44 protein-coding genes and 1 pseudogene (1 of these 45 only partly in view) are annotated in these 47063 nt (G+C 69.1%); 24 read left to right on the top strand and 21 right to left on the bottom strand.

The annotated features are described in order from the left end of the window. Window positions 1–237: 237 nt before the first annotated feature. On the bottom strand, window positions 238–1980 hold the full coding sequence (locus tag ACIO3S_RS28880) for a PHB depolymerase family esterase (RefSeq protein ID WP_400470165.1): 1743 nt from the start codon (window positions 1978–1980) through the stop codon (window positions 238–240). Window positions 1981–2441: 461 nt separating this feature from the next. Between ACIO3S_RS28880 and ACIO3S_RS28875 the strand changes: the two genes are divergently transcribed. The 5 genes from ACIO3S_RS28875 (at window position 2442) to ACIO3S_RS28855 (ending at window position 6063) form a co-directional block, all read left to right on the top strand. Continuing rightward, window positions 2442–3467 carry a mannonate dehydratase gene (locus tag ACIO3S_RS28875; protein ID WP_400470162.1) on the top strand — a complete coding sequence of 342 codons (1026 nt, stop codon included), beginning with the start codon at window positions 2442–2444 and terminating at the stop codon, window positions 3465–3467. An 11-nt stretch (window positions 3468–3478) separates the two neighbouring features. Further along, complete coding sequence (locus tag ACIO3S_RS28870) at window positions 3479–3655, top strand: hypothetical protein (RefSeq protein WP_400470159.1); 177 nt, start codon at window positions 3479–3481, stop codon at window positions 3653–3655. Between the two features lie 722 nt (window positions 3656–4377). Continuing rightward, window positions 4378–5124, top strand: a complete 747-nt coding sequence (locus ACIO3S_RS28865; protein ID WP_400470157.1) for a peptidoglycan-binding protein — start codon at window positions 4378–4380, stop codon at window positions 5122–5124. Window positions 5125–5239: 115 nt separating this feature from the next. Beyond that, window positions 5240–5836, top strand: coding sequence for a hypothetical protein (locus tag ACIO3S_RS28860; RefSeq protein WP_400470154.1), 597 nt, complete (start codon window positions 5240–5242; stop codon window positions 5834–5836). A 62-nt stretch (window positions 5837–5898) separates the two neighbouring features. Then, window positions 5899–6063 (top strand): hypothetical protein, encoded by a 165-nt coding sequence (locus ACIO3S_RS28855; protein WP_400470177.1) that lies wholly within the window; start codon window positions 5899–5901, stop codon window positions 6061–6063. A gap of 92 nt (window positions 6064–6155) precedes the next feature. On the opposite strand, the gene ACIO3S_RS28850 is transcribed toward ACIO3S_RS28855, so the two are convergent. Beyond that, window positions 6156–7124 carry a LysR family transcriptional regulator gene (locus ACIO3S_RS28850; protein ID WP_400470151.1) on the bottom strand — a complete coding sequence of 323 codons (969 nt, stop codon included), beginning with the start codon at window positions 7122–7124 and terminating at the stop codon, window positions 6156–6158. A gap of 121 nt (window positions 7125–7245) precedes the next feature. Here ACIO3S_RS28850 and ACIO3S_RS28845 point away from each other — a divergent pair, with 121 nt between their 5' ends. Together ACIO3S_RS28845 and ACIO3S_RS28840 are read left to right on the top strand one after the other, a co-directional pair. Next, complete coding sequence (locus ACIO3S_RS28845) at window positions 7246–8118, top strand: aldo/keto reductase (protein WP_400470148.1); 873 nt, start codon at window positions 7246–7248, stop codon at window positions 8116–8118. 16 nt (window positions 8119–8134) lie between these two features. After that, entirely contained in the window at window positions 8135–9067 is a 933-nt protein-coding gene (locus ACIO3S_RS28840; protein ID WP_400470145.1) for an aldo/keto reductase family oxidoreductase, read from the top strand. A gap of 156 nt (window positions 9068–9223) precedes the next feature. Here the strand turns inward: ACIO3S_RS28840 and ACIO3S_RS28835 are convergent, their stop codons facing one another. Together ACIO3S_RS28835 and ACIO3S_RS28830 are read right to left on the bottom strand one after the other, a co-directional pair. Further along, window positions 9224–9706 (bottom strand): hypothetical protein, encoded by a 483-nt coding sequence (locus ACIO3S_RS28835; RefSeq protein ID WP_400470142.1) that lies wholly within the window; start codon window positions 9704–9706, stop codon window positions 9224–9226. Between the two features lie 20 nt (window positions 9707–9726). After that, window positions 9727–10773 (bottom strand): NAD-dependent epimerase/dehydratase family protein, encoded by a 1047-nt coding sequence (locus ACIO3S_RS28830; RefSeq protein ID WP_400470139.1) that lies wholly within the window; start codon window positions 10771–10773, stop codon window positions 9727–9729. Between the two features lie 99 nt (window positions 10774–10872). Between ACIO3S_RS28830 and ACIO3S_RS28825 the strand changes: the two genes are divergently transcribed. Then, on the top strand, window positions 10873–12051 hold the full coding sequence (locus ACIO3S_RS28825) for an alcohol dehydrogenase catalytic domain-containing protein (RefSeq protein ID WP_400470136.1): 1179 nt from the start codon (window positions 10873–10875) through the stop codon (window positions 12049–12051). A 23-nt stretch (window positions 12052–12074) separates the two neighbouring features. Here ACIO3S_RS28825 and ACIO3S_RS28820 read toward each other — a convergent pair whose 3' ends face one another. The 3 genes from ACIO3S_RS28820 to ACIO3S_RS28810 all read right to left on the bottom strand — a co-directional run bounded on the left by ACIO3S_RS28820 (window position 12075) and on the right by ACIO3S_RS28810 (window position 14447). Continuing rightward, window positions 12075–13067: a TIGR03557 family F420-dependent LLM class oxidoreductase gene (locus tag ACIO3S_RS28820; RefSeq protein WP_400470134.1), complete on the bottom strand. Its 993-nt coding sequence runs from the start codon at window positions 13065–13067 to the stop codon at window positions 12075–12077. A 79-nt stretch (window positions 13068–13146) separates the two neighbouring features. Beyond that, window positions 13147–13983, bottom strand: coding sequence for an SDR family oxidoreductase (locus tag ACIO3S_RS28815; protein WP_400470131.1), 837 nt, complete (start codon window positions 13981–13983; stop codon window positions 13147–13149). Beyond that, window positions 13980–14447, bottom strand: coding sequence for a peroxiredoxin (locus ACIO3S_RS28810; RefSeq protein ID WP_400470128.1), 468 nt, complete (start codon window positions 14445–14447; stop codon window positions 13980–13982). Before ACIO3S_RS28810 ends, ACIO3S_RS28815 begins: the two co-directional genes overlap by 4 nt. A gap of 173 nt (window positions 14448–14620) precedes the next feature. Between ACIO3S_RS28810 and ACIO3S_RS28805 the strand changes: the two genes are divergently transcribed. Continuing rightward, window positions 14621–15616: a PGN_0703 family putative restriction endonuclease gene (locus tag ACIO3S_RS28805; RefSeq protein WP_400470174.1), complete on the top strand. Its 996-nt coding sequence runs from the start codon at window positions 14621–14623 to the stop codon at window positions 15614–15616. A gap of 60 nt (window positions 15617–15676) precedes the next feature. Here the strand turns inward: ACIO3S_RS28805 and ACIO3S_RS28800 are convergent, their stop codons facing one another. Continuing rightward, a complete protein-coding gene (locus ACIO3S_RS28800) occupies window positions 15677–18877 on the bottom strand; it encodes an ATP-binding protein (RefSeq protein ID WP_400470125.1) in 3201 nt (1066 codons plus the stop codon). Window positions 18878–19072: 195 nt separating this feature from the next. Here ACIO3S_RS28800 and ACIO3S_RS28795 point away from each other — a divergent pair, with 195 nt between their 5' ends. From ACIO3S_RS28795 to ACIO3S_RS28765, 7 genes and pseudogenes are all read left to right on the top strand, one after another. Then, window positions 19073–20326 carry an MFS transporter gene (locus ACIO3S_RS28795; RefSeq protein ID WP_400470122.1) on the top strand — a complete coding sequence of 418 codons (1254 nt, stop codon included), beginning with the start codon at window positions 19073–19075 and terminating at the stop codon, window positions 20324–20326. 12 nt (window positions 20327–20338) lie between these two features. Continuing rightward, the gene (locus ACIO3S_RS28790; RefSeq protein ID WP_400470119.1) at window positions 20339–20680 is read left to right on the top strand and encodes a hypothetical protein; all 342 of its coding nucleotides are present in this window, start codon (window positions 20339–20341) and stop codon (window positions 20678–20680) included. Further along, window positions 20677–21831, top strand: a pseudogene (locus ACIO3S_RS28785) (ABC transporter permease); the annotation flags it as partial. The gene ACIO3S_RS28790 and the pseudogene ACIO3S_RS28785, both read left to right, overlap by 4 nt. Before the next feature lie 52 nt (window positions 21832–21883). Next, a complete protein-coding gene (locus ACIO3S_RS28780) occupies window positions 21884–22666 on the top strand; it encodes an alpha/beta fold hydrolase (protein WP_400470116.1) in 783 nt (260 codons plus the stop codon). Between the two features lie 39 nt (window positions 22667–22705). Then, window positions 22706–23569, top strand: a complete 864-nt coding sequence (locus tag ACIO3S_RS28775; protein WP_400470113.1) for an alpha/beta fold hydrolase — start codon at window positions 22706–22708, stop codon at window positions 23567–23569. A gap of 147 nt (window positions 23570–23716) precedes the next feature. Continuing rightward, window positions 23717–25060 (top strand): MFS transporter, encoded by a 1344-nt coding sequence (locus ACIO3S_RS28770; protein ID WP_400470110.1) that lies wholly within the window; start codon window positions 23717–23719, stop codon window positions 25058–25060. Beyond that, window positions 25057–26526, top strand: coding sequence for a pyridoxal phosphate-dependent decarboxylase family protein (locus tag ACIO3S_RS28765; RefSeq protein WP_400470108.1), 1470 nt, complete (start codon window positions 25057–25059; stop codon window positions 26524–26526). Before ACIO3S_RS28770 ends, ACIO3S_RS28765 begins: the two co-directional genes overlap by 4 nt. Here the strand turns inward: ACIO3S_RS28765 and ACIO3S_RS28760 are convergent. The 5 genes from ACIO3S_RS28760 to ACIO3S_RS28740 all read right to left on the bottom strand — a co-directional run bounded on the left by ACIO3S_RS28760 (window position 26507) and on the right by ACIO3S_RS28740 (window position 29105). Beyond that, window positions 26507–26806, bottom strand: a complete 300-nt coding sequence (locus tag ACIO3S_RS28760; RefSeq protein WP_400470105.1) for a DUF3618 domain-containing protein — start codon at window positions 26804–26806, stop codon at window positions 26507–26509. The genes ACIO3S_RS28765 and ACIO3S_RS28760 overlap by 20 nt on opposite strands. Next, complete coding sequence (locus tag ACIO3S_RS28755) at window positions 26803–27228, bottom strand: phage holin family protein (RefSeq protein ID WP_400470102.1); 426 nt, start codon at window positions 27226–27228, stop codon at window positions 26803–26805. Before ACIO3S_RS28755 ends, ACIO3S_RS28760 begins: the two co-directional genes overlap by 4 nt. Continuing rightward, window positions 27225–27551 (bottom strand): hypothetical protein, encoded by a 327-nt coding sequence (locus tag ACIO3S_RS28750; protein WP_400470099.1) that lies wholly within the window; start codon window positions 27549–27551, stop codon window positions 27225–27227. The genes ACIO3S_RS28755 and ACIO3S_RS28750 overlap by 4 nt, the downstream gene beginning before the upstream one ends. Before the next feature lie 64 nt (window positions 27552–27615). After that, a complete protein-coding gene (locus ACIO3S_RS28745) occupies window positions 27616–28251 on the bottom strand; it encodes a TetR/AcrR family transcriptional regulator (RefSeq protein ID WP_400470096.1) in 636 nt (211 codons plus the stop codon). Next, window positions 28251–29105 carry an esterase/lipase family protein gene (locus ACIO3S_RS28740; protein WP_400470093.1) on the bottom strand — a complete coding sequence of 285 codons (855 nt, stop codon included), beginning with the start codon at window positions 29103–29105 and terminating at the stop codon, window positions 28251–28253. The genes ACIO3S_RS28745 and ACIO3S_RS28740 overlap by 1 nt, the downstream gene beginning before the upstream one ends. A 79-nt stretch (window positions 29106–29184) precedes the next feature. Here ACIO3S_RS28740 and ACIO3S_RS28735 point away from each other — a divergent pair, with 79 nt between their 5' ends. Together ACIO3S_RS28735 and ACIO3S_RS28730 are read left to right on the top strand one after the other, a co-directional pair. Beyond that, window positions 29185–29925 (top strand): succinate dehydrogenase cytochrome b subunit, encoded by a 741-nt coding sequence (locus ACIO3S_RS28735; RefSeq protein WP_400470091.1) that lies wholly within the window; start codon window positions 29185–29187, stop codon window positions 29923–29925. Window positions 29926–29951: 26 nt separating this feature from the next. Next, window positions 29952–30719, top strand: a complete 768-nt coding sequence (locus ACIO3S_RS28730; protein WP_400470088.1) for an NAD(P)H-binding protein — start codon at window positions 29952–29954, stop codon at window positions 30717–30719. Between the two features lie 48 nt (window positions 30720–30767). Here the strand turns inward: ACIO3S_RS28730 and ACIO3S_RS28725 are convergent, their stop codons facing one another. The 5 genes from ACIO3S_RS28725 to ACIO3S_RS28705 all read right to left on the bottom strand — a co-directional run bounded on the left by ACIO3S_RS28725 (window position 30768) and on the right by ACIO3S_RS28705 (window position 34441). After that, complete coding sequence (locus tag ACIO3S_RS28725; RefSeq protein WP_400470085.1) at window positions 30768–31334, bottom strand: redoxin domain-containing protein; 567 nt, start codon at window positions 31332–31334, stop codon at window positions 30768–30770. Window positions 31335–31590: 256 nt separating this feature from the next. Next, on the bottom strand, window positions 31591–31746 hold the full coding sequence (locus ACIO3S_RS28720) for a hypothetical protein (protein WP_400470082.1): 156 nt from the start codon (window positions 31744–31746) through the stop codon (window positions 31591–31593). A gap of 89 nt (window positions 31747–31835) precedes the next feature. Continuing rightward, window positions 31836–32573 carry an alpha/beta fold hydrolase gene (locus ACIO3S_RS28715; RefSeq protein ID WP_400470080.1) on the bottom strand — a complete coding sequence of 246 codons (738 nt, stop codon included), beginning with the start codon at window positions 32571–32573 and terminating at the stop codon, window positions 31836–31838. A gap of 29 nt (window positions 32574–32602) precedes the next feature. Continuing rightward, a complete protein-coding gene (locus ACIO3S_RS28710) occupies window positions 32603–33550 on the bottom strand; it encodes an alpha/beta hydrolase (protein WP_400470077.1) in 948 nt (315 codons plus the stop codon). 36 nt (window positions 33551–33586) lie between these two features. Next, window positions 33587–34441, bottom strand: a complete 855-nt coding sequence (locus ACIO3S_RS28705) for an alpha/beta fold hydrolase (RefSeq protein WP_400470074.1) — start codon at window positions 34439–34441, stop codon at window positions 33587–33589. Between the two features lie 176 nt (window positions 34442–34617). Between ACIO3S_RS28705 and ACIO3S_RS28700 the strand changes: the two genes are divergently transcribed. The 4 genes from ACIO3S_RS28700 to ACIO3S_RS28685 all read left to right on the top strand — a co-directional run bounded on the left by ACIO3S_RS28700 (window position 34618) and on the right by ACIO3S_RS28685 (window position 40017). Further along, window positions 34618–35160, top strand: coding sequence for a GNAT family N-acetyltransferase (locus tag ACIO3S_RS28700; RefSeq protein ID WP_400470071.1), 543 nt, complete (start codon window positions 34618–34620; stop codon window positions 35158–35160). Between the two features lie 159 nt (window positions 35161–35319). Next, window positions 35320–38118: an AAA family ATPase gene (locus ACIO3S_RS28695; protein WP_400470068.1), complete on the top strand. Its 2799-nt coding sequence runs from the start codon at window positions 35320–35322 to the stop codon at window positions 38116–38118. A 68-nt stretch (window positions 38119–38186) separates the two neighbouring features. Further along, window positions 38187–38936: an SDR family oxidoreductase gene (locus ACIO3S_RS28690; protein ID WP_400470065.1), complete on the top strand. Its 750-nt coding sequence runs from the start codon at window positions 38187–38189 to the stop codon at window positions 38934–38936. 367 nt (window positions 38937–39303) lie between these two features. Next, window positions 39304–40017: a sigma-70 family RNA polymerase sigma factor gene (locus ACIO3S_RS28685; protein WP_400470062.1), complete on the top strand. Its 714-nt coding sequence runs from the start codon at window positions 39304–39306 to the stop codon at window positions 40015–40017. Window positions 40018–40080: 63 nt separating this feature from the next. Here ACIO3S_RS28685 and ACIO3S_RS28680 read toward each other — a convergent pair whose 3' ends face one another. After that, window positions 40081–41010, bottom strand: coding sequence for an alpha/beta fold hydrolase (locus tag ACIO3S_RS28680; RefSeq protein WP_400470059.1), 930 nt, complete (start codon window positions 41008–41010; stop codon window positions 40081–40083). Between the two features lie 88 nt (window positions 41011–41098). Between ACIO3S_RS28680 and ACIO3S_RS28675 the strand changes: the two genes are divergently transcribed. Together ACIO3S_RS28675 and ACIO3S_RS28670 are read left to right on the top strand one after the other, a co-directional pair. After that, the gene (locus tag ACIO3S_RS28675; RefSeq protein WP_400470056.1) at window positions 41099–41272 is read left to right on the top strand and encodes a hypothetical protein; all 174 of its coding nucleotides are present in this window, start codon (window positions 41099–41101) and stop codon (window positions 41270–41272) included. A gap of 201 nt (window positions 41273–41473) precedes the next feature. Next, a complete protein-coding gene (locus ACIO3S_RS28670; protein ID WP_400470053.1) occupies window positions 41474–44254 on the top strand; it encodes an ATP-binding protein in 2781 nt (926 codons plus the stop codon). Window positions 44255–44306: 52 nt separating this feature from the next. Here the strand turns inward: ACIO3S_RS28670 and ACIO3S_RS28665 are convergent, their stop codons facing one another. Together ACIO3S_RS28665 and ACIO3S_RS28660 are read right to left on the bottom strand one after the other, a co-directional pair. Continuing rightward, a complete protein-coding gene (locus ACIO3S_RS28665) occupies window positions 44307–45794 on the bottom strand; it encodes a sodium:solute symporter (protein ID WP_400470050.1) in 1488 nt (495 codons plus the stop codon). 27 nt (window positions 45795–45821) lie between these two features. Next, a protein-coding gene (locus tag ACIO3S_RS28660; protein WP_400470047.1) for a thiamine pyrophosphate-binding protein crosses the window boundary here: on the bottom strand, window positions 45822–47063 show its 3' portion. The gene runs 384 nt beyond the window's last position; only the last 1242 of its 1626 coding nucleotides appear in the window; its start codon lies beyond the right edge, outside the window — the gene reads right to left on this strand; the stop codon is at window positions 45822–45824.

Raw genomic sequence — 47063 nt, 5'->3', positions numbered from 1 at the left:
CCTACCCTTGACCTACAGACGCCAGCCCAACGGCTGGCCCAGCTGCTCAATCCAGCAGCTTGACCAACCGTTGCTTCGACCGGTTGAGATCGCCCTCATCAGCGTCTGACCAAAGGTGGCCAAACAGTCTCCCACGGCCGCTCGGAGAGGCAATGGCGGTCGGCGCGACCTGTCATTCGTCGCGGGCCCCGATCAGGGAGCGCCGACGACGGCGGTCCGCAGCGGTTGACCCTTGCACTAGCCCCGCTTCACCAGCACTCCATCGGCGTTGCGTGCGTACCTCGACATCAACTCGTCCCACAGCTTGAACGAGAGGTTGCGGGGCATGAAGTGGCCGATGTCGTCGTTGACGGTCCAGCGGTACTCGGCGAGCCCGTCGGCGAAGATCTCCGTCGTGTACCTCCCGTCGACCTGCGTCGTTGCCGGTCCCACGTTCTTGTTCACGGTTTCGCGCCAGAACGTGCGCGCAGCGGTCTCGCCCACAGTTCCGCCGGGGAACTGAGCGGGCAGCTCGTCGGCGCCGCGGCACTGCCAAGTGGGGAGCGGCACGTCTCGACGGACGACCGCCAGGTCCTGGTAGGAAGAGGCGCTCAGGTGACCCGAGTAGCAGGGCGCGATGGACGCGAAACGCTCGGGATACTGCACCGCGAGGCGGTTGGTGAAGGCTGCACCCTGCGACACGCCGGTGATGCTGATCCTGGTGGTGTCGATGCTGTAGCGACGGACTGCGTCGTCGATGATGCCGAGCGCTGCCGGGACGTCGGGGTTGTCCGCGCTGATGCTCGTTGCCCACCCGACGTTCGCGGTCGGCTCGGTGCCTGCCGGCGCGCCGTAGTGCGGGAAGACCACGACGAGCCCGCGAGCCTCGGCGACATCGGCCCATTGCGTCTGCTGCGCGAGGTAACGCGCGGACCCGTTGCGGCCGTGGAAGGCGGCGACGAGCGGCAGCTTCGTGGCGTGCTGCCCGGAGCGGTGTCGCCGGGGAACGTAAGCGAGCCAGCGGTGCTCCTGGCCGGCGACGACCGTCACGTGCTCGGTGAGTCCGAGCTCACGAATCGACCGGTATGCCGTGAGCGTGCCGTTCGTGGAGGTGCGGTCGGCGAAGCGCATGACCGGGTGGAAGAACGACTCGTAGATCGCCGTGATGATCCGGATGCCGCGGAGGTCGCTGCTTCTCTTCACCGAAGACACACGCACCTGACTGAGCCGGTCCTTGCTGCTGTAGTAGGTCACGCTCGGGCCGGTCAAGCGAGGGTCTCGGTCGCGAGTAGATCGGTCGGTGGCGTTCTGCGTCTTCCAATAGTCGACCTGCGCCTGCTCTGCTCGGTCGAGCTGCGACCCGACGCTGATCTGCCATGACGGTGTCCGGCTACCCACGGGCGCGACATTGGCACCTTCGAGGTCTTGCGTGCTCCCAGCACCGTCGAGGCTGGCGGTCGCGACGTACTGCTGCGGTGCACGCACGGCGGCGACGTTCGCCACCGCTGCTCCCGAGCCTTCTCCGACGAGGTAGGTATTGAGGTCGCCGCCCTTCCACTCGCTGCGCACCGCCACCGTGGCCGCATTCACGAGGTCGGCATCCTCGAGGACGCCTGAGCCGCGTGTTCGCCAACCGTCGTCGCCGGCGTCGGGAAACATGGCGATGAAGCCCTGGCGTTCCGCCACCTGGGTCCACGCGGATTCGCGGGCGAACGCGTCGCCGGAGACGCCATCGGGTGGTACGACGGTGACGATCGGGTCGTCCTTCGGATCGTCGAGCCGGTACTCGGCGTAGTCGGTGGGCACGTAGACCCAGAAGGTCCGGAGGTGCCCGTTCACCTCGACGGTGCGCTCGATCAGGGGCAGGACGGAGTCCCCGTTCCGCGTGGCGTGAGCCGGTGCGGGAGCCAGGCTCGTGATGAGGATGACGAAGCAAGCGACGACGAATGTGACGGTGGCACGACGCTTCGCGACGCCGAACTCTGATCCTGAGGTTGGCATACGACGTTCCTTCTCTCGAACCGCCTTGCCACGATCTATCGACCGGGAGGCGGGCTCACATTCCGGCCCGAGCGCTGCTCGGCACATTAGGTGTGACCCACATCACTCGTCCAAGCCCAGTTCCGGATCACGCGATACCCCAGCTGCATCACGGGCGGCGATCGGAAAGTGTGATGTGCGTCATACGAATGCGGCATGGCGCCATGCTCAGCCGGTCTTGGACGTGCTCGCGTCCCGCTTCCTAATGTCGTTGAGGCCAGGCATTTCGCCGGGTGTGCCGGGCGAGGCACTCGCCATCTCTCGTTGGGAGCAAGGCTATGGGCAACGGAGTCGACCGCCGATCGCTATTACGCATGGGAGCAGTCGCAGCAGGAACAGGTGCCGCTTCAGCCGTCGGAAGCGGCGCGCTGGTCGGTGCGCAACCAGGGGCTGCGGCATCGCCCCCCAACCACCCGCCACGGATGGTGCTCGGCACGCAGCGGCGCGCATCCAGTGCCGCGACGTTGCAGGAGTTCAGGCGCCACGGGGTAGAGAAGGTCTGGGGCTATCCGCCCGACCCGCCCATCGAGTCCGGCCGCGGCTACTGGCTGGCGTCGGAGGTCGCGCAGACCAAGGAGTTCATCGAGAGCGAGCCGGGTCTCGAGATGCACGCGGCGACGTTGCCGTTCCTGGGATCCACCTTGATCGACCGCGAAGACCGTCCCGCGATCATGCTGGGGAAGAGTCCCGAGCGCGATCGAGACATCGATGACATCCACAAGTGTCTCGAGGCGTGCGCGGCGGCGGGAGTCGGTCTGGTCAAGTACAACATGAGCCTCACCGGGGTGATCAGCACCGGAGAGGTCGAGCTGCGGGGTGGGTCGACGACGCGTCAGTTCCGTGCGGCAGATCTGGACCCTTCGGAGCCCGACACCATTGCGGGGAAGGTCTCCGCCGACGACTTCTGGGAACGGATCGACTACTTCCTCGAGCGGGTCGTGCCGGTCGCGGAGGAACTGAAGGTGCGCATCGCGTGCCACCCGCAGGACCCCGGGACGCCGCCTGGTGGCTATCGCGGAGTTGAGGAGAACGTCCTCAGCGCGCCCGGCGGGAAGGGGTTGTTCAAGTTCTTGAGCATGCATTCCAGCCCGTACCACGGCCTCAACCTCTGCGTCGGCACGCTGGCCGAGATGCTGTGGAACCCGCGAGCCGAGATCTACGACATCGTGCGCCGGCTTGCCCGCACCGATCGAGTGTTCAACATTCACCTCCGCAACATCATCGGGAACCGCAACGACTTCATCGAGGTCTGGCCGGACGAGGGCGACGTCGATCATGCCCGGATCATCAACGTTTTGGCCGATGAGGGGTACTCGGAGGTGATCGATCCCGATCACGTGCCCGACCACGTCGATGATCCCGGCGGCAAACAGGCGTACGCGCACGGCTACGGATTCATTCTCGGGGCGATCGCGGGTGCCTCACACCGTTCTCGCAGTCGGCGCTGAACGAGAGGGGCTTGGTCGAGACGCAGCCGGTCAGCGAGCTGCGGGCCGATCAGGCGCGGTATCTCGGCCTCATTCTGTACCGAGAAGCAGGAGTCGTCTGTGTTATGAGCGGCGTCCGGGGCAACGACATGGCTGCTGCTGACGGCGTTGCCTGCGGCCTTCAGGCGAGTGACCACGGCGTCGCGTGACCACGGGCGTCGGGTGCGACCGTCAATGGCGCAAGAACGCGCAACGTGGCTTCTCGGGCCAGGTGTTCGTCGCGACGACCTGATGGCGTTGTCGCTCCGCAGACGTCGACCCACCGTGATCAGCTGACCCAGCAGCCGAAGGAGCCGAGGAACCAGCAGCTCTGACCAAGAACGCCGACCACGAGAGTGCGGTCAGGCTGCGAGGCGAGCTTCAGGACCTCGGTGCTCCGCCCGATTTCGAGCCCTTATCGATCACGGTGAACATCCGCATGCCTCTCTACCGACGGCTCACTCACACAGGGACCGTGCGGGTTCGGTGGGGACGAGATGCTGGATACCGCCCGGCATCGACTACAAGACCAACGACGAGATCCTCCCGACCCAGCTCCGCCCGCACCCGCACGAGTTCGAGCTCGACTACGACATCTGAGCCGGCGCTTCCAGCGTCTGTCAGCGTCTGCTGAAAGCGGTGGCTGACCTGAGAGAACGTCTTTCGGCGTCCTTTCAGCGTCAGCCACCGCTTTTCGTTGTCCTTTGGCCCCAGGGTGGCCCCGAATCGTGGGCGCTCGCATACCTGCCACGGGCTGCGTACGGCTGAGCGGGGCGATGCCCCCCACCCGTTAGGCCTGGACCGCCGGCAGCACCACCCGCGTACGCGTCATCTGGTCAACAACCGGGCAACAGCGTCTGCCTGGAGCGCGAATGTCGCGTAGCCTCGCCCGGTGTCAATCTTCGCGACCATAGCCGGCGCATCTCGGACACGCCGCTCCACCCTCGTCCTCGTTCTCCCCCTCGTCGCCGCTGTAGCGCTGGCGGCGGCCGCCGTGGTGGTCAGCCCCGGCAACGCCGCCACCGCCACGACGATCAAGCGGTGGGAGACCCGGCTGGCCGGCCTCGGCTGCAACGTCGGCCGCGTCGACGGCCGCGTGGACGACCACACCCGCACGGCCGTCGTACGCTTCCAGACCCGCCACCGCCTGAGCCCGAGCGGTCAGTTCACGACCACCACGCGGACACGGCTGATGGCGGCGACGGCGAAGCGGTGTGACGTACGGCCGGTGCCGGCGAGCACCGGGACCGGGCGCCGCATCGTGATCAGCCAGCGACAGGACTGGGTCTGGCTGGTGCGCGCAGACGGGTCCATCCGCGCGCAGGGCGGGATGATCGACGCGGAATGGCTGGACAAGCAGTGGTACACCACCGGCTCGTACTGCGGCCGACCGGCGCGCGGCAACCCGCGTACGAACTACAGCGGCACGCAGTGGCTCTACCACTTCGTCCGGTTCGCGCCCTGCGGCGTTGCCTTCCACCGGGTGCCGGTGAGCATGCGGACGGGTCGTCAGATCCACCCGAACTGGTATCTCGGCACCGACGAGAAGACCTCCGACGGCTGCATCCGGCTCAGCGCCACGATGGCGGCTGAGGTCTGGGACTTCACCAAGGTCAAGACCCGCGTACGCGTGGTGTGAACTCGTCTGACGCTCCGATCCGGAACCTGTCCCGCGCCGCACCGGCTCAGGGTGCAACACATGTTCCTGTTGGCGCGTCATGAAGACACATATCGCCCGGACTCGGAGGGTTCCCATGAAGCAGCTCCTCGTCTTCCTTCTCATCGGCGCGCTCGCACCCGTGTTGGGGCCGGTCCTCAGCGCCCAGGCGCTGCCACCCGACCTCGTCTGCGACGGCAGCTACCACCACCGGACGTTCCGCAACGTAGTCATCCCGGACGACGCCCGCTGCGTGATCACCATGTCCCGGATCACCGGCAATGTCCGCACCACCGGTGCACCGAGGGTGGTCAGCATCACCGACACGAGCCTCGGCCGGAACGTCCACGTCCGCAACGTCGTCGAACGCGTCACCATCGGGGCCGCCGGGTGCCGCGTGGACCCGGTCGCCGGACGAAACCTCATGGTCCGCAACTCCCGCAACGTGGCGATCTGCGAGATGTCGATCGCCAACAATCTCGTGGTACGCGACAATCGGGGGACCTTGATGGTTCGGGACAACAAGGCGTGCAACAACCTCCGCGTCGTCGGCAATCACGTGCGTTCCCTGCGTGTGCTCAGAAACTCCTACGCCGGCAACTTCTCGGTGGCTCGCAACAGCTGGGTGGACCGCAAGATCGTGAGGGACAACGTGGAGCTGCACCAGAACCCTGCCGCGTGCCGTCGGAAGTGATTCCCCGCCACCGTCACGACCTCCACGAACGCGATTCCGGGGTCCGAGTATCCGGCGTCGCGGTGCTGCTCGCAGGTGGCGTCGGAACAGCACGACGGTCACCGCTCTCCGAGCGCGGGACAAAGGACGACATCGAGGCCTGGATCGACTACAAGACCAACGACGAGATCCTCCCGATCCAGCTCCGGCCGCACCCGCACGAGTTCGAGCTCTACTACGACATCTGATGTCGAGCGGCCTGACAACCACTCGTCAGGCGCGATGAAGCGGCCCCTGACCTGCGAAGACGTCTTCCAACGTCTTCCAACGTCTTCCAGGGTCAGGGGTCGTCTCGTTGAGGCGGATCTGCGCCCGCCGCTGCCCGCATGCGATCACGCAACGGGGCGACGCCCCTCCCCTCGCCATCGGCGGAGGACCCGCGGAGCAGGCGAACGAAGTGGGGCGCTGGCGAGTCGGCCCGGCTCGATCCGGCGGCGACCAGCGAGACGACCCAGTCCGGCCCGGCGTCCGCCCGTAGTGGCAACGCGGTCAGCCCTTGGGCCTGGGGTTTTGCGGCCACATGTCGGGGCACGATCGCCACTCCCATTCCCCGGTTCACCAAGTCGAGCAGGGTGTGCACGTCGTTGACGGTGAGGCGCACTCGGCGCGCCACACCTGCCGTGGAGAACGAACTGTCGTTGAGGTGTCGTACCGCCCATGATGGATGGAAGTCGACGAAGCTCTCGTCCGCGAGGTCTGCCCGCTCGACGAACGAGCGGGTGCCCAGCGGGTGCCCAGCGGGCAGGAGGGCAACGAGCGAGTCGCGTCCGAGCTCGATGCGGGTGAGCGCGCCCACGTGGTCAGCCCCGGCGACGAAGGCGACATCCAGACTCTGCTCCCGTAGTGCCTTCAGCAGTTCGTCCGAGCCGGCCTGGGTGAAGGCGACCTCGACCTGAGGGTGCCGGGCGTTGAAGCGCTCGAGGAGTTCGGCGACGTCGACGATTCCCAGGCACTGCTCCGCCCCGACCCGCAGCTGCCCCGACAGCTCGTGTGAGGCCCGAACGACCGCGTCGCGCGCGGCCGCTGCCTGGCGCAGCATCGAACGCGCATGGGGCAGGAGGGCGTGGCCGGCTTCGGTTGGCTCGACCCGTCTCGTGGTTCGCTCGAACAGCTTGGTGCCCAGCTCCTCCTCGAGATTGCGGATGGCAGCGGAGAGCCCCGACTGGGAGATCCGGGCCAGCTCCGCGGCTCGGGTGAAGTGACGTTCCTCTGCCAGCGCGACGAGGTACTCCAGCTGACGAAGCTCCATTGATCGATTCCGCTTCTGAGAAGGATGAGAAAGAGTTGTTGGACTTCTAGATTAGCGTCTCCTAGGGTCCTTGAGGGCGGCAGCCGCTGCCCACATCGTTTGAGCAAGGAGCCTCACCCCCATGCAGAACCGCACAATCGGCAGCCGTCAGGTCCACGCGATCGGTCTCGGCGGCATGCCCATGTCGATCGAGGGACGCCCCGACGAGGCACGCTCGCTGGCCACGATCCATGCAGCCCTCGAGGCCGGCGTCACTCTCATCGACACCGCGGACGCCTACCACCGCGATGCCGACGAGGTCGGCCACAACGAGGAGCTGATCGCCAAGGCGCTGCGCACCTACGGCCAGGACACCTCGCACGTACTCGTCGCCACGAAGGGTGGTCACCTGCGTCCAGGTGACGGCAGCTGGACGCAGAACGGAGATCCCGACTACATCAAGCGTGCGGCCAAGGAATCCGCCGCGCGACTCGGCGTCGAGGCCATCGGCCTCTACCAGTTCCACCGACCCGACCCGGCGGTCCCGTACGCGGACTCCGTGGGCGCGATTCGCGACCTGCTCGACGAGGGTGTGATCGAGCTCGCGGGCATCTCCAACGCCAACCCCGACCAGATCCGTGAGGCCAACGAGATTCTGGGCGGCCGACTCGCGTCCGTGCAGAACCAGTTCTCGCCCCGCTTCCGCTCCTCCCTGCCCGAGCTCGAACTGTGCGCCGAGCTCGGCATCGCGTTCCTGCCCTGGAGCCCGCTCGGGGGCATATCGCTGGCTCGCTCCGGCGAGCTCGGTGCGGAGTACCACGCCTTCGAGGAGATCGCCGGAGCACACGGTGTATCGCCGTTCCAGGTGACCCTCGCGTGGGAGCTCGCGCTGGCACCGGTCGTGATCCCGATCCCCGGCGCCTCGCGCCCCGAGTCGATCAACGACTCCGCCCGGTCCACCGAGCTGTCGCTCACCGCCGACGAGATCGCGCGGCTCTCGGCCGCCGCGGCCTGACGAGAGGACTCTGCAGATGAAGACCTTCACCATGCCCGGGACCGACATCCTCGCCCCTAACGTCGTCCTCGGCCTGATGCGGATCGACGAGAAGTCCGACGACGAGGTCCGGGCGCTGGTGCGCACGGCGCTCGACTCCGGCATCACGTTCGTCGACCATGCCGATGTCTACGGGTCGGAGCTGCACGGCTGCGAGCGCCGGTTCGCTGAGGCCATGCGACTGACATCAGCAGAGCGCGAGAGTCTCGTCATCCAGACCAAGTGCGGGATCGTCCGCCAGGGTCCGTACTTCGACTTCTCCTATGAGCACATCATGGAATCGGTGAACGGATCGCTGCGTGCACTCGGGACGGACTACATTGACATCCTCCTGCTCCATCGCCCCGACGCACTCGTCGAGCCCGACGAGGTCGCCAGGGCCTTCGACGAGCTGTCCGTCTCCGGGAAGGTCCGAGCCTTCGGCGTCTCGAACCACACACCCGGCCAGATCGAACTTCTCCGCCGTTCGGTGCAGCAGCCACTCGTCGCCAACCAGCTACAGCTCTCGGTGACCCACGCTTCCCTCGTCGCGCAGGGTGTCGCCGCCAACATGGCGTCCCTGGACCAGTCGATCAGCCGGGACGTCGGCACGCTCGACTACTGCCGGTTGAACGACATCACCGTGCAGGCCTGGTCGCCGTTCCAGGCGGGGTTCTTCACGGGTCCCTTCCTCGGATCCCCCGAGTATGTGGAGCTCAACCAGGTCATCGACCGTCTGGCCAAGCAGTACGACGTCTCGCCCATCTCGATCGCCACCGCATGGATCACCCGGCACCCGGCGAACATGCAGGTGGTGCTCGGCACCACCACACCCGATCGAGTCGCCGCTGCGGCGCAGGGCTCCGACCTCCCGCTGACCCGCGCGGAGTGGTACGAGATGTTCCGGGCGGCTGGGCATGTCGTGCCCTGATCGATGACGTGTTGAGCGGTACCTCCTCGATCACTCCCTGCCGGATAGGGCGAGGAGGCCAGCAGACCCGCGAGGTGAGCCAGGTCGCGGGCCAGGGTCCTGGTGGTTTCGGCGGTCCCCTCGGTTGTCGGTCGGCTGCTCCGGCGGGCTCCGCCGTCAAGCGCCGATGACCGAACGGCCCACCCGCAGGTGCAGGTCCTCGAGCCGGGCGATCTGGTCGTCGGCGCGGCGGATGAGCTCGTCCAGCTGGAGCGGGTCGATACGTGCGTCGTCCTCGGTGGCGGCACGCAGCAGCTGCCATCCGGCCCGCTTGGCGGTCACCGCGTCACGCAGTGCCTCCAGCTCGAACAGGTCCGAGAGCGGCGAGCGCCGCACCAGCCGTCCGTTCGGCTTGAACCGGCCGGCGAACTCCATCGCGCGCCCCGTCGTGGCGGCGATGCGTGACGGGGTGGCTCCGGTCGCGATGATGATCTGCCGCAGCTGCTCGCGGTCCTCGTCGATCTCGGTCGCCAGCTGACGTACCCGGGCGGCCACGTCGGTGTCGGAGTGCGAGCGGCTGACTCGCTCGAACATCGCGGCTCCGGCGCTGGACCCTGCCCAGTGGTGCTGCAGGTAGGCGTGCAACATGTCGTCGTTCATGGCTGCTCCTTGTCTGGACGTCAGGGTCGTAACGGCGGGAGCTCGCTGCCCGCCTTCTGCGGGATCCCGGACAGGACGGCCTCGAGCGCGTCCATGGCCGAGTGGCGCGGCTGCCAACCGAGGTCCATCTCGGCGCGGGTGGTCGACATCAGCGGCAGCTGCATGACCGCGTCCAGGAGGCTGCCGGGGACCGGCGCGAGCCGGGCATGCCAGGCACCGTCCAGGCCATGACGCGCGAGACGCGGCGGGACCTCGACCGTTCGAGCGTCCATCAGCTCGCCGAGCTCGTCGCGGCCGATGACACCGTCACCGGCCAGGTTGTACGCGCCCGTCACATCGGTGGTCGCTGCCGTGGCGAGGGCCCGGCCGACATCGCCGGCGTGCACGGCCTGAAACCGCAGGCCGGCAGGCACAGGCACCACCGGGATGCGCCGCCGATCCAGGAGCGCCGGCCGCGCCAGGGCGCCGCCGAAGATGCGGCGTTGCTCGCTGGCGGCCGAGCGCTGGAAGACGAATGCGGGCCGGACCCTGACCAGACGGACCTCGGGGTGGACGCAGGCGAAGGCGTCCAGGACCCGTTCGACGTACGCCTTCTCCCGGCAGTACCCGGCGGAGGAGGCCCCGTCGGTCTCCCAGGTCTCGTCGACCGGATCGTTGTGATGGACCGGCGAGTAGGCCGCCACCGACGAGGCGCACACGAGAGCCGGGACACCTGCCCGGGCCACGGCCTCGAGGACCCTGCGCGTGCCGACGGCGTTGGTGGCCCAGGTCTCCTCGGGCCGGTGTGTCGGCTGGAACTTCCAGGCGAGGTGCACGACTGCGTCGGCACCTTCCACCACCGGCTCCAGGTTGGCCGTCGACACGTCGGCCACCCGCCACTCGACGGAGGCATGCTCGTGGGTCCGAGGCCCGTCGGGAGCCCGACGCGCGACGGCGACGACCTCGGCGGCCCCGTCGGCGGTGAGTGCCCGGATGGTGGCGCTGCCGAGGTTTCCCGACGCGCCGATGACGACCACCTTCATGTTGTCCACGCCCTCCCTGCGGCCGGTCTGCTGGGTGAGCCTCACCGGTACCCATCGCAACCGGGTTCAGCACTGCCGCTCGCCAGGCTCGAATCGCCGGATCCGGGTACCGCAGGGGTGACTCGATCCGAAGGAGGCACATCCATGAAGGCAGTCACCTGGCAAGGACGGCGCGACATCCGAGTGGACGACGTCCCTGATCCGCACATCATCGAGAACGACGACATCATCGTCGAGGTGACCTCGACGGGACTGTGTGGTTCCGACCTCCACCTCTACGAGGTGCTCACCGGTTTCATGACTCCGGGCGACGTGGTCGGGCACGAGCCGATGGGGATCGTGGCCGAGGTCGGCCCCGAGGTTCGCGAGGTGAGCGTCGGCGACCGCGTCGTGGTGCCGTTCAACATCAGCTGCGGCACCTGCTGGATGTGTCGGCACAACCTGCACTCGCAGTGCGAGACCACCCAGAACCACGACCAGGGCACCGGCGCCAGCCTCTTCGGCTACAGCTCGCTCTACGGCCAGGTCCCGGGCGGCCAGGCGGAGTACCTGCGAGTTCCCTTCGGCAACCAGCTGCCGATCAAGGTCCCGCACGGTCCGTCCGACGACCGGTTCCTCTTCCTCTCCGACGTCCTGCCGACCGCCTGGCAGGCACTGCAGTACGCCGACCCCGACCCGGAGAGCACGGTGCTGGTCCTCGGCGCCGGTCCCATCGGTGACATGGTGAGCCGCTTCGCGCTCGAGGCCGGCCACCGGGTCATCAGCGTGGACCGCGAGCCCGAGCGGCTCGCCAGGGTGCGGCAGCGCGGGGCCGAGACGATCGAGCTCGACTCCGGCAACGTCGCCGAGCGGGTACGCGACCTCACCGATGGACGCGGAGCCGATGCCGTCATCGACGCCGTCGGGATGGAGGCCCACGGCTCGCCCATCGTCGAGGGGATGACCAAGCTGCTGGCCACGATGCCGGGAGTCGTGAACCGCCCGGTGATGCAGGCTGCCGGCGTCGACCGGATGGCCGCGCTCCACACCGCCTTCGACGCCGTACGCCGCGGCGGCACCGTCTCGATCGCCGGCGTCTACGGCGGCGCGATGGACCCGTTCCCGATGATGCAGCTCTTCGACAAGCAGGTCGGCATCCGCATGGGTCAGGCCAACGTACGCGCCTGGACGGAGGACCTGATGCCGTTCCTCGAGCGCGACGACGACCCGCTCGGAGTGGACTCGTTCGCCACCCATCATCTCCCCCTGACCGAGGCTCCGGAGGCGTACAAGTCCTTCCAGGAGAAGTCCGACGGGATGGTGAAGGTCGTCTTCAAGCCCTGACTCCCCTGCCCGGGGGGCGGGCCTCAGCCCGACGCCGAGCGCAGTGCGTCGAGCAGAGGTCCGGCCGCCTCGGCCAGGAACTGGTCGTTCGTCGACCCGTCGACCTGGACGAGAGCGACATCGGTGAATCCGGCCTCCCAGAAGGGCCGGATCCCGTCGGTGATCACATCGATGTCGGGACCGCACGGGATCGACGAGGCGACGTCCTCGTGGCGTACGAACTGCGAGGCCGCGGTGAAGCTCGCTGTGGTCGGAAGCTCGCTGTTGACCGGCCAGCCACCGCCGAACCAGCGAAACTGGTGGTGAGCGCGTTGGATGGCTGCGTCCGCGTCATCGGGATCCCAGCTGATCGGGGTCTGGCCGATGGCCCGGGTGTCACCGGATCCGATGCTCGGCGCTCCCGGGACGTCGTTCCACGCCTTCACCAGAGCCGCATCGGGCTCGACGGTGATCAGGTGGTCGGCCAGGGCGGCGCAACGCTCGGACACCTGGGGGCCGCCGACCGCCAGCCCGACGGGCACCCGGGTGCTGGGTAGGTCCCAGAGCCGGGCAGCATCGACCTCGAAGTGCTCGCCTCGGTAGTCGACGAGCTCGCCGTCGAAGAGTGCGGAGATGATCTCCATCGCCTCGGCAAGCATCTCGTGCCTGGTGTGCACGGCCGGCCAGCCGGCGCCCACGACGTGCTCGTTGAGATTCTCACCGCTGCCGAGGCCGAGCGTGAACCGACCGTCCGAGAGCGCCTGCACAGTGGCGGCCTTCTGGGCCACGACCGCGGGGTGGTAGCGCATCGTCGGGCAGGTCACGTACGTCATCAACGGGATCCGCTGCGTGGCCTGCGCGACCGCGCCCAGCACGCTCCATGCGTACGGCGCGTGCCCCTGCTCGACCAGCCATGGCGAGTAGTGGTCGCTCATCGCAAGGAAGTCGAAACCCGCCTCCTCGGCAGCGACGGCGTGGCGCACGAGGTCACTCGGGCCCGCCTGTTCGGTCATCAGCGTGTATCCGAATGCAACCATGCCGAGGCGGTACCCGGCATGGCGACGAGCAATCCCCGGAGATGTTGTGGTCGAGAGGCCGGGCTCGCCAGCGCCCGCACTACTCGCCGGCGGCGAGGAGGTCGCGAAGGCTCAAGGGCTCACGCCCGGTGAGCGTGGCCACGGCGCTGCTGACTCCGTCGAGCTGCCCGGCGGCGATCGCGGTGTAGGTGGAGACCCAGGCGTCGTACTGCCAGTCGGGCGCCTCCCAGCGGCGACGCGACGCGTAGGCCTCCTCGATCGTCTCGTCGTGATAGCGCACCTCGCTGCCACGATACTCGGTGAGGATGTCGGCGACCTCGCTCATCGTGAGCGCCTCGGGGCCGGTGAGGTCGTAGGTGAGCCCTCGGTGCTGCTGCGGCGCGGTGAGTGTCGCCACCGCGGAGCGCGCCACGTCGGCTCGGGCGACCCCCGCGAAGCGCCCGCTGCCGGCCGGACCCCGGATGACGCCATCCTCGCCGACCAGCGACGGAAGGAAGTCGAGGTAGAAGTTGTCGCGGAGCAGGGTGTAGCCCATCCCGCTCGCCTTGATCCGCTCCTCGGTCGCGAAGTGGTCGCGCGCGAGCGTGAAGACGGCATCCGGCGCGGCACCGAAGAAGGACGTGTAGACGATGTGCTCGACCCCGGCCGACGCGGCGGCGTCGACGAAGGTGAGGTGCTGCTCCAGGCGGTCGGCCGACTCGGCTGCCGAGACCATGAGCACGGTCTGTACGCCGTCGAGGGCCTGCACCGCGGCCTCTCTGTCGCCGTAGGTGACCGCGAACGCATCGGCCCCCGGGATCTCGGGGGCTCTGGCGGTGTCACGTACGAGAAGTCGGAGTGTGGCGCCTGAACCGCCGAGCGCACGGGCGACGGCACCGCCGACGTAGCCGGTGGCCCCGGTGACGGCGATTGTCATTCCACGTCATCCCTGAGCGCGGCGAGGGCCTCATCGGCGTGGATCTCGGCCTTGAGCATCCCCTCGACGACGGCCTTGATCCGGCCGTCGGTGCCGATGGCGAAGGTCGTACGCTGCAGCGGCCCGAGCTTGCCGAGGAGGCTGGGCTTCACCCCGTAGAGCTCGGCGACCGACCCCGCGGGATCGGAGAGGACGGGATAGTCGAGGTCGTGGTTGGCGGCGAAGCCGGCCTGCTTCTCCACGCTGTCCTTGCTGATCCCGAGCCGGTGGGCACCGATCTCCTCGAACTCGCCGGCGAGGTCGCGGAAGTGGCAGGCCTCCTTGGTGCACACCGGCGTCTCGGCGGCCGGGTAGAAGAAGAGCACCACGGGGCCCTTCTCGAGCAGCGGAGCAAGGGAGACGGACGTACCGTCCTGGGCGGGGAGCGTGAAGTCGGGCGCGACAGCACCGGTCTCGAGCGGCATGGCGCCAACCTACTCGGCACCTCCACGACCCGGGGTCGAGCCTGCCGACGAAGGACGGGATCAGCACCACGTACCCAACGCGAGGTATGAGCCGATTCGTGCGGCCGCGCGCGGAGGATTCGGGCCTCGATGATCACGGCATCCCCCGAGGAAGGACGATCACGGTGACATCGATGATGCCGTCGCACGATGACCTGAAGGACGCAGGCTGCTGGTTCGACGCCGACAAGGCGGGCGGGCAGATGATGACCGCGTTCAAGCGGGAGGCCCGATGGCGGCAGCACCGCTGGGCGGTCGATGAGCTCGGGATCGTCTCCTTCGGCACCCACGCGGGGAGGCGGACCTTCGACGAGACCCCGGTCGAGGACATCCCCAACGGCACCAAGCTCGGCGACGGCGACGCGGAGGCGGGCGCGAACTTCCTCACCCCGGAGATCCACCGGATCGCCCGGGCGCGGGTCGCGGAGAAGCAGGATCACCAGACCCTCGACGCGAAACGGCTCTACCGCGATCTGCTCTCGTCGATGCCGATGGCGTTCAACCTCTTCGGCGAGGCGTCCCTGCCGGAGAACCATGCCTCCCGACGCCGGCTCGCCGAGCTGTTCGGCGTGCCGGACGCCGAGCCCTCGGCGATCCTCTTCGAGTGGTCTCCGGGACGAGGCAGCGACCTCTACACCCGTGACCGCACCGCCTTCGACGTCGCGCTGGTGCTCGGGCGGCCGAACGCACCGCTGACCGTGGTCGGCGTCGAGACGAAGTACCACGAGCACTCCGCCAAGGACCCCAGGCCGCCCGCCGACAGACCGGACGCCGTCGCAAGGCACGAGGACCAGACCGAGTTCCTGATCGCTGTCGCGGAGGCGTCCGGCGTGTTCAGACCGGGCTGGCAGGACAAGGTCCTCGACACCGCGCTGCGCCAGATCTGGCGCGACCACCTGCTCGCGCTCTCGTTGCGGAACCACCCCGACCAGTGGACGCCCCAGACCCGCTACGTGCTGCTCCACCCGGCTCGGAACGTGAGCTTCACGCAGGCAGCTGCGGCGTACGCGGACCTTCTCGTCGACGGCGACACCTCGTTCTCGGCGCTCACGCTCGAGGAGACCGTGGACGCCGCGTTCGCCCACGGCGGACCGGTCAAGGAGGCATTCGTACGCCGCTACCTGTGGTGACGCCGGAGTGGATTCCAGCGTCTCCGGACGTCAGGGCCCCAGCCACGGCACCATTCCGGGTCACGAACTTCGAGCCAGCCCGAGGAAGTCGTCCGAGCGGTGGACGAACAGGTACGCCTGCTGCTCGATCGCTGTCGCTCGGGCCTGTCCTGCAGCCGCGTACACCGCGTTCTGAGGATCCCCGATGGCGAGCCTCAGCCTCGCGTGCATGAGCTGCACGAACGCAGCGGCGTAGCGTTGCCCGTACGTTTCGATGGACGCGTCAGCGCGTCCGAGAGCGTCTGCAGCCTCGTGAACCCGACCGTTCGCGAGGTACATCTCGCTGAGCAGCGCCAACCAGGTGGCCAGGCCCGACCGTGGAGGGTTGGCCAGGTTCGACTCGATGAGTGCCTCCGCCTGAGCCAGCGACTGATCGACGTTCCGGCCAGTGACGGCGTGGGCCCAGCATTCTCCTAGCCGCTGGTAGGCGCCAAGGAAGCGGAACGAGTACTCCGGATCTGCTGCGATGCCCCTCTCGGCAGCGCGAAGAGTCCATGACGGGTCAGCCATCAGCGCTGCGGCCGTGACCGCGAACGCGGACCACACAGTGACGTCGTAGGAGTGGTTGCCGGCATCGTTCTCGATTCGATCGAACATGACGCGGGCGTCATCGACCTTGCCGTGCAACGCGGTGTTGAGCGCAAGCATCGCCGGCGACAGCAGCTGCAAGTCATGCCGCAACTGGTCCTGATCGAGGGACTTCGCCCGTTCGGCGACGACAGCGTTCGACGCGCTGAGGTGTCGGTACGCCTCGCCGATGTTTCCGACGTCCCACTGATGAATCCCCCACGCGTGCCGGCCGTACGCCTGCACGACCGGATCCTCGGATCGTTCACTGTCCGCGAGGAGCCGATGAGCCAGCTGACCGCTGCGATCGAGCTGAATGGCTTGTGAGTGAGCGGCCCAGTGGGAGAAGAGGAAGTCGGCCGCTTCTCGCTCTCGGCCGAGTTCTCGGGCGGCCCGCTCGGCGCGCTCGAGCAGGTCGAGGGTGGCGTCTGCGCTTCCCATGTAGCCCGTCTGCATCCCGATGACCGCAACGAGCTCTGACAGCGCGGACAGCTCGAGCTCGAGCAGACCGGCCGATCGTGCGAGGCCGGCGGCCGCCTCGAGATGCGGGACCGCCGCGTCGAAGGCGGACTGGGCAACGGCTCTACGTCCGGCACGGACGATGGCGGTCGTTGTTCGAGTCGGGTCCGCGAGCGCGCCGGCCAGCCACAGATGGTGGGCAATTCGCTCGGTGACCGCGTCGTCGTCTCCGTGGGTCCCCTCCAACGCATCCGCGATCCGGAGGTGCAGCCGCTCGGCCGAGAGGAGCCGCGAGGTCGTCTGGTGCACCGACTCGCGAACCAGATCGTGCACGAAGCGTACGGAGAAAGGCCTGTCCTGATTCCGCTCCAGCAGGCCTTGGGAATCGGCGGTGGCGAGCAGCGCCAAGCAGGCGGACACCTCGACGTCGGCTGCGCGAGCAAGCAGGCGAAGATCCACCTCTCGCCCGACGAGCGCCGCGATCTCCACGATCCTCCTCGTCTCCTGGTCGAGGCCGGCGAGGCGGTCTCGTACGATGTCACGCACCGTGGACGGGACGCCGGTGCGCGCCAGAGCGTCCTCACCGGCCGCCGCATCGAGATCGCTGTCGGCCAGGAGACGAGCCAGCTCGCGCACGAAGAACGGGTTCCCCTCGGTGCGCGCCTGGATGCAGCGAGCGACGTAGGGACTCGGTGCCCGTCCGGTCTCGCGACGGACGAGCTCGCCCACCTCGGCCGGTTGGAGCGGGCCAATCTGGATGCGCTGGTGATGGGGCAGGCGTCCGACCGCCGCGAGCATTCCACTCAGTCCGTCGCCGGGAGCGGGAGCGCGATCACGCAGAAGGCCGGCAAGGACGACACCGTCCGGCTGCTGGGTCGCCACGTGTCTGAACAGCTGCAGTGACGCGACATCAGCCCATTGCAGATCGTCGATCACCAGCACGACCGGTCGATCGACGGAGGCTCTTCGGATGAGGTCGACGGTCTGCTCGAACAGACGGAACTGAGCGCCGCTGTCGGGCAGCACCGCGCCACCGAGAAGGTTGTCCGGGCGTGGGTCGAGGAGGCGTTCGATCTCGCCGCTGCCCAGCCCTGCACGAACGGGCTCCGGCTGGCTCGCCAGGAGGTCTGAGATGAGACGGCTCCATGGCCACAGCGCCGGCGTACCTTCGTGATTCAGGCATCGTCCCCACACGACGAGCGCTCCGCGGCGTTCGGCGTCGTCGGTGAACTCGACGAAGAGCGAGGTCTTGCCTGCCCCGGGTTCGCCTTCGGCCGTGATCAGGGCCGCGTTGCCCGCCGACGCCGACTCGAGCGACCGGGCCAGCAGCAGGCGTTCCTCGCCGCGGCCGATGAGCGGCGCACCCCCTCCTTGATCGCTCTGCTCATCGCTGCGCGTGCGAGCCTGTTGCAGGACCCGGATTCGGGCAGCCTGTAGCGCCTCGCTCGGGGCCACCCCGAGGTCGTCGGCCAGTCGAGCCCGAACGGTCTCGAAGACGGAGAGTGCCTCGGCCTGCTTGCCGGCGATCGCCAGGGCCGTCATGAGGCTGGCCTGAACCGGCTCGTGGAGCGGCGCCATCCACGCGGCCAGCCGCAGGGGCTGAACAATCTGTGTGGAAAGCCGCTGGGTGTGGGCCAGCTCCCCGACAGCGACGCAGGCGTCGAAGAACTCATCGTTGATGGCGGCGAACAGTGGTGAGGCGGTCGTGCTCAGGCCGAGGCCGTCGCCTGCAGGACCGTGCCAGAGCCCGAGTGCCTGGGCGTACTGCTCGAACGCCGCGTCGCGACGGCCCGAGGCAAGGTGGGTTCTCGCGCTGTCGACATGCGACCTGAACTCGATCAGGTCCACCGTGGCGGTTCGCCCGACGAAGGCGTACCCGCCACCTCTGCGGACGATGAAGCTCCCCGCCTCGCGCGCCGGAAGGTCGGGTTCGAGCATGCGGCGGATGGCCCCGATGTGCTTCTGGACGGTGTTGATGGCGGACATCGGGACGTTCTCGTCCCAGAGGAGGTCGACGAGCTCGGACATGCTCGTCGGTCGGCCCGCCCTCGCCAGGAGCAGCGCCAGCAGGTAGCCCTGCTGCGGCGGGCCGGTCTCGAGCTCGACACCATCGCGATACGCACGCAACGGGCCGAGAATCTGAAGGCGCACGGCGCTGCCCGGATCCGATCTCTCGGTGTTCGAGGAATGCTCCATCGTGAGTCCTAAGGGCGCGCCGGCGAACGGCCCACACCCCGAAAACCGGGCCTCGTCATCAGCCTAGGCGTACGCCGACCGGGGCGCATACGTCTGCGACGAACCGGAATCCACGAAATCTCCACGGATCATCCAGTGGCACTTCGTAGGTTCCAACTGACCGAGGGTTCGCCGGCACAGGAAGAGGACAAGACGATGCACGAACAGGCCTACACCGCGCAGTGCCGAGCCGAGGAGAAGCGGCATCCCGCACAGGCCCCGAATCAGCGCGACGCGCTCATCCTGTTCGCCCTGGCACTCGGCACCTTCGCGATCGGATCCGGCGAGTTCGGAAGCAACGGCATCGTCCAGCTCTTCGCGGCTGATCTCGGCGTATCGGTACCGACAGCGACGAACGCGATCACCGCGTATGCCCTTGGCGTGGTCATCGGATCGCCGGCGCTCACCATCGCGGCGGCCAGACTCAATCGACGCTCGCTTCTCCTCGCCCTGGTCATGCTTTTCATCGTCGGCAACCTGCTGTCCGCCGCCGCGTCCGACCTCGGAGTTCTCATCCTGGCCCGCTTCATCACCGGCACCGTCCAGGGTGCCTTCTTCGGCGCCGGCGCGGTGGTCGCCGCGTACGCGTACGGCCCGGGCAAGAGCGGCAAGGCATTCGCGACGGTGATGGCGGGCCTGACCGTCGCGACGATCTTCGGCTCTCCTCTGGGCACCTTCATCGGGCAACAGGTCGGGTGGCAGGCGCTCTACCTCGTCGTCTCGGTGGTCGGCTTGCTGGCCGGGATCGCCATCTGGGTCTTCGTTCCCCGGACCAGCGCCCTCGCCGGCGGATCGGTCAGACAGGAGCTCGGCGCCTTGAGGCGGCCCATGGTGTGGGTGACGATGGCCATCGCCGCGCTCGGTATCTCGAGCATCTTCGCCGTCTACACCTTCATCGGCCCGTACATCACCGACGCTGTCGCGGCCGACGAGTCCTGGATCCCTGTCGCGTTGGCGGTCTTCGGGGTCGGTATGGCCCTGGGGAACTGGATCGGTGGCCGCCTTGCCGACCAGTACGAGTACCGAGGGCTGATCCTGGGCTATGCCGTCGTGCTGGTCTTCCTGGCCGTCATCGCGGTCGGAGGCGAGAACCTTGCCGTCCTGCTGCCCTGTCTGCTCGGAGTCGGTGCCTCGACGATGATGGCGATCCCGACCATCCAGGTCCTTCTGACACGGTACGCACCCGAGGCGCCCACCCTGATGGGGGCCGTGAACCTCGCCTCGCTCAACCTCGCCAACGCGCTCGGCGCGGTCGGCGGTGCCCTCGTCCTCGACGCCGGATGGGGTGCTCTCTCGACCGCATGGGCCGGTCTGGCGCTCACCGCGTCCGGGCTCCTGCTCTTCGCGGTCACCGTGCCCCGCGTGTCCCCTCCGCAGCCACTGGCCGCCACGCTGTCCGCAGTGGCCTGAGAGTCCACCGACATGCTGTCGTACCGCTCCGAAGCCTCGTTCCTGTCCATCTGCTCCCAGGGCTCCATCCTGTCCGTCGGCAGCATCGGTTCGATCGCCTCGGTGGGATCCATCGGCGCCGTCCTCTCCGTCGGCTCGATCGGATCCTGGATGTCGGCGATGTCTATGCTGAGCTCGCAGAGCAACTGCTCCGTCCTCAGCCACCAGAGCAACTGCTCGATCCTCAGCTCGCAGAGCAACTGCTCCATCCTCAGCCGTCGATCCACCCGGGCCATCCTCGACCGGGTCTTCCGGCGACACCTGCCCGAGCCGAACGACCAGGCGACCGCCTCACCGGCTGAGGACAGATCATGAAGGCGTACCGCCCGCTTGCCGCACGACGCACCTGGTTGACGCCCATCCTCCTCATCGTCGGCTTGGCCGCGATCCTGCCGGCCGTCTACCTGGCCGGCACGGTCGACCCTCAAGGACACCTCAGCAACCTGCCTGTCGGGCTCGTCGTCGAGCGCCAGATCGGCGATGCAGATCATGGCGCGGCAGAGAGCGTCGCCACGGCGATCGAGCACGGCACGGGTGCGGCACTCGCCGTCACCCGGATGAGCCGCGACGAGCTGTCTGTCGCCATGCAGGAGGACCAGGTCGCCGGTGCCGTGGTGATACCTGCGGACTTCGACGACTCGATCAGGAGCCTGCGACCCGGTGCCGACAGCACCACCGTCCCCACCGTCACGATCCTCACCAACGCCGGAGACGGCGGTCTCAGCAACGGCCTGCTGCTCGGCAACCTCACGCCGGTTCTCCACGGCGCCGCAGACTCACTCGGCGACCAGCTGCTTCACAGCGATGCGTCCACAGCCCTACCTCCGGCGAACGTCGCGCTGCTGTCCCAGCCCTTCGACATCGTCTCGCGCCCCTACGATCCGCTTCCGGACAACGCCGGGATGGGAACCAGCGCCTTCTACTATTCGCTGATCCTCGTCCTCCTGGGATTCATCGGCGCCTCGCTGGTCGGCCCGCTCGTCGACTCCGCCCTCGGGTTCATCCCCAGCGAGATCGGCCCCCTCGTCGCGCGCCGGCCCTACACCGCCCTCTCCCGCCGGAGCACGTTCCTCGGCAAGGTCGCGATCGTCGTGGCTGCGGCGCCGATCGCCGCCGCCATCGTCCAGGTCGTCGCCGCCCTGCTGGGCGTCACCGCGGCCGACTCGATCACGCTCTGGCTCTACTCGACGGCTGTCATCGCCGCGATCGGCACCAGCGCTCTCGCGGTGTTCGCAGCCCTCGGCCCCGGAGTCGGCGCACTCATGAACACCCTCTTCTTCGTGGCGCTCGCGATGGTGTCCTCCGGCGGGACCGTGCCTCTCGAAGCCACTCCACCCTTCGTCGGCTGGTTCTCCGAGATCTCCCCGTTCAGGCACATCATCGACGGCACCCGCTCGCTGTTCTACTTCGACGGCAACCTGGCGGCCGGCCTCCGCAGCGCCTGGATCAGCGTCGTGCTCGGTGGCGCGCTCGGTCTCCTCCTGGGACTCGGCGTGACCTCGGCGTACGAACGGGTCCATGCCTTCAGCAGGCATCCTCGCGACCCGAACTCGCCCTCGCGACGGGACATCGACCTCTCACCCATTCCGACATCAAGGAGAACCGATGAACAGCAGCAACCCGACCGTCGTCCTCGTCCACGGAGCGTTCGTGGACGGATCCGGATGGCAGCCGATCCACGACATCCTCACCGACGCCGGTCTCGATGTCGCGGTCACCCAACATCCGACGCGGTCTCTCGCCGAGGACGTGACCGAGGTGCATCAGGTCATCGAGGCCCAGGACGGACTCGTGCTGCTCGTGGGGCACTCGTACGGCGGCGTCGTGATCACCGAGGCAGGAACCCACCCGCAGGTCGCCGGCCTCGTCTACGTCGCGGCGTTCGCGCCCGACGCGGGCGAGTCCGTCGCGTCCATGCTCGCCGAGCCCGACCCGAACACACCGGCCCCGCCGATCGTCCCCCGCAAGGACAGTTCGCTCGTCGTCGATCGTGACCACTTCCACGACGCGTTCGCCGCCGACCTGCCGGCCGGCCAGGCCCGGTTCATGGCCGACTCCCAGATCCCCTGGGGTGGAGCGGCCCTCAGCACCGCCGTCACCGAACCGGCGTGGCAGTCCAAGCCCAGCTGGTACGTCATCGCCACCGATGACCGGATGATCCCGCCCGCTGCCCAGGAAGGCATGGCCGCACGGGCCGGTGCGTCCGTCGAGACGGTCGCCGCCAGCCACTCCGTCTACGTCTCGCAGCCCGAAGCGGTCGCCGACCTCATCAAGCGCGCCGCCAAGGCGATCGACCTGTAGGCAGCGGGCATCACCCGAAGACCGAAAGGAACACCCGACATGAAGTTCACCCTCCGCCACAGTCGCGCCCTCGCTGCGACACTCGTGGCCATCCTCGTCACGGGCTCGATGCTCGCGACGACAGGCAGCGGCGCCTCGGCGACCGGACGCACCCCCGACACGACAAGCCAGCATGGTTCGACCGTGGGTGCCAAGCCCACGATCGTCATGGTCCACGGTGCGTGGGCCGACGCGTCGGGTTGGCAGCAGGAGGTCGGGGAGCTCACTGACAAGGGCTACCCGGTCATCGCGCCGGCGAACCCGCTGCGCGGACTCTCCTCCGACGCGGCGTACCTGCGCAGCATCCTCGAGACGATCCCGGGCCCCGTCGTCCTCGTCGGCCACTCCTACGGCGGCGCCGTCATGACCAACGCGGCAACCGACCTCCCGAACGTCAAGGCCCTCGTCTACGTCGCGGCCTTCGCGCCCGACGCCCACGAACCGGTCGCCCAGCTCGTCCAGCAGTTTCCTGGCACCCTGGTCACCGAGGATGCACTCGACGCCCGTCCCTACCCGCTACCCGACGGCACATCTGGCGTCGACCTCTACCTGAAGGCAAGCATCTTCCGTGACGCCTTCGCGGGCGACCTCCCGCGCAGCACCACCACGGTGATGCACGCCTCCCAGCGTCCGTTCTCGCTCGCAGCGTTCACCGAACCGTCCGGGGAACCCGCATGGAAGACCGTTCCTTCCTGGTACCTCCTGGCGACCGCAGACAAGACCATCCCGCCCGCCGCGCAGGAGTTCATGGCAAAGCGGGCAGGCGCCAAGATCGTGAGGGTGAGGTCGTCGCACGTGGCGCTCCAGTCGCACCCTCGCGAGACCCTCGCCCTCATCGAGAACGCGATTCGCTCGATCCGCTGACCGATTCCTCCCATGTCGGCTCCTCCGGCCAGCGCCGGGCGAGCCGACTGGTCTGCTCGACCTCCGGACGACGTCGTCAGCTCCCCCGCCAGAGCGAATTGTTGCGTTCGCAGGCGCCGGGGGCCCGACCACGGCACTATGTCGGGCATGCCCGCCAGCCCGACCCTCCCGCTCGGCGTACGGATCGGCTACGGCTCCGGCTCGGTGGCGACCGGCACGTTCGGCACCATCCCGGGCCTGATGCTGCTCCCCTACCTGACCGACAGCCTCGGCATCGCCGCGCTGGCCGCGGGTTTCATCGTGTTCGCGCCGAAGGCGTGGGATGTCGTGCTGAACCCGATCGCGGGCCGGGTCAGCGACCGGACGGTGGATCCACGGGGCCCGCGGCGGCCGTGGCTGCGCCGGGCCGGGATCGCGCTGGCGGTGACGTTCGCTCTGCTGTTCGCGGCGCCGTCGATGGCGACCGGGCTCGAGGCGCTGTGGGTGCTGATCCTGTTCCTGGCCTGCGCGACGGCGTACGCGTTCTTCCAGGTGCCGTATGTCGCCATGCCCGCCGAGCTGACCGAGTCCTATGACGAGCGCACCCGGCTGATGACCTGGCGGGTCGCGATCCTGGCGCTCACCATCCTGCTCGCCGGCGCGACCGCGCCGATGATCCGGGACGCCGTCGGTGGCCGCGACGGCTACCGGGTGATGGGCGTGGTGATGGCGGTGCTCATCCTGGCCGGAGTCTTCAGTGCGTACGTCGGCACCCGCCGGGCGCCCGTCCACACGGTCCAGCCGGGGCCGGGCAGCCTGCGCGACCAGCTGAAGATCGTCGCGGCGGCGCCCGACTTCCGCCGGCTGCTCATCACATTCGTGATCCAGGCGGTCGCGTTCGGGGCGATGCTGGCCGGCGTCGACTACCTCGCCGGCGACGTGATCGGCCGCGACGGCGCGGCGACGATCCTGTTCGTCTGCTTCGTCGGCCCCGCGCTGCTGCTCACCCCCGCGTGGGCCGCGCTCGGCGCCAGGATCGGCAAGAAGAACGGGTACGTCGCCGCCTCGGTCGTCCTCGCCGCCGGTGCGCTGCTCGCCGCGACCGCGCAGACCGCACCGGTGGCCCTGGTCTACGTCGCGGTGGTGCTCGTCGGGACCGGGTACGCCGGCTGCCAGGTGTTCCCGATGGCGATGCTTCCCGACGCGGCCGCCGTCGACGCCCGGCGCAGCGGGTCGAGCCGGATCGGCGTCTACACCGGCGTCTGGACCGCCGGCGAGACCCTCGGGCTCGCGCTCGGGCCCGGCGTCTACGCCGCGGTGCTCGCGCTTGGCGGCTACCGCTCCTCGACCGGGAGCGATATCGCCCAGCCGGACTCGGCACTGACCGCGATCACTCTCGGTTTCTCGGTCCTGCCGGCCTGCCTGGCTCTCCTCAGCCTGCTCTGGCTGCGCCGCTACTCGCTCACCGCCGACGACGTCGACGGCGACAAGGATGGGACCGTGACCGTATGACCGACGCTCTGACCCAGCTCCGCGAGATGCAGTCCGCCGACCTGCCGGTGCACGGTGGCCGCACGCTGGCCTACGTCTACGACTCCGGCCTGCCCGACATCGACCGGATCGGCCGCGACGCGGTCGCGGCCTACGCCGGCTCGAACGGCCTGGACCCGACGGCCTTCCCGAGCCTGCTCCGGATGGAGACCGAGGTGGTCGGCACGGCCGCCGACCTCCTCGACGCTCCCGAGACCGTGGTCGGCACGGTCACCTCCGGTGGCACCGAGTCGGTGCTGCTCGCGGTGCAGGCCGCGCGCGACGCCCATCCGGGGATCGAGCGGCCGCGGATGGTGCTGCCGTCGACGGCGCACGCGGCCTTCCACAAGGCGGCGCACTACTTCGGGGTCGAGCCGGTGCTGGTGCCGGTAGGGCCCGACTTCCGGGCGGATCCGGCCGCGATGGCCGCGGCGATGGACGAGCGCACCGTCCTGGTCGTCGCCTCGGCGCCGTCCTACGCGCACGGGGTCATCGACCCGGTCACCGCGATCGCGGCCGCCGCGGCCGAACGCGGGATCCGCTGCCACGTCGACGCGTGCATCGGTGGCTGGGTGCTGCCCTATGCGACGCGGCTGGGGCGGGACGTACCGGCCTGGACGTTCGCGGTCGAGGGCGTCACCTCGATCTCGGTCGATCTGCACAAGTACGCCTACGCCCCCAAGGGCACCTCGGTGCTGCTGCACCGCACCCCGGAGCTGAGGCGGCCGCAGTTCTTCGCCTCGGCCGCCTGGCCGGGCTACACCATGCTCAACTCCACGATGCAGTCGACGAAGTCGGGCGGACCGCTGGCCGGTGCCTGGGCGGTGCTGTGTTCGTTGGGCGATGAGGGGTACGAGCGGCTCGCCCGTGACGTCTTCGAGGCGGTGGACCGGATCCGCGACGGGGTCGGCGAGATGCCCGAGCTCGCCGTGGTCAGCACCCCCGACTCGACGCTTCTCGCGCTCACCACCGACGGCAGCTGCGACCCGTTCACGGTCTGCGACGAGATGGCGGCGCGTGGCTGGTACGTCCAGCCACAGATGTCCTTCGCCGGCTCCCCCGCCACGATCCACCTGTCGGTTAGCGCGGCGACGCTCCCCCACGTACCGGAGCTTCTCGCCGCTCTCGGCGAGGCGGTCGAGGCCGCCGTGGCGGCAGGCCCGGTCACCGTCGACCCGGCCGTCGCCACGTTCATCGGCGACCTCGACCCGTTCTCCTTGTCCGAGGAGGACTTCGACGGCCTGCTGCTCGCCGCCGGGCTCGTCGGCGCCGCGGGCGCAGAGAGCGAAGAGCGCGACCCTTCGACAAGCTCAGGACACCGCCTCGCGCTGCCGCAGCGGATGGCCGAGGTCAACGCGATGCTCGACCTGGCCTCCGCCGCGATGCGCGAGGCGCTGCTCGTCGCCTTTCTCGACCGGCTGACCCGGCCTACTCGGCGGAGTCGCTGAGCCGGCGGCGCTTCCTCCGGGCCAGCATCAGGATCAGGCTGAGCACGATCGCGGCGACGATGCCGCTCCGGATCTGTACGTCCCGAGACCTGGCAGCCACCTGCGCACGCTGCTTGACCTCGTGAGCCTTCTCCTTCCCCCGCGTCTTCACGTCCAGCCGGGCGGCGAGCTCGTCGAGGGTGTCGGCCATCTCGTGCCGGGTGGTGTCCAGCTCGGCCTCGACCGCGGCGATGCTGTCGTCGCCGGCCTCGGCGGGCCGGCGCACATGGTCCTGCGTCATGACGTACTCCTCGGGGTGTGCTCCTCGGCGTGACGGTGCTTGACGGTCTCCACGTCACGCCTGAGGTTCTCGGTGGCGCGTTCGGGCTTCATCGGGGTCCCCTCCGAGACCTGCTTCTTCCCGAACAGGGCGATGCCGCCGGCGATGATCAGGAGTACGACTCCGACCAGCACCGCGGCCAGCCAGGCGTCCATGACCAGCGCGAGGGCGAGGATCGCCGCGGCGATCAGGACCCCGACACCGTAGAGAGCCACCAGGCCGGCGGCGCCGAACGCCCCGGCCCCCTTGCCGGTGTGCTTGGCCTTCTCGGTCAGCTCGAGGCGGGCGAGCTCGAGCTCGCCTCGCATGAGGCTGGACATCTCCGTGGAGAGTCGCGAGACCAGCTCACCCATCGACGCGTCGGTCTGATGATGAAGCGTCACGACTCCCACCCCCGCGGCATGTCGGTCACCGGGTCCGTCGAGGTGGTGTGGGGACGCGGGGTGCTCGGCGTCGTCTGGGGAGTCGGGGTGGATGCCGACGGCGACGTGGAGTCGCCGGGCAACTTGTCCCGGACGGTGTGCTTGGCCATGTCGGCCTTCTCCTCGGCCACGATCCGAGCGCGGTGCGCCTTCTCCTGGACACGCGGATCGTGCCAGAGGTCCTGTGCCTTGGCCACCATCGCGTCGTACCGCTCACGTCCAGCGCGAGCGCCGAGGACGTAGCCGATACCGAAGGCAGCCAGCAATCCTGGTTTCTTGAACATGTTGTTCCTCCTCATCGCTGTACACCTCGTCGGTACCCAGGTGGCGAGGAGATACGCGGGCGACCTAGGTCGGAGGGTCCGCGGTGAGCAGGACGAGCGCGAGGTCGGCCAGCTGGGTCTCGAGCGCCTCGCGGCTCGAGCGCGGCTGATGCAGCGCCCAGTCGTAGACGATCGCGGTCACCGCGCCCACCAGAGCCAGCGCGGCGAAGCGCCAGTCACGATCGCGGATCTCGCCCCGGCCCACGGAGGCGGTGCACTCGGTGCCCACGATCTCGACCAGAGTCTCGCGGTAGTCGAGCCGAAGCTTCTCGATACGCGGGCTCGCGCCCATGATCTCCACGAACGCGATCCGGGCGACGCGCGGGTCCTTGAGCATCGGGTCGAGATAGGCCAGCACCGCTGCCGGCACCCGCTCGGAGATCGGCTCACCGGCGGTCGCCGTCAACGACGCGGCGACTCGGGCGTAGGAGTCGGCGGTGATCCGGTCGTAGAGGTCGACGAAGAGATCCTCCTTGCCGGGATAGATCTCGTAGAAGTGCCGGGTCGACACCTTCGAGGCAGCACAGACCCCCGGGATCGTGGTCGCCGCGTAACCCTGGGTGCCGATGATCTCCTTGGCGGTCTCCAGCAGCCGCTGGCGGCGCTGGGCGTCACGCTCCTCGCGGGTCAGCCCGCCGTACGAACGGCCCTCCTGCGCCATCAGCCGGGCGACCCGACCGAGCAGACGAAGGGGGCGGCATCGGCCGGGTCGAGCGCGTTCTTCACCATGTGCCACACGTTGGTGTCATAGGCCTCGCCGATGTGGCCGACCGGGTCGTGCGGGCAGACGTCCTGCACGTAGGTGTTGGTGACGCCCGGCTCGCGCACGAACGCGGTCTCGGTGGGCGTGACGAGCTCGTCGTACCTCGACTGGATGATCGTGTACGTCACGCCGGGCTGCGCGATCGGACCGCTCGTCAGCGTGCGTACGGCACTGCCGTCGGTGACCAGCTGGGTGCAGGCGATGCAGCCGAAGGTGGTGAGGACCTGTCCGGCCAGCTCGTCCGCGCCCAGGGCCATGCCGAGCCGGTAGAGACCGGCGAACGTTGTCCCGTGGGTCGGCGGCGCGATGGCGACGACCTTGTCGATCCAGTCGGAGATCCCCTGCGTCTTGGTGACGTAGAGCGTCTGGAAGCCTCCCTCGGAGTGGCCGACCAGATCGGCCTTCGCGGCGCCGGTCTGCGCCAGCACCCCCTTGACGAATGTCTTGATCTGAGCCGCCGACCTGGCGATGTCACCGACGCCGCCGACGAACGGACCGTAGGCACCGGTGCCGTAGGTCAGGCTGTAGGTGCAGTAGCCCTGCGCCGCCACGTCGGCCTGGAGGAAGTTGAGGTCCTCGTCCTTGTTGGCTCCCAGGCCGTGCAGGAAGACGACCGGGTTGGGGTGGTCGGCCGATGGCCGGCAGGAGGCGTCGTTGACGCCTCCCGCGGCCTGCGCCGGTGGGGCGATCAGCAGGGTCGAGGCCGCGAGCAGCACCACGACGGCACGGATGACAGCAGAACGCTTGACCATGACAGACCACTTCTCTCCAGGCGGACCGGACAAGCCGACCCTAAGCCGACCCAGCGAATTTGACAATGCTCATTTTCAGATGGATCGGGTGTCACAGACGGCGACCCTGCCCGGTCGACTGAGTGTGCACACTTCGACATCGCGACGCCGGGCCTGGTCGTCGACCATCACGCTGAAGCTCGTCATGGCCATCAGCGGCCTGATGTTCATCGCGTTCGTGCTCGGCCACGTCTACGGCAACCTGAAGGCGTTCAGCGGCCACGATGCGTACAACGAGTACGCCGAGCACCTGCGCACGCTGGGCGAGCCGATCTTTCCTCGCTCAGGGCTGCTCTGGATCATGCGCGTCGGGCTGATCGCCGCGCTGGTGGCGCATGTCTCCAGCGCGATCGTCCTCGCCCGACGCGCGCGACGCGCGAGGGGCCGCTACGCCGCCCGGCCGCCGCGGCGTGCCTCCTCGCTCGCCTCGCGCACGATGCTCACCGGCGGCCTGGGGCTCTTCCTCTTCCTCGGGTGGCACCTGGTCAACTTCACGATCGGCAAGGTCAACGTACGCGGCGGCCCGACGAACGACCCGTTCAACCTGGTGGTCGACACGTTCAGCGTCTGGTGGTCCACCGCCCTCTACCTCGCCGCGATGCTCGTCCTCGGGATGCACCTGTGGCACGGCACCTGGAGCTCCCTGCAGACCCTCGGCTGGACATTGACCGCCAAGCGGCGTCAGGCAGCGAAGGCGACCGCCATGGCCGTCGCCGTCCTCGTCGCCGGCGGCTTCTCGCTCTCCCCCATCGCCATCCAGCTCGGCCTCATCGGGCCGTGAACGTCCCACCAGCAAGGAGAACCATCATGCGTATCGCCATCGCCGGAGTCAGCGGTCTCGTCGGATCGGCACTGGCCAAGGCCGCCCAGGCGGCCGGTCACGAGGTCGTCGGCCTGTCCAAGGAGTCCGGCACCGACGTACTCCAGCCGGCCGGGCTCGCCGACGCGCTGGCCGGCGCCGAGGCGCTCGTCGACGTCGTACAGAGCCCGTCGCTCGACGAAGACGGCGCCACCGCCTTCTTCACCGCGGCCGCCACTAACCTCGGCACGGCAGCCCACGAGGCGGGAGTACGTCGTACCGTCGTCCTCTCGATCATCGGCGTCGACAAGATCGCCGAGTCCGAGACCGAGGCGGGCACCGGCTTCGACGGCTACTACCGCGCCAAGTACGCCCAGGAGCTGGCCTCCGTCGCACATGCACCCGGTCCGCACGTGGTCCGGTCCGCGCAGTTCCACGACATCGCCCGCCAGGCGATCGGCTGGGGCCGCGACGGCGACCGCACCACCGTGCCGGACCTGGTCACGCAGCCCGTCGCCGTCGACGCGATGGTCGAGGTGCTCCTCGCCGTGGCCACCGGCGAGATCGAGGATGACCTCGTCGAGGTCGCCGGTCCTCGCCAGGAGACTCTTGCCCGCCTGTCGGCCTCCTACGCCGAGCGCGCAGGCGACCCGGTGACCGTGTTCGGCGCACCTGTCGGCGAGCTGGTGCGCGACGGGGTGCTGCTGCCCGGCGAGGGCGGGCGCCTGGTCGGGCCGAGCTTCGATGAGTGGCTCGAGGCCACGGTCAGCGCCTGAGGCGCAGCCCAGTGAATGCTGGGCCGCGCCTCACGGTATCTCCGCGGCTCACTTGCTCCATCCGTAGAAGGGCGACCGGTCGCCGGCGTCCCAGCGCTCCCGCAGGCCGGGGGCCGTGAGGTCCCAGTCGGGACGGATCTCACGCGTCACCTCTCGCAGGTCGTGCCAGAGGTCGGTTGTCGACGGACGCCCCCAGAACCAGTAGCCGTTGTAGACCGAGTGCACCACGAGCCCGGGCTTGAGCACGAGAGTGTGCGGAATCATCGGGTCGTCGGTCGGGTCGGTGTACTCCTGGATGCCGAGCTCGCGCTGCACGGTCCGGTGCGGGTCGGACAGGAACGGCCATTGGGCGCCCACGGCGTCATGGAACTCCTGGGTGCCGCGGGGCCGGTCGGTGGTGATGGTCGCAACCTTCGCGTACGCGACGGCGATCTTCGGATAGAACGCCGCCAGGTCGAGGTGCTGCTGGTGTTCCTTGGGGCAATACGAACCCCGGGCGAGGGTGAGGATCATCGGGTCGTCGCCCTGGATCTCACTCAGCCGCCGGCGGACGCCGGTGTGGTCGGGCAGCTCGTAGTCCGGAAACGTGCCACCGGGTGTCAGGGCGGGGTGCATGTGTCTCCTCCGTTGGGTTTGGTCATCTACTCGACCGAGTACGCCCCGTCCCCGTGACGTCACATCGGCGGGGTGTGTCCGGTCGATTCGGGTGGCAGGCGGAGGTCGAGTCGCGGGTAAGGACGGGAATCACCGGGTTTCACCGGGGCGGTGCGCCGCCAGGCCGGAAGCAGAGAGCGACTGGACCCGTTCGTCACCTCCGCCTGCCTGCCGCTGTCACGCAGCGCCTTGCCGCGTGGTCGGTGGTGCGTCGCAGTCACGCCCGGGCGAGCCGCTCGACCGGCAGCAGGAACCAGTGACCCAGCAGGCAGCTGATCCGGGCATGCTCGATCGGACCGTCGGTGCTCTCGACCACGGCGCGCCACACCACGTCAGCCGGATGACCGCACTCGGGGCAGGTCGTCACGTCCATGGGACCATCGCTCTCCTCGGTGGAACCCGAGAGTCAGGACCGCGGGTGGAGCGACCGGCGTCACCGGCCGCTCCACCCGCGGATCGGGGTCAGGCGGCGGTGGCCGCCGCGCAGCCGGCGAGGGCCTCGAGGATCACCTCGGTCACCTCGTCCGGGTGGGACACGCTGACGGCGTGCGACGCGCCTGCGATCTCGCGGACGCCGCGCGCCCCGGCACGCGCTGCTTCCTCGCGCAGCTCGGCGGCCGGGATGTTTCGGTCGTCCCCGGCGATGACGAACCAGCTCGGCAGCGTCTTCCACCCGGGCCGGTCGGTCGGCAGACCGTCCTTGAGGGCCTGTTCGGTGACGGGACGCTGGGTGCGCGCCATCTGGCAGGCGACCGCATAGGGAACGTCCGCACAGAACTGCTCGTGGAAAGCCTCGAGGCGGATCGCGAGCTCGTTGCCACCGCTGCTGACCGGGTAGGCGGTGAGCGCCTCGCCCAGCGTGCTTCCGGGCTGTCGCGACGACAGCTCGAAAGCGCTCTCGCCCTCGTCGGGCGCGAATGCGGCGACGTAGACGAGGCCGACGACCGACGGGTTCTCGGCGCCCGCAGCACCCGTGATGATGATGCCGCCGTACGAGTGACCGACCAGCAGGACCGGGCGGCCGAGACCGGCGATCACGTCGCGCAGGTAGGTCGCGTCGTTCCGTACGCCTCGGAGCGGGTTGGCGACGGCCACGACGTCGACTCCGCGGCCGTGGAGCCGCTCGATGACGCCGTTCCAGCTCGCAGACTCGGCGAACGCGCCGTGCACGAGGACGACGAGGGGTGACTGTTCAGACATGGTTCTACTCCTTCAGTAGGGGTGGCGACTCAGGCCGCGAGGGCCTTGCGGATGACCTGGACTGCCTGCTCGATCGCGCCCGTCGAGGCGGCCGAGCTGCGCAGGGGGTTGAGCATCATGAAGTCGTGGATCGTCGCGTTGTACCGGACGGTCGTCGTGCGTACGCCTGCCTCGATGAGGCGGCGAGCGTAGGCCTCGCCCTCGTCGCGCAGCACGTCGTTCTCGTCGACGACGACGAACGCCTCGGGTAGGCCGGCGAGCTCCTCGAGCGTCGCCCTCAGCGGCGACGCCGTGATCTCGCCGCGCTTGTCCTCGTCGGGAAGGTAGGCGTTCCAGAACCACGCCATCGACTTGGCGAGCAGGAACGGGCCGTCGGCGAACTCGACGTAGCTGTCGGTGTCCTGTGCCGCGTCGGTGACCGGGTAGAAGAGCGACTGGTGGCAGAAGGTCACGTCGCCGCGCTGCTTGGCCATGATCGTCACGGCCGCAGCCATGTTGCCCCCGACGGAGTCACCGGCGACTGCGATGCGAGTCGCGTCGATGCCCTCCTCGGCGCCGTTCCAGGTTATCCACTGCGCCGTGGCGTAGGCCTGCTCGATCGCGACCGGATAGCGGGCCTCCGGCGAGCGGTCGTACTCGACGAACACCACCGCGGCCTCGACGCCGGTGGCGAGGTCGCGAACCAGCCGGTCGTGGGTTCCGGCGTTGCCGAGCACCCAGCCGCCGCCGTGGATGTAGAGGATCGCGGGGAGCGCCCTCGTGCTGCCGACCGGCTTGACGATCCGGACACGGACGTCGCCGACCGGCGCTGGGACCGAGATCCACTTCTCGTCGACGTCGGGCTTCTCGATGGGCTGTGCCTGCACGTCATCGAGGACCTTGCGAGCTTCCTCCGGGGTCATCTCGTAGAAGTACGGCGGCTGCGCGGTGGCGTCGGCCATCTGCTGGGCTTCGGGCTCCAGATAGTGCTTGTTCATCAGTGTTTCCTTTCCATGTGTGTGGCGAGTTCGGGGTCAGGAGGTGGCGCGGACGGCGTCGGCGATGACGCGACTCACGGAGTTCGGGTCGGTGATCAGGCCCAGGTGGCCCTCCTCGAAGAGAGCGACCGTCGAGCCGGCCTTGGCAGCCATGGCCCGCTGGGCGCTGGCGGGAATGACCAGGTCCTTGGTGCCGACCAGGTTCCAGCTCGGGATCGTGGCCCAGCCGGGGGCTCCAGAGGGTTCGTTGAGCGCTCCGAGCGTCACCGGTCGCTGGGTGGCCCACAGTGCCGCCGCCCGGTCCCGGGTGAGGCCGGTCGCGAAGGACTCGAGGAACGTCGACTGCTTCAGGTAGACGTCGCTCTCCGGCCCCGGCGGTACGTCGCCGGGCACGAAGTCGAAGATCGTCGTCGGGTCGGAGACCGAGAGTGCCGAGTCCGGACCGGCGAGCTCAGCGACGGTCTCGCCCTCCGCTGGCACGGAGCCGTTCACGAAGACGAGAGCCTCGATGTCGGGGTCTCCGGTCGCCGCATTGGTGACGACGCTGGCCCCGTACGAGTGACCGACGAGCACGATGGGGCCGTCGATCGTCTCCAGGATCGCCTTCAGGTAGGCGGAGTCGGAGGACAACGATCGCAGCGGGTTCGCCGGCGCGATGACCGGGTAGCCCTGGGACTGCAGCTTGCGCACGACCTGGTTCCAGCTGGATGCGTCGGCCCAGGCGCCGTGGACCAGTACGATCGCAGGCTTGCCGCCGCGCTCGGCGCCGCCGGCCTGGGCAGAGGCCGGGGTCGCCGCCACCGCGCCGAGCGTGAGCGTGCTGAGGAGGATGGCGGCGCGAAGACGACGCTGGCGGGCCGTGCGCCGGGCGGCGCGGGTGGTTGGGGTCATGGTCATTGTCCTGCTCTCGGGAAGTGGCTGATCGAGACAATGAGGACGACCAGGCAGCCCTGCGACGCGTGACACGGACCCGGGCGGCCTGCGCCGTGACCGTCCACTTCTGTCACACAGGCGGCGCCTGCGCGGTCATCGGTTTCGTCGCCCGATCCGACCAAGAGGTGGTTCACATGACTCGCATCATCGAGACGTCGCGTCTCATGCTCCGCCCGTGGGAGCGGGCAGACCTCGCCTCGGCGCTGGCCATCTACAGCGCAGCGTCGGTCAAACGCTGGCTTGCGCCCGGCGTCGACGTGCCTGCGTCGTCCGAGGGCATGCAGCGTCAGCTGGCTGAGTGGATGGACCACGACCGTACGAGCACGAGCTGTCTCGGGCACTGGGCCGTCGCCCTCCGGACCACCTCTGAGGTCATCGGTGCCCTCATGCTGACGCAGGCACCCCACGCCAGCGAGAGCATCACGATCGGCTGGGCGCTGGCGCCCGAGGCCTGGGGGCATGGTTACGCGACCGAAGCGGGCGATGCGCTGATCCGTTGGGCCGTGCACGAGGGCGGCGCCACCGAGGTGTTCGCGATCGTCCAGCCGGACAACGCGCGTGCCGAGGCGACCGCGAAGCGCATCGGCATGGAATGGATCGCAGAGCTGGGCCACCTCCCGGGCGACCGATACCAGCTCTTCAGGATCCGGCACGTCGACCTGGCGTGGGAAGACTGACTCCTGGTTCGGGGAGCTTCGTCGAGCTTCTTGGCTCCTGACTGCAGGTGGCTGGTCGTCCGATCTCGAGCGGACGGCCGACAGGCTGTGACAGGACCGATACCGTTGGCCTGGAGAGCGCTCCCTTTCGTGGCGCGCCCAGAGTCCTGCAGGAGCACGATGAGCGCGACCCCGCTGCCCAACCTGGTCGGCCGGCACCACGAATGCTCGATGCTGGACGAGGTGTTGGCGGATCTGCGCGCGGGGAAGTCCACGGTCTCCGTGATCCGGGGCGAGGCTGGCATCGGGAAGTCGGTGCTGCTCGACTACGTCGCGGCGAAGGCGTCAGGCGTGATGGTGGCCAGGACGCAGGGCATCGAGGCCGACATGGAGCTGGCTTACGCGAGCCTGCACCAGCTGTGTGCCCCGTTCCTGTCGACGGTCGACAGTCTGCCGGTGCCGCAGCGAGACGCTTTGCAGGTCGCGTTCGGGATGGCGGCCGGCGACCCGCCGGACAGGTTCTTGGTCGGCCTGGCGGTGCTGACCCTACTGACCCGGGCCTCCGAGACCCGGCCGGTCCTGGTCGTGGTCGACGATGCCCACTGGCTGGACCAGATCTCGCTGCAGACACTCGAGTTCGTAGCGCGCCGCCTGCTCGCCGAGGCCGTCGCGATAGTCTTCACCGTCCGCGACCCCGAGGGATCGACCGCGCTGGTCGGCCTCCCGGAGCTTCGGCTCGACGGCTTGGACAAGCAGGCGGCGGGTGCGCTCCTGGCGGCATCCGTCGATGGCCGGCTGGAGCTGCGCGTCCAAGACCGCCTCGTCGCCGAGACCCGTGGCAACCCGCTGGCACTCCTGGAACTCTCCCGGGGTCGCACGGCCGCGGACCTGGCCTACGGCCGCGACGCCGCGACACCCGGTTCGGTGTCGATCCGGGTCGAGCAGGATTACGCGCGGCGTATCGACTCGCTGCCGACGAACACCCGGACCTTGTTGCTGCTCGCCGCAGCCGAACCGGTGGGCGACGCACAACTGCTCCTTCGCGCAGCCGAGCTTCTCGACGTACCGCTGGACGCCGCCCCCGCGAAAGCGGCCGGTCTCATCGAGTTCGGTGAGTCCGTACGCTTCCGTCACCCCTTGGCGAGATCCGCCGTCTATCGAGGGGCCACGCCAGAGGAGCGACGGGCAGCACACCGGGCACTCGCCTCGGCGACGGATGCCATGCAGGATCCGGACCGCCGTGCCTGGCATGCCGCCCAAGCGACCGACGGGCCCGACGAAGAGGTGGCCCTCGGTCTGGAGCAGGCCGCCGACCGCGCTCGCCAGCGCGGTGGCATGGCCGCCGAAGCGGTGCTGTTGGAGCGTGCCGCAGCCCTCACGCCGGAGTCATGGCAGCGCGGACGGCGGGCGCTGGCCGCAGCTGAGGCGTACTTCTCGGCTGCTGCCCCCGAACGGGCCGCCGAACTGGTGGCGCTTGCCGATCTGTGCCCGCTCAGCCCTCTCGACCGCGCCCGCCTGGCGCGTCTGCGCGCTCGCATGCTCTTCGGGCGGAGCCGAAGCGATGAGGCCGCCCCGCTGCTCCTCGACGCCGCGGCACGGTTCGCAGCCACGAGGTCGCCGCTGGCGCGCGAGACCTACCTCGAGGCGATCGGCGCCACGGTGTTCGCCGGCCGGGTGCACGGCCCCCACGGTGCCCGGGCCGCCGCGATAGCGGCGCGGACCTCGGGGGCGCCACCTTCGGCGTCCGAAGCCTCCGACCTGCTCCTCGACGGAATCTCGACGCTGCTCGCCGAAGGGGTCGAGGACGGCGTGCCGGCGCTGGTGCGGGCGTTCGAGCCGTTCGTCCACGAGGAGCTCGCCAGCCGGGACGCGGCCATGCGCTGGCTGCTGTCGGTTCCGGTCGCGCTGGAGTCGTTCATCCACTACCGCTGGGATCTGCCGGCCTGGGACGCCCTGTCGGCTCGCGCGGTGCGTGTGGCTCGCGAGGTCGGGGCGCTGAGCGTGCTGCCATCCGCGCTCATCTACTACGGCGGTGTCCAGATCCACTACGGCGACTTCGCGGCAGCCGCTCGGATGATCGAGGAGGCCGATGCCATCGCCGCCTCGACCGGCCAGGCCCCGCACACGTACGCCACGCTGGTCCTCGCCGCCTGGCGGGGTGACGAAGACGCCGCGACCGGGATCTTCGAGGAGGCTCGGATCACCGCCACCGAGCACGGCGAGGTCTCGCTGCTCGGCGTCACCGGCTATGTGCAGGCTGTCTTGTACAACGGTCTCGCGCGCTATCAGGACGCGCTCGCGGCCGCACGAGCGGGCATCGACCACGACGGCTTCAACTTCACCGGCCTCTCTCTGGTCGAGCATGTCGAAGCAGCGGTTCGCTGCGGAGACCTGGGACTGGCCCGGGAGTCGCTCGAGCGGCTGATCGAGCTGACCCGGGCGGCTGACACGGGCTGGGCTCGCGGCATCCAGGCGCGGAGCCGCGCCTTGCTCACCGACGACGCGGACGAGGCCGACGCTCTCTATCGCACCGCCATCGATGAGCTCAACCTCGACCGGGTGACGGTCGAGGTCGCCCGCTCCCACCTCCTCTACGGTGAGTGGTTGCGACGGGTCCGCCGACGGGCGGATGCGCGGGAGCAGCTCCGGACAGCCCACCAGATGTTCGACGGGATGCGGTCAGAGGCGTTCGCAGAGCGGGCTCGCCGCGAACTGCTCGCCACCGGTGAGCACGTACGAACCCGCGAGATCGCACCGGTGGCCCACCTGACAGCGCAAGAGGCGCAGATCGCCACCCTCGCCGCCAGTGGGATGACGAACCCCAAGATCGGCGCCGAGCTGTTCCTGAGCCCGCACACCGTGGAATGGCACCTGCGCAAGGTCTACACGAAGCTCGAGATCAGGTCGCGACGCGAGCTCGCGGGCGCACTGCTCGACGCTGGCGTGGACGGCATCGGAATCGGCAGCGCTCGGGCCTAGCGCCGGCGCCGGCCCAACCCGGAGAGATTCGGTTGTCACAGAACCTCCGGGTTCCCGGTCAACTAGACATGAAGATCGTCATCGCCGGCGGTGCCGGACGCATCGGATCGCGCATATCCAAGGCGCTGGACGACCAGGGGTACTCGGTCGTCGTCGCCTCGCCACGTCACGGCATCGATGCCCTCACTGGTCTCGGTCTCGCTGAGGCGTTCGCAGGCGCGGACGTGGTCATCGACACCATGAACCTTCCCCCTGCCATCCCCTACTCGGAGGCCGAGAGCTTCTTCGGCACCGCCACGACCAATCTGTTGCGCGCCGGTGAGGCAGCCGGCGTCAAGCACCACCTCCTCCTGTCTGTCGTCGGCGTCGACCGCGTGAACAGCCACTACTTCCGCGGAAAGCAGAGACAGGAGCAGCTGGTACGCGACCACGGTGGTCCGTTCAGCATCGTGAGGTCCACGAGCGTGCTCGAGGCACTGAGCGGCAGCGTGCTCACGGATCCGGAGCTGGCGGCCCCGCGCGTCCCGAACCTGACCCTCCAGCCGGTCGCCGCCCGTGACCTGGCTCGCGTGGTCGCCCGCACCGTCGCCGCCGCTCCCCGACGCGGACTGATCGAAGTCGCCGGCCCGGAGACACTCTCCCTTCCCGAGGTGGCCACGCGGATGATGCGAGCCACCGACGACCTGCGCCACGTGGTCGTGGACCACACCGCCGAGTATCTGGGCACGGTCTTCGAACCTGGCGACACCGTCCTGCTCCCGGATCTCCGGGTCGGATCGACCTCGGTCGACGAATGGCTCGTACGCCTCCCGGCCTGAGCGAGCGGCCCCTCCCCCAGCCACCCGTCCCAGGAAGGTCGGGACGAGCCTCGCGATCCGCAGCACTGGCGGGTCGTTGACGTAGCGAGAGCCTCCGGGTGGGTGTGAATCGTCTGGATTCACACCCACCCGGAGGCTCTCGTACGTCCGGCGCGACATCGTCCGTGGATCCGTCGAGTGACTCCCCTGGGCGCCACCACGCACAGGAGTGCGGTGCGTGGCTGCGTGGTCGCATCCGTGGTGCCGTCCCACGTGGTTTCACCACGCATCGACCACGGACTTCCCGTGGCGCGCCAGACCCCCTCGTGGACAGAGAGTTGGATCCATCGGAACCCGAAGGGTGCCTTCCACGAAGAGGAGTCCCATGATGTCCACGCCAGGCGGAGAGGCCACAGTCCTGACAGAACCCGGCGACGACTTGGATCGGGCTCTCGAGATCTTCCTCGCGATGCGCACCCAGTTGTTCCGCATCGCGCGGCGTGTGACCGGCGATATCGCCAATGCCGAGGACGTGGTCCAGGACGCCTGGCTCCGCTGGCAACGGACCGACCGGCGCGACATCAAGAATCCGGCAGCGTTCCTGACCACGACCACGACTCATCTGGCGATCAACGTCATCCAGTCGGCCAGGCACCGCCATGAGATCCCGACCGACCTGCCGCTCGCCGATCTCGGCGTTCCCGCCCAAGACCCCCTCCGCGAAGCGGAGCAGGCGGCTACCGTCGAGGAGCTCCTACGTGAGCTGATGGCCAGGCTGAGCCCGGCCGAGCTGGCGACATATCTGCTGCGCAAGGGGTTCGACTATCCGTACGACGCCATCGCCGGCGTGCTCCGGACCACCACCGCCAACGCGCGACAGCTCGCTCGCCGAGCCCAGCAGCGGCTCGATGGCGACCCGGGGCGCGAGGTTGATCCGGACGCTCATCGGCTGGTCACCGACGCCTTCCTGGTTGCTGCTCGTACCGGTGAGCTGAAACTTCTCGAAGGGCTGCTGGCCGAAAGCGCGGCGTCGACGATGAGGCCGCATGCGCGTCGGCCGGCCCGGCCCGCCCACCGACAACTGGCCCCGAGGATCGCGTGAGTGCGCAGTGTCTCGACCATCCGACGTGGGGAACTCAGCCGCTGGCGGCCGTCGGACCGACCGCTACGAGCCGTCCGGCGCGGCGTCTGCATGACGTCGCGCCAGCATCGTGACGTCGAGGACCGCCTGGACGAAGGCTTCTGGAGCCTCCTGGGGAAGGTTGTGCCCAGCGTGAGGTACGCGGCGGTCGAGCCTCGGGCCGGCGAACCGGTCGACGTCGGTGAGTCCAGGCGCGACCGGGAAGTTACCGTCGGCCAGCCCGGCGAGGGTGACCGTCGGCACCGAGATCCTGGGCTGCCGCGCGAGGGCCTGCTCGGCCGCGGCGTACTCGGGCGCGCCGGCGGACCGACCGAGCCGGTGCCGATAAGAGTGGAGGACGACCTCGACGTAGTCGGGGTTGTCGAACGCCTCGGCGGTGCGGTCGAGCGTCTCCCGGTCGAAGTCCCACGCCGGGGAGTTGCGACGCCAGATCACCTCAGCGATCTCGCGGCGATTGGCGGTCAGGCCGGCGCGGCCTCGATCGGTGAGGAAGTAGTAGAAGTACCAGAAACCGGCCTCCAGGTCGGGACGGATCGGCTGGGCGGACGCGGCAATGTCCTGGATCAGGTAGCCGTTGACACTGACCAGTCCCGATACCCGCTCGGGGCGGAGTGCTGCGACCACGCACGCCGCCCGGCCACCCCAGTCGTAGCCGCCCAGCACCGCCTCGGGAATGTCGAGGGCGTCGAGCAGGCCGATGACATCCGCCCCCAGAGCCGCCTGCTGACCGGAGCGGGACGTCGCCGGGTCGAGGAACCGGGTCGGTCCGTGGCCACGGAGGTAGGGGACCACGACTCGGTAGCCGAGTGCGCCCAACCGAGGTGCGACCTCGGTGTAGCTGTGCACGTCGTAGGGATAGCCGTGCAGCAGCACGACCGCCGGTCCCGCGACCGGCCCCACTTCGTGGTAGGCGATGTCGAGAACGTCGGTACGGGCGTGCTTCAGCGGGGTCATCAGGGATCCTCTCGTGTCACAAACCCGGTCCGGGCGTGGTCATCATGTCGACCACGCAAAGCCCAGCTCCGTGACAGGAGGAACATCGATGTCCGATGAGCACAGCCATCTCCATGCCGAGATCGACGTCGAGCTCGCACACGTCCAGGCGAGCTCCGACGCCCCCGAGGACGACGAACCGGAGCGTGAGCCGTACGAGACACGACTCCGGAGCCTGCACGAAGCCGTCGTGACGCAGGAGCGCACGGATCGGCGCGGCTGAGTCACGCACGGAATCAGGCGACGGCCGCACCTCGTCCGCTGCACACGCCGGCGACGACCTGGGCGGGCGACTGCGCTCCATCAATTTCGGGGACTCAACTCACCCGGTCGTCGACCTGGGCCCTGGCATGCGCGATAGTTAGTGCGTGGACAGTGCCTTCAACGGACGTTCCTTCCCGCTGTTCTCTGGTGAAGGCTGCCTGTGACCGTTAGCGATACCCGCGACCGACTGCTTGACCGCCGGGATGAGCGTCGGGTCCTCGACGATCTCCTGGCCAGCGCTCGCGCTGGGCGCAGCGCCGCCCTGGTGCTGCGGGGCGAGGCGGGGATCGGCAAGACCGAGCTTCTGAAGTACCTCCTGGACCGTTCCAGCGGACTGCGGACCTTAAGAGCTACCGGTGCCCAGTCCGAGATGGAGCTCTCCTACGCCGGCCTGCACCAGCTCTGTGCCCCGCTGCTGGCCGACATGGACCATCTCCCGGAGCCCCAACGCGCTGCCCTCGCCTCTGCCTTCGGCCTGCGAGCCGGGGATCCGCCTGATCCCTTCCTGGTCGGTCTGGCAACGCTGAGCCTGCTCGCTGAAGCCGGGGCGAGCCAGCCACTGGTCTGCCTCATCGACGATGTTCAGTGGTTGGATCAGGCATCGGCACGGACCCTGTCGTTCGTGGCCCGCCGGCTGCTGGCGGAATCGGTCGTGCTGGTGTTCGCGGTCCGCGAACCCACATCGAGCCCGCTCCTGACCGGGCTTCCCGAGCTCTTCGTGACGGGACTGCCTGCACCCGACTCCCGCACCCTCCTCGACTCGGTCGCTCATGGTCCACGTGACCGTCGGATGCGCGATCGGATCTTGGCCGAAGCACGCGGCAACCCGCTGGCGATCATCGAGCTGCCTCGGGGGTGGACCGAGGTCGAGCTGGCCGGCGGTTTCGTGGGATCTGAAGCAGCAGCCCCGTTGTCGAGCCGGCTCGAGCAGGGCTTCCTACGCCGTCTCGACCTCCTTCCCGACGAGACTCGGCTGCTGCTGCTCACGGCGGCCGCCGAGCCGGTGGGCGACGTGGCGCTGCTGCGTCGTGCGGCCGAGCGACTGGGGATCGATGTCCATGCGGCAGTGTCCTACGGAGACGCAGCAGAGTTGCTCACACTGGACACCCGGGTGCGGTTCCGACATCCCTTGGTGCGCTCGGCGGTGTACCGGGGAGCCTCGGTGCACGATCGGCAGCGGGCACATCGAGCGCTTGCGGACTCGATCGACACCGACGTCGATCCCGATCGCCGGGCATGGCATCGGGCGCAGGCCGCGTCGAGCGTCGACGAGGAGGTCGCCTCGGAGCTGGAACGCTCGGCAGAGCGGGCCCTGGCGCGTGGCGGCACTTCCGCGGTGGCCGCATTCCTCGAACGTGCGATGGAGCTCACACCAGACCCGGCCCGACGCTCGATGCGTGCCCTGAAGGCCGCGCAGGCGAAGCTTCAGGCAGGCGCGTTCGAACCGGCAGCTGCCCTGCTGGCGATGGCCGGGGCAGGGCCCACCGATGAGCTCATGCTCGCGCGGATCGACCAGCTCCGGGCGAGCCTCGCGTTCGCCCAGAACCGCGGCAACGACGCGACCACCCTGCTGGTCGCCGCCGCTCGCCGGCTCGAGCCGATCGACGTGCCGCTCGCTCGCGAGACGTACCTCGACGCCATCGCGGCCGCGATCTTCACCGGCCGTCTCGCGCGACGACAAGGTCTACAGGAGGTAGGTGAAGCGGCGTTGGCCGCGCCGCCGGCGGATCCGCCACGGCTCGCCGACGATCTGCTGGATGCCGTCGCCTTGAACCTCACCGACGGCTACGCGGTCGCGACGCCGAAGATGCAGCGCGTCCTCGCGGCGATCAGTGAGGAGATGGATCTCGTCAAGGGGGTGCCGCCCTGGTTCTGGCTCGCCACGGTCATGGCCGTTGATCTGTGGGACGACGAACGCTGGCGGCTGATCGCATCCCGGCACGTGGCGATGGCCCGCGAGTCCGGTGCGCTCAGCGAGCTCCCCGCTGCACTCGACGCGCGCGCATGCGCACACCTCCTCGCCGGGGAGCTGGCAGCTGCCTCGGCACTCATCGACGAGGTGACGATGGTCTATGACGTGACCGGCGGAGACTCGGCGCGCGTCATGCCACTTGCTCTGGCCGCCTTCCGCGGCCGCGAGCAGGAGTCCCGCACGCTGTTCGACGCCATCATGGGTGATGCCGTGACACGTGGCCAAGGAGCCGCCGTCACCGTGGCACAGTGGGCTCGTGCGGTGCTCTGCAACGGGCTCGAGCAGTACGACGAGGCGATGACTGCCGCCCGCGCGGCGGCCGGCCACGAAGAAGAGCCGGGAACGACCTGGTGGGCGTCGGTCGAGCTTGTCGAAGCGGCCGTACGTTGCGGCGACACCGCGCGCGCCACCGAAGCACTCGATCGGCTCTCGGACAGGACACGGGCCAGCGGCACGGACTGGGGGCTGGGTGTCGAGGCGCGCTCCCGCGCCCTCCTCAGTCAGGGTGAGGCTGCGGAGAGCCTCTACCTCGAGGCGATCGAACGGCTCTCCCGGACCGAGGTCGGCATGGAGCTGGCGCGCGCGCATCTGGTCTACGGAGAGTGGCTGCGCAGCGAAGACCGCGACGTCGACGCCCGCGCGCAGCTCCTGACGGCCGATGAGATGCTCACCCGGTTCGGGGCGGAGGCGTTCGCTGAGCGCGCCCGCCGCGCGCTCGAGGCCACGGGGGCGACGCTTCGCACGAAGGTCGTCGCGGCGCCCGCAGCCCTCACTGCGCAGGAAGAGCAGATCGCTCGCCTCGCAGGTGAGGGCCTCACCAATCCCGAGATCGGCGCCCGTCTGTATCTCAGCCACCACACGGTCGAGTGGCATCTCCGGAAGGTCTTCACGAAGCTCGGCATCGCCTCTCGCCGAGAGATCGCAACCGTGCTGCCGCCGCTGCCCGGGAACAGGGCGAGCACGACCTAGTGGCGCTACACCTGAGTCGGGTCACTTGAACGCTCTTTCGCGGGCGGCGTCCCTACTCCACGATCCCGGTCGTCGCGACGCCACGGGGCGCACCGGGGACCTCCTCGCCCGCGAGCCGGCTGGTCCACTCCCGCATCACCGCTGGGTCGGTCGGCCGGGTGAGCAGGCTGACGACGACGTACGCCACGGCGCTGGCGGCGAGGCCCGCGTAGACCGGCTCGTTGGCGAGCACGTCGCCGACGATCGCCATGGTCGCCAGCGTGGCGACGGTGCCGGCGACCATCGCCGTCACCGCGCCGGCGCCGGTCCCGCGGCGCCACAGGAAGCCACCGAGGATCGGGACCAGCAGACCACCGACGAGGATGTCGTACGCGATCGTCAGACCCGAGACGACATCGTTGAGAAGGGACGAGATGACGACGACAACGAGGCCGATCACGACGACGTAGATCCGGTTGGCGAGCACGTCGTGCTCGGGGTTCTCCGCCTCGTCCTGGACCCGCGCCGGGTTGCGTCCGAGGAGTCGGGCGAGCAGCGGCTGTACATCCGTGCGCGCCACGGTCGCCGTCGCGATCAGCGCACCTGAGGCGGTCGACATCATCGCGGCGACCGCGGCGGCGAGCACCAGGCCGCTGATGCCGACAGGGAGGATCGACTCGGCGATGGTGGCGTAGGCGTCGTCGCGGTTGTCGACGGTGATGAAGGTGGAGGCCGCGGCACCGATCAGCGCGCCGGCCACACCGTAGAGCAGGCAGTAGACACCGGCCGCGGTGCCGCCCCAGCGCGCCACCTGCGGCGAGCGGGCGGTGAAGACCCGCTGCCAGATGTCCTGCCCGATCAGCATGCCCAAGGTGTAGACGACGACGTAGGTGATGATCGTCCCCGTGCCGATCGCACCGAGGTCGAAGACCGAGTCCGCGGCGCGGGCCTTGATCCCGTCCAGGCCGCCGGCGTGGTTCCAGGTGAAGGGCAGGAGCAGGAAGAAGACACCGATGGTCTTCAGCGCGAACTGCACCATGTCGGTCAGGGTGATCGACCACATCCCGCCGATGCTGGAGTAGATCACCACGATGACGCCGCCGATCAGGATGGAGACGACCCGGTCGGTGCCGAAGAGGACGTTGAACACGGTCGCGTACGCCATCGTGGAGGTGACGGTGAGCATCAGGGTGTAGGCCATCATGACCACACCCGAGGCCGCAGTCGCTCCGACGCCGTAGCGCAGTGCCAGCATCTGGGCCACGGTGAAGATCCGCAGCCGCTGGATCCTGCCGGCGAAGAACAGGCTCAGCGCCAGGACGCCGAACGCGATCGCCGCGACCAGCCAGGCCCCGGAGATGCCGTACTCGTAGCCGAGCGCGACGCCGCCGACGGTCGAGGCACCGCCGAGGACGACCGCGGCCATGGTGCCGGTGTAGAGCACCGGACCCAACCTGCGGCCGGCGACGAGGAAGTCGGAGCTGTCCTGGGTCCGGCTCTTGCCCCACCAGCCGAAGGCGACCATGGCGGCGAGGTAGATGACGATGATGGTGAGATCCATGTGGGGGCTCCAGATCGAGGTGGGCGGTCAGGTGGCGGCGAACATGCGGAGGGTCGTCGGAAGGACCACCACGGCGGGGCCGCCGGTGGTGAAGGTGCCGGCGACGATCTCGCCGACGGTCTCGGGGGTCGCGGCGTGTACGGGGATACCGAACGCCTGGGCGAGGAGGACGAAGTCGGGACGGGCGAGCTCGGTGGCTGTGGCAGCGCCGAAGGCCCCGGTCATGTACTCGCGCAGGATCCCGTAGCCGCCGTCGTCGATGATCAGCCAGGTGACCTCGGCGTCGTGCTGGCGGGCGGTGGCGAGCTCGGCGATGGAGTACATCGCGCCACCGTCGCCGGTGACCGCGAACGTACGCCGCCCGGTCCCGACGGCTGCGCCGATCGCGGAGGGAAAGGCCGGCCCGAGACCGCCCGACGCCTGCGCGGTGTGGAAGCCGCCGGAGCGTGGGTCCCAGGCCGACCAGGCCCAGTACGCCGCGATGGTCATGTCCCAGAAGGTGTCGGTGTCGTCGGGCACGGCCGCACGCAGATCGGCGAGCAGCCGCTGCTCGGCGGCAAGGTCCTGGGTGTCGAGCCGGGCCTGTACCCGGGTACGCAGCTCCTGGGCGACCCGGGCACCGGATCGCCTCGGGCCCAGCTCGGAGCCGGCGCCGGGAAGCGCCGCGGCCAGGTCGGCGAGAGCCGCGGCGGCATCGGCATGGACGCCGAGCACGTCGTGGTTCGAGCCGAGCACACGGGCTTCGGCGTCCACCTGGATCACCCGGCCGCGCGGGGCGAAGGTGCCGTAGTTGCTGGTCACCTCGCCGAAGGAGGTGCCGACCGCGAGCAGGACGTCCGCGTCGTCGAGCAGGTCGGTGGTGAACCGGTCCTCGATCCACGCGCCCGCGCTCAGCGGGTGCGCGAGCGGGATCGAGCCGTTGCCCCCGGAGGTCGAGACCACCGGCGCGTCCAGGGACTCGGCGAGGGCGACCAGCGCCTGCGGCGCTCCCGCGGAGCGGCATACGCCTCCCCCGGCGAGGATCACCGGGCGCTCGGCAGCGGCCAGCAGCCGTGCGGCCTCGGCAGCGATCTCCGGACGAGGCCGACGCGGCGCACACACCGCCGCCGTCAGACCGGTCACCGGCGGCACCGCGACGTCCTCGAGGAGGACGTCCTGCGGGATCTCGACCCACACCGGCCCTGCCGGCGTCTCCTGGGCGGTGGCCCACGCATCGGCGAGCACGCCGGGAATGGCGGCCGCGTCCCGGACGACGGCCGTGGTCTTGGT

This window comes from Nocardioides sp. NPDC087217, from assembly GCF_044744805.1.
Taxonomy (GTDB): Bacteria; Actinomycetota; Actinomycetes; order Propionibacteriales; family Nocardioidaceae; genus Nocardioides.
Note: the sequence above shows the minus strand (reverse complement) of the source record. Positions and strands in the feature narration are given on the sequence as shown.

Coding starts and splice junctions, on each gene's coding strand:
- ACIO3S_RS28880 (WP_400470165.1), bottom strand. CDS start 1,980: ATGCCAACCTCAGGATCAGAGTTCGGCGTCGCGAAGCGTCGTGCCACC.
- ACIO3S_RS28875 (WP_400470162.1), top strand. CDS start 2,442: ATGGTGCTCGGCACGCAGCGGCGCGCATCCAGTGCCGCGACGTTGCAG.
- ACIO3S_RS28860 (WP_400470154.1), top strand. CDS start 5,240: ATGAAGCAGCTCCTCGTCTTCCTTCTCATCGGCGCGCTCGCACCCGTG.
- ACIO3S_RS28850 (WP_400470151.1), bottom strand. CDS start 7,124: ATGGAGCTTCGTCAGCTGGAGTACCTCGTCGCGCTGGCAGAGGAACGT.
- ACIO3S_RS28845 (WP_400470148.1), top strand. CDS start 7,246: ATGCAGAACCGCACAATCGGCAGCCGTCAGGTCCACGCGATCGGTCTC.
- ACIO3S_RS28840 (WP_400470145.1), top strand. CDS start 8,135: ATGAAGACCTTCACCATGCCCGGGACCGACATCCTCGCCCCTAACGTC.
- ACIO3S_RS28835 (WP_400470142.1), bottom strand. CDS start 9,706: ATGAACGACGACATGTTGCACGCCTACCTGCAGCACCACTGGGCAGGG.
- ACIO3S_RS28825 (WP_400470136.1), top strand. CDS start 10,873: ATGAAGGCAGTCACCTGGCAAGGACGGCGCGACATCCGAGTGGACGAC.
- ACIO3S_RS28820 (WP_400470134.1), bottom strand. CDS start 13,067: ATGGTTGCATTCGGATACACGCTGATGACCGAACAGGCGGGCCCGAGT.
- ACIO3S_RS28815 (WP_400470131.1), bottom strand. CDS start 13,983: ATGACAATCGCCGTCACCGGGGCCACCGGCTACGTCGGCGGTGCCGTC.
- ACIO3S_RS28810 (WP_400470128.1), bottom strand. CDS start 14,447: ATGCCGCTCGAGACCGGTGCTGTCGCGCCCGACTTCACGCTCCCCGCC.
- ACIO3S_RS28805 (WP_400470174.1), top strand. CDS start 14,621: ATGATGCCGTCGCACGATGACCTGAAGGACGCAGGCTGCTGGTTCGAC.
- ACIO3S_RS28800 (WP_400470125.1), bottom strand. CDS start 18,877: ATGGAGCATTCCTCGAACACCGAGAGATCGGATCCGGGCAGCGCCGTG.
- ACIO3S_RS28795 (WP_400470122.1), top strand. CDS start 19,073: ATGCACGAACAGGCCTACACCGCGCAGTGCCGAGCCGAGGAGAAGCGG.
- ACIO3S_RS28790 (WP_400470119.1), top strand. CDS start 20,339: ATGCTGTCGTACCGCTCCGAAGCCTCGTTCCTGTCCATCTGCTCCCAG.
- ACIO3S_RS28780 (WP_400470116.1), top strand. CDS start 21,884: ATGCCTTCAGCAGGCATCCTCGCGACCCGAACTCGCCCTCGCGACGGG.
- ACIO3S_RS28775 (WP_400470113.1), top strand. CDS start 22,706: ATGAAGTTCACCCTCCGCCACAGTCGCGCCCTCGCTGCGACACTCGTG.
- ACIO3S_RS28770 (WP_400470110.1), top strand. CDS start 23,717: ATGCCCGCCAGCCCGACCCTCCCGCTCGGCGTACGGATCGGCTACGGC.
- ACIO3S_RS28765 (WP_400470108.1), top strand. CDS start 25,057: ATGACCGACGCTCTGACCCAGCTCCGCGAGATGCAGTCCGCCGACCTG.
- ACIO3S_RS28760 (WP_400470105.1), bottom strand. CDS start 26,806: ATGACGCAGGACCATGTGCGCCGGCCCGCCGAGGCCGGCGACGACAGC.
- ACIO3S_RS28750 (WP_400470099.1), bottom strand. CDS start 27,551: ATGTTCAAGAAACCAGGATTGCTGGCTGCCTTCGGTATCGGCTACGTC.
- ACIO3S_RS28745 (WP_400470096.1), bottom strand. CDS start 28,251: ATGGCGCAGGAGGGCCGTTCGTACGGCGGGCTGACCCGCGAGGAGCGT.
- ACIO3S_RS28740 (WP_400470093.1), bottom strand. CDS start 29,105: ATGGTCAAGCGTTCTGCTGTCATCCGTGCCGTCGTGGTGCTGCTCGCG.
- ACIO3S_RS28735 (WP_400470091.1), top strand. CDS start 29,185: ATGGATCGGGTGTCACAGACGGCGACCCTGCCCGGTCGACTGAGTGTG.
- ACIO3S_RS28730 (WP_400470088.1), top strand. CDS start 29,952: ATGCGTATCGCCATCGCCGGAGTCAGCGGTCTCGTCGGATCGGCACTG.
- ACIO3S_RS28725 (WP_400470085.1), bottom strand. CDS start 31,334: ATGCACCCCGCCCTGACACCCGGTGGCACGTTTCCGGACTACGAGCTG.
- ACIO3S_RS28720 (WP_400470082.1), bottom strand. CDS start 31,746: ATGGACGTGACGACCTGCCCCGAGTGCGGTCATCCGGCTGACGTGGTG.
- ACIO3S_RS28715 (WP_400470080.1), bottom strand. CDS start 32,573: ATGTCTGAACAGTCACCCCTCGTCGTCCTCGTGCACGGCGCGTTCGCC.
- ACIO3S_RS28710 (WP_400470077.1), bottom strand. CDS start 33,550: ATGAACAAGCACTATCTGGAGCCCGAAGCCCAGCAGATGGCCGACGCC.
- ACIO3S_RS28705 (WP_400470074.1), bottom strand. CDS start 34,441: ATGACCCCAACCACCCGCGCCGCCCGGCGCACGGCCCGCCAGCGTCGT.
- ACIO3S_RS28700 (WP_400470071.1), top strand. CDS start 34,618: ATGACTCGCATCATCGAGACGTCGCGTCTCATGCTCCGCCCGTGGGAG.
- ACIO3S_RS28695 (WP_400470068.1), top strand. CDS start 35,320: ATGAGCGCGACCCCGCTGCCCAACCTGGTCGGCCGGCACCACGAATGC.
- ACIO3S_RS28690 (WP_400470065.1), top strand. CDS start 38,187: ATGAAGATCGTCATCGCCGGCGGTGCCGGACGCATCGGATCGCGCATA.
- ACIO3S_RS28685 (WP_400470062.1), top strand. CDS start 39,304: ATGTCCACGCCAGGCGGAGAGGCCACAGTCCTGACAGAACCCGGCGAC.
- ACIO3S_RS28680 (WP_400470059.1), bottom strand. CDS start 41,010: ATGACCCCGCTGAAGCACGCCCGTACCGACGTTCTCGACATCGCCTAC.
- ACIO3S_RS28675 (WP_400470056.1), top strand. CDS start 41,099: ATGTCCGATGAGCACAGCCATCTCCATGCCGAGATCGACGTCGAGCTC.
- ACIO3S_RS28665 (WP_400470050.1), bottom strand. CDS start 45,794: ATGGATCTCACCATCATCGTCATCTACCTCGCCGCCATGGTCGCCTTC.